Below are 57,671 nucleotides of genomic sequence, written 5' to 3'. Positions count from 1 at the left end.
AGTATCTGAAGTGATTTTATAAGTGTTGTCTGAAATCTGGTCAAAATATTGAATTGCTGTCCCATCTTTCTTAAAATGATAATATTCGCCCCTTGTTGTAGCAAAATATCTTTCATTCAACAATTTACCCGTATAATCATAATTCTTTTCAACCAGTTTCTCATATTTCCATTCGCCAATAATTTTGCTTTTGAAATCATCTATCGGTTCTTTTTTACAAGAGGCTACGATTAGGAATAAGCAGGATAGGATGCAATTAATAAAGATATTGTATTTCATTTTTTCAACTAAATAAAACAATAATGTTATTCTAGAAAATACTAATTTTTCCCAAAAAGATACCTCACACCCAATTTGTATCTTTTAATTTCTACCTTAAAGCCAAGATAATCACTGATTGCTTCTGGTACAGAAGCTCCAAGCAGAAACTCAACTCTTTTATTTACTACTACCCCTAAATTAATTGGAAAAGAGAAGTAAAATTTTTCCAGTTTAACTTCTTCCATACTGAATGTTTCTCCATTTAAGGCGTTAAAACGAGTTCTCTGATTTTTATTGTAAGAAGCTAGATTAAGTCCCAAACCAATACCACCAAAAACTTTGATCTTATCGGTATTGTAAAAATTATAAATCAACTGTGGTGTAAGATTAATTACAGACTGATTAAATTCGTGTGTAATCAATGCCTTTGCTGCTTCTTCAGAAGTAACAGATAAATTATACTTACCCGTTAGAAATGACAATTCCGTTCTAAAAATCAATTTTCTAACGGCTGGGTTAAAAAACAAATCAATGCCTACACTTGCCATAGGCATTATTGAGGTGTTACCTCTTGCATCTGTACTGTTAAGTTCGTTGGCTCCTTTGTACCGAGCCTGACTGATGCTTACACCGGCACCGGCAAAAAAACGGGCTGATGAAAATTTAGCTTTTTCCTGACTTTTATTATTGATAAAAGTTGCCATTTTTATCAGATCATTGTTATAAAATTTAAAACCCTTTAATTCACTTTCACTCCTGGTAAGATTAAATCTTCTTAAAAGTTCTTGTATCTGACTAATGTACTTGTTCTGAACTAAGGTTACTGAATTATTCTGTGGATCGTAATATATATTTCTGATTAACTCCACAGGTGTTAAATTGCCTTTTTCTAACACATAATACCTAAGTTTAATATTATCCTGATAAGAAAACAGAGTAATATTTTCTCCGCTTTGTAAAACCTTTAAAAAAACTGCATCAATTTTATTAGATGTATCTATGCCGACTGATAAATCTTCTCTGTTGGTTTTACTTAAACTTATGGTTACTACATATTTTTTAAAGTTAACCATACCCTCAACCTCAAAACCTAAAAGATCCTTTAAACCAAAAACATCAGCTTCACCGTTAACAGTCCTTTTAAAATTTATCGAAACCGGGTTATTAATTTGTTCTCGATAATCTATAAATCCGGAAATAGTATCTTTATTATTATTGATAATAAAGCCTTTTTTAAAATTAGATTGGGCAAGAGAAATGATTGGCAGCAGAAGCTGCAACAATAAGAAAAAGCGTTTCATGATTAATTTTAAGATTCGCCAAATATAGAAACACAAACTACATTTTAAAAAAAATCGATAGCTTATATTTACTTGTCTTAAATTAACAGTTTTAAATATAAGAATGAATAAACTACTATTATTTCTAATATCAAGTTCTATCAGCCTCTCAACTTACGCCCAATATGTAGAGATCAACCTTGTTAATTGCAAAATAAGCGACAATGAGCAAAAGAAAATAGAAAAACTAATTGCTTATGAGCGCATGTTCTGCAACGAAATTTTCGAAACCAGCAATAACATTACTGTTCCTGTTAAAATCAATCTTTATGGAAAATCAAAAGATTACCGCATAGAAAAAAATAAGTATAACGCGCCATCATCAACCGGATTCTACATTCCGGCAATAAACCAGGCTTTTATTATGAAGAGTGGCGATTTTATTCCCGTGGCCTTGCACGAGGCCAGTCATAGTATTTTCCAGTTCAATTATCAAAAAGCACCAAAATGGTTAAATGAGGGCCTGGCTGAGTTTTTCGAAACCTTAGATTTTGACAGTGAAGGAAATTTATACTCCTACCCGCAGAGTAACCGGATTAAAAGCATAAAGGCAGGATTGGATTTTAAGGATACGGACAGGTTAAAAACTTTTTTCAGGATCTACGATGGCACTTTTTACGGTCATGGGATCGATGATAATTATAATACGGCCTATAGTATGATCTATTATTTCGTTAAAAACAAAAGCACCACGGCATTAAAAAACATCATCAAACTAACTGCGAAGGGCTATGATACTGAAAAAGCGATAGAACTTACTTACGGCAGTTTTAATGCATTTGAAGCAAGTTATAAACAGTTTTATAACCTGCATCGTTAACATCTCAATATTGCTTCACTTTTATACGATAGTTACCTTTATAATATTCTTTCATTTTAATTACCTCTTTTGATTTCTCGGTTAGCCAGAAAATCGCATAACTATCTTTAGTGTAATTAATTTTAAGCAGCCAGCACTTAGCCGAAATATCTGCATTCAATTTCAAATTATCTTTGCCAACTACTTCATAGCGGTGGTAGGTTGCTGATTTTTCATTGGGATCAAAAAAGGAAATATCAAATTGCTGGCCAACCTTTTTAACTGGCAATAAGGCATAAGTTTCTAAATCCTGCTCCCATGAAATGATCGGAATATCCAATTTAACAGGACCTTTTTTTATTGCATCATTATTTTTCACGCTATCAGATGGCTGCATCAAGCCATTTTTATAATCGTAGGCAAAAATACCTCTGCGTTTATAATTTGCATAATGATAAATTGGCGCCAGCGTTTTTCTATCACAAATATTAGTTATTGTGGCGATCAGAGAATCGCTGTGAAGCCATTTCCAGCCAAATTCTACAACTTCATTTTTATCTCTTTTTTTAAAAGTAGTTGTTCTTTCCCATATATCGCCGACAGTCCGTTTCGTTTCAAGAGAATCTGTCATATAAACCAGGTAAATGGTTTTTCCCTCTTTCAGATTGCTCATCACCAATTTATGGTTTTGTGCATTTATAGTATCAACCTGTGCCATTGAAGCATTAGCAAAAGACAACAATATCGCGCTAATAAAAATTAATATCCTCATTTATAAAGTTTTATGATTAGATTAATTTTATTATTAAATGTTACGCGTTCTTTTACAAATCATTTCTGCATTTCAACTTTTCCACATTCCAACTTTTCAATCTTACAACACCTAAATTTTTCCTATTTTCGTGCCGATGGAAAATTTTATCGTTTCTGCCCGTAAATACCGCCCAGCCACCTTCGAAACCGTAGTTGGCCAGCAGCATATTACCGGTACGCTAAAAAATGCCATCAAAAACAACCAGCTTGCCCAGGCATTTCTATTTTGCGGACCACGTGGGGTAGGAAAAACTACCTGCGCACGTATCCTTGCCAAAACCATTAACTGTACCAACCCTACAGCAGAAATGGAAGCTTGCGGCCAATGCGATAATTGCCTTTCATTCCAGAACGGACATTCTTTTAATGTGCACGAATTGGATGCGGCATCGAACAACTCAGTTGACGATATCCGTAGTTTAATTGAGCAGGTACGTATACCGCCACAAGCCGGAAAGTATAAAATTTATATTATTGATGAGGTTCACATGTTATCACAAAGTGCATTTAATGCCTTTCTGAAAACGTTGGAAGAACCGCCTTCTTATGCCATTTTTATCCTGGCCACTACCGAGAAACATAAAATCCTGCCAACCATTTTATCACGTTGTCAGATTTTTGATTTCAACCGTATCCAGGTAGAAGATATTGCCAGCCACCTGTCAACCATTGCCCAACGCGAAAATATTGCTTTCGAAAGTGATGGTTTACACATTATTGCCCAAAAAGCAGATGGTGGATTGCGTGATGCGCTTTCGATGTTCGATCAGATTGCCAGTTATGCCAATAAGAACATTACATATAAAGCGGTAATTGATAACCTGAACATTTTAGATTACGATTACTTTTTTAAACTTACTTCTTACTTAACTGCTGCAGAAGTGAGCCAGACTTTACTTTTGTTCGATGAAATTTTGAACAATGGTTTTGATGGCAACAACTTTATAAATGGCTTGGCCAGTCACTTCCGTAACCTGTTGGTAGGTAAAGATGCAGCTACCATTAAATTGTTGGAGGTAAGTGAAAATATCAAACAAAAATACCTCGATCAGTGCAGACAAACAGAATTATCGTTCCTGTTAACAGCGCTGAATTTAGCCAATACCTGCGATTTAAATTACAAAAATTCTAAAAACCAGCGTTTACAGGTAGAGTTGGCACTGATTAAAATGTGCCATATCCGCTCGGTCGTCAATTTAGCACAACAACCTTTAAACACTAATAACACAGCAACTGACGGAGATCAGGATAAAAAAAAAACTAATGTCGTAGCTGAACAGGTTGAAAGCCCGAAGCCAAAAGCCGAAAGCGAAAACACTGTTTCTGCTCCAGCCCCTACCATTAGTGCGCCTGTTTTACCCAGCATCCCTGTAGAGGAAAAAGCAAAGGAAATGCCCAGGGTTAGCAGTCCTTCGCCATCTACAACTTCCATCAACATTAATATTCCAAAGGCTGGTGCGGCAAGCATGCTCATTCCCTCACTAAATGATTTTGATCGCATTGCGCAGGAGGAGGAAGATAAAGGTCCAAAAAAAGCAACCGGAGAGGCCCGCGAAGTTTTTAGTTACGATCGCTTATTGGAAATCTGGAGCATATATACACAAAAGCTTAAAGCTGCCGACAAAATTAATCTTTTTACCATTTTAAATAATTTTGCCCCTACGCTTCTAAATCCTGAATTAATTGAGATTTCGGTAGAGAGTAAAACGCAGGAACACCTGATACAGCAGGAATCGGTTGATCTTTTAAACTTTTTACGGAACGAACTCCGAAACTTTGGTGTAGAAGTTACCTATAAACTGGTAGAGCGTAAAATAGAAAACAGGCTTTATGGTAACCGCGAAAAGTACGATTACCTGGTGAACAAAAACCCTAAGCTTGATGAACTGCGCAGAAGATTTAATTTAGATATTAATCCTTAACCATAGCGAAGCAAATCTGTTTTTTTCTCTTTGTATATTTTACCATATTCTGCACTTCTCCATTGCATCAATTGCAAAGTCCGCGAAATAAGCCAACTAACTCTTCCATAAGATTTCGTTTAAGCTACGTTAAGATTAATTGCTTATCTATAATTTCTGATGTTCATAAAATCACAAATAATTGTAATGAGCAATCTTTACAGGCTATGCTCTTGAAAAATTAATAACTAATTCTGCGGTTAAACAATGTATCAAGTTTAGTTGTAAGTGCAAACCTGGTCTGATCAATTTTAATTTTTCTATTATATGTTTGTATAGAAAAATCTATATTTCTATAGGATGGATGTCTTTTAAATAAATACAAGGCTATAGATCTGGATCCTGCTTCTAAATAGAGTGTATCTCTTACCATTTGTTGAATTGAAGAGTTAACCCTAACTGCATTGATGGGCAAAACTAGCCTATCCAATCCCTCATCCTTCGCAATAGTTATATTTCTCGAAGTATTTTCAGGATCTACCAGGCTGATATCGCTTTTAATAAATTGATAATTGTTAGATTTACTTGTAAAGAAACCATACTGCCAATTTAATCTTGTAACCCTAAAGATAAAAGACTGAGTTACTGAAAGTGCGTAGCAATCAATATTTTTATCAATCCAGACACTAACTTTCATTACTGACAAAAAAACAATTAACAGTATTATTCGGAAAGTAATTTTATATGCATTTATCATTTTCTTTCAATTTTAAATTAGCAAAAAGTACCGGGTACCAGCACACTACATTTAACACAATCAGAAGCAGTCCAAAGAACAACAAGTCCATAAAAAGTGCAATAAACAAATGCATTGATATAATGATCAATATGATGTAAAATCTGGTTTTCTTGAACCATACCAATAGAAAATATGATGATTCTATAAACACTACCATAATCCCAAAAAAGGCATAAAAAAGAATACTTTGGCCTTTTGGAAAAAAACTTGTTGTCATAATGGTTGGGTCGTTGCTCAGGAAATAAATAAACCTCCCATTCCACCAGTTTAACATGAATGCTTTCTCAAACCCAGCTGATATATAAGTTATAATTAAATAGAGTTGCAATACCCTAATACAAATCTGCTTAATCTCGTTAAGGCTGGGATAATTATCTTTTTTAATTAACGACAAGCTATAGCCAGTTGGAAATATGGTTAGAAAGAAAAAGCATACTGATTGATAAATATCTACACCAAATGCAAAAGAAGACATTACATTGGTAATTAGCGTAAAGGTAATTAAGCAAATAATGGCTGATAATCTTGTCCAAATGCCTAACAATAACGTACCAAGGCTTAAAAAATATACGGTAAGAATTGAAATCATTACGTACTGGGGCGACACGTGCAATAAATCAGCTATTTTTTGTGGATGACACTCAAACCAAAGAGCATTTGCATTAGAAACCTCCCAATTAACTATACCGTTTGGCGCAAAAAAAACATCGTAATCTAAAACCAATGTAAACATCGAAATAATTGCAAAAAGAGCTACCAAAATTCTAAATACTTCTAATTGGTTAACATTATAGCAATAGGTAATGTTATAAAACACATTCTCCTTCAAAACACTTTTAATTTTATATAAATCCATTTTCTGTTTTTTTTGGTATTTTATTGATTTAAATAACATTAAGAAACCATTTAAATTTGTTGAGTTATTTCTTTGTATAGCAGGGTTCAAATTTGAGCGCCTTTTAAAATTTGCGATAACTGTTAATGAACCAATTGAAATTTAAATAGCTTCTGATATTCTAGTGCAACAAAAACTGCTGCACTAGAGTATGAGGTTTTAATTCAATCCTTTTTTAGCGAGGATTGAGTTTAACTGGTTAAAACGTTCTTCTCCCAATTTAGATTTAAGCAAATCGCCGCTTTGTTTATAAACCCACCATTTTTCGTTAGCGGCTAAAACTGCATTAGCTGCAAGTCCGGGCATTCCGCTAAAACCACCCCTTACTGTCGATTTCAATTGTCCAACTTTGTCTGGAGTAACAACTGCCAGCTGTCCCTGATCACCCAACACTGCTGTAAAATCTCTACCCAAAACCCTTTGTAGTTGTTGTTGGTCCGCCCTGGTAAATTCTACTGGTTTTTCAACCGCCTTAATATCCAATCCTTTTTTAGTAAGGATTTTATTTAATTGGTTAAAACGTTCTTCTCCCAATTTAGACTTAAGCAAATCGCCACTTTGTTTATAAACCCACCATTTTTCGTTAGCGGCTAGTACTGCATTAGCTGCAAGTCCAGGCATTCCGCTAAAACCACCTCTTGCTGTAGATTTCAATTGGCCAACTTTGTCTGGTGTAACCACAGCCAGTTGCCCCTGCCCACCTAATACTGCTGTAAAATCTTTACCAAGAATCCGCTGCATCTGCTGTTGCTCTGCTTTAGTAAATTTTACTGTTCTTTGTTGCGAAAATGCGATAGTACTAAAAGCTAATGCTGTTAGTAGTAGAATTGATTTTTTCATTTTATTTAGATTTAATTTTTATTCCTACTCTTTTAAGGATTTTCGGAATACTCCTTTAATTTGAATACTATTTTAAGGCATAGCCCATAATTTGTTTGGTAAAATAACTTGAGGCATTAATGAGAGTATTTGGTTTATAGCTGGTTACCTAAAGCTCCCCCCTTTTGCATTGATACGTATAGTGTAGAATATAATTTCTTTGAATCTTTTCTCATCAATTCTATCTGTTTAACAAGTTGCCGTATTATTAAAATTTGCCGTCAGGCTTGCACATCACAAAGTTGCTATACGATGAGACAGCAATCAATGTGTATAAAACTGTATTTCGATGTGTATTTAACGATAAAATTTACCGTGGTTTAACGATACTAAAAACGGTTAATACCCTAGCTTTCACAACTGAACCTTCTATAATCAATAACAATAAGCAGTTGGTACTTCCGCTAAGTGATGATGACAAAGGTTTTGGACTAAGTAACATCAAAAAAAGAATAGCCCCAATGGGAGGTAAATACGCTAATGGTAAGAAAAGAAAGGGGTGGTATTGTTAGACATTAGTATGCCGATAATGGATGGCTTTGAACTGCGGCCTGGTTAAAAGAAATACATCCCGATGTACTAATTATGGGCTTAAGTATGCTAAATGATGAGCATAGCTTTATAAAGATGATCAAAAGGGGTGCTCAGGGATATTTACTAAAAATATACATCCAGCGATAGGTCGATGCACTGAACCATTTAGTTAAAAATAGATATTATTACCCAGATTGGGCTGCTAGCAAAGTATTTTCAAGTATCAGTAATGGAACACAGCAATATGATAAAAAAGTTTTTTTTAACGATAGAGAGAAAATATTTTTACGTTTACTGTAACAGAAATGAACTATAAGGAAATTGCCCGAATGTAGTACAGGGGCTGTTGAAGGTTACCGGGATAGTTTATTTGAGAAATTAGCGCTAAAAACAAGGGGCTTAGCAGTATATACCATTAAAAATGGGCTTAACAGTTAAACTGCTAAGCCCATTTTTATTATAATTAGTTAATTATTATTAGGTGCATCATTAATCGGGTAACCTTCTTCATCCAGGTCATCGCGGTTATCTTCAGGTGTACGGGCAAGAATTTCATCCTCAGGATTAAGCTTTACACTCTCACCGTTATCTACATGCATGCCCAGTTCTTCCAAGTTATCTTCGGCTATATCTTCATTGCGGGCATACTCATCACCCACATAAGGGTTTGCCTCATCGTAAGTAGAATCATCATCCTTTGCGCCTGCAGCAACTGTTTCATATCCCATCGGATGGTCGTAATCGCTGTCCGTTCCCTTTACATCGAGTTCGTAGCTTTCTTTATTTTTATCGTACGATAAATTCTCTTTATTGATTTCGCTATTTTCTGTGGTGCTATGTATTTTATCCTGCGATCCTTTATTTTCGTTAATTGCCATGGTGTGGGTCTCCTATAATTTATAATGTTATAACAAAGCGGTGTAAATAAGGTTTTTCTTTAGCAAAAGAATTTGTTATTATTTGGGCGTGCCCCAAGCTACGCAAGGGTCGGGCTATACACTTCAAGTCCTCACCATTCGTTCCTCACGGCTGCGGGCTTTCCGTTTCTATCCCTCACGCAGGCAAAGCGTCCAAAAAACTCCATTTTGAAAGTATATCATTCTGCTATTGGTCTACAGGGACACAGACCGCGGGATACATTCACGCAAATAGTATCTGCTGACCAATCCAACTAAACCCGATCAAAGCGGGATGCTCCCGATTCTTCATCGGGAGCAGAAGCGGGAGCGGGACTGCTGCAACCCAAATGATTCTGTATCCGCTTTCCAAATGCAATCAACTCTCTAACAAATAGCTATTAAAACTGAAAAACCCATCATAAAAAAAGCGCCCCGATTTTTAAATCAGGACGCTAAATATTTCAAGAGTTATCAGCTTCCATGCCAGAAGCATATTAAAGTTGATAACTCAGCTTATAAACTAGCCAAAGATGTATTTAATGTTTCACTTGGGCGCATGGCTTTGCTTGCCAGTTCATCATTAGGGTTGTAATAACCGCCAATGTTTTGAGGCTTACCCTGTGAACCGATCAATTCCTCGTTGATTTTAGTTTCATTTTCCAACAAAGTTTTAGCCAATGGTGCAAATCTGGCTTTCAGATCAGCATCTTTGCTCTGAGCAGCTAACGCCTCAGCCCAATATAAAGCTAAATAGAAGTGAGAACCACGGTTATCGATCGTTCCTAATTTTCTACCCGGCGATTTATCAGTTGCCAAAAATTTAGCATTTGCCTCATCCAAAGCATCAGCCAGTACCTGTGCTTTTGCATTGTTTTGGGTTTGAGATAAATGCTCTAAAGAAGCCTGAAGTGCTAAAAACTCACCAAGCGAATCCCAGCGTAAATAACCTTCTTCGATAAACTGCTCAATGTGTTTTGGAGCAGAACCACCAGCACCGGTTTCGAATAAACCACCACCGTTCATTAATGGAACGATAGAAAGCATTTTCGCTGAAGTTCCCAGTTCTAAAATCGGGAATAAATCGGTTAAATAATCACGCAGTACGTTACCGGTAACCGAAATGGTATCTAAACCTTTACGGATACGCTCTAGCGTAAACTTAGTCGCTTCGATTGGAGCTAAAATGCGGATATCTAAACCTGTAGTATCGTGATCTTTTAAATAAGTATTTACTTTTGCAATGATTTCTCTATCATGTGCTCTTTGCTCATCTAACCAGAAAACAGCTGGAGTTTCTGATAAACGCGCCCTGTTTACCGCTAATTTTACCCAATCCTGAATTGGCGCATCTTTAGTCTGACACATGCGGAAGATATCGCCTTTTTCTACTTTCTGATCGAAAAACACTTTACCATCAGCATCCGTTACACGGATAATACCTGAAGCCGCAGCCTGGAAAGTTTTATCGTGAGAGCCATATTCTTCTGCTTTTTGAGCCATTAAACCTACGTTTGGTACCGAACCGATGGTGGTTACATCAAAAGCACCATTTGCTTTACAGTCATCAATAGTTGCAGTATATACACCAGCGTACGAACGGTCTGGAATTAAAGCGATCGTATCTTCAGGTTTACCTTCTTTGTTCCACATCTGGCCTGATGTACGGATCATTGCCGGCATAGAAGCATCAACAATCACATCACTTGGTACATGTAAGTTGGTAATTCCTTTATCAGAGTTTACCATGGCTAAAGCTGGTCCGTTTTCAATGGCTTGTGCCAACGCGGCTTCAACTTCTGCCTGTTTAGGGTTGCCTGCAATTTTTGCATAAACATCGCCTAAACCATTGCGGGTATCGATATTTAGTTCTTTGAAAAGATCTGCATATTTGGTAAAAACATCTGCGAAATAAACTTCAACAATGGCACCAAAAATAATCGGGTCAGATACTTTCATCATCGTTGCTTTTAAATGCGCAGATAATAAAACATTTTCAGCCTTAGCCTCAGCAATTTCTTTGGCCACAAAAGTTTTCAATGCCGATAAGCTCAATGCAGAACTATCAATCACTTCTCCTGCTTTTAATGGCGATAAACCTTTCAATTCGGTTAGCGTACCATCAGCAGCTACAAATTCGATTTTAAACTGACCCGCTTCAGCAACAGTGGTAGATTTTTCTGAACCGTAAAAATCGCCTTCAGTCATGCTGGCTACTTTGGTTTTAGAATCTGCCGACCATTTACCCATCGAGTGCGGATTTTGTTTGGCGTAGTTTTTAACTGCTTTCGGCGCCCTACGGTCAGAGTTACCTTCACGTAAAACAGGGTTAACTGCCGAACCTAAAACTTTTGCATATTTAGCTTTAATTGCTTTTTCTTCGTCGCTCTGTGCGTTATCCGGATAGTTAGGAATGGCAAAACCCTGAGCCTGTAACTCGGTAATTGCACCTACCAATTGTGGAATAGAAGCAGAGATATTTGGTAACTTGATAATGTTAGCCTCTGGAGTGGTAGCCAATGCACCAAGCTCTGCTAAAGCATCACCAATTTTTTGGTCGTCTTTTAAATACTCAGGAAAGTTTGCCAAAATTCTTCCTGCTAAAGAAATATCTCTGGTTTCTACATCAATACCTGCTGATGCGGTAAAAGCTTGTACGATAGGTAAAAGTGAATAAGTAGCCAACATTGGCGCCTCATCGGTTTTGGTGTAGATAATTTTTGATGTATTTGACATGTTATATTGATTTTGCTTATTTATTTAATGATCCGATCGGTTTATGGCTTTGTAAACCAATCTTTTTAAAATCGCCTAAAGATAAAATAATCGAATGAATTAAGGAACATCGTAATGTTATTTATGGTTTGGATTAGCAATTCATTTATTAAAAACCCATAATCTTTATCATAGTGAAATAATAATATAACATACTATTGTTTTTTTGGGAGCGCAGGGTCATTACTATATTTAAAGTTAGTCCTGCTCACCGCTTTATCCCGATGAAATATAGGGGATGCCCGCTCCGATCAGGGCTATAAACTTAAGCCTGTGACACGGAAAACCGACATAGAAGCCGAGAATCACCACAACTAAACCTGATCAGATGGTTCCGATTTCTTATCATACAGTGTCGACACAAATATTTAAGAGCGGTTTAGGCATTTTGCTAGCTTTCTTTCAAAACCTACAATCTTTGCCGAAGGACACCGTCAATCCCAAGTGGCAGGATAATCAAAAAAACAGTTGCGGTATAGAACAAACGGCACCACCAAACCTGAAACGCAGTAGTTTTGTGTTCGTAAACGATAATTCAAAAGTTATAAAGGAATTGAACACAAAACAAAGTGTCGCTGTTTTTTTGATGAGCGCGGGGCGGTGAGAAGCCACATTGCCGGATTGACAAAGCGCTTTGGGTACTTTGGCGCTCCAAAGTACCATGCCTCCACGGCATAGAGTGGTAGAAGAATCTTTAGTTAGTTGTGTCCCCAACAGGATTTTATCGAAAAAAGTAAGCAGGAAGAAATAAATATATGAATACTTCAATTGCTGTCCAAAAACTAAGCAACTAACAAAACATTTTTTATCATTCTGATTCACTGCAACATTCCCGATAGTTTTAGATTACGCAAATTCTTTGGCTAAACTTTTGTAGCGAGAAGCGCATATATCTATCTATTTTAAATATTTTAATTGAAATGACCGAAACTACCTTAGATCAACAGTTAAATGCCCGAAAATTTGACGAAGCGAAAAGCTCGATGCAAAACGGCGAAAAACTCTCCAAAAACCTTCAGGATCATCAGAAATCATCGATTTTCGACAAACTTATCAAAGATAAGCAATATGAAATTCTAAATATGATGGTAAAGGATAAAACCATTGAAACGGATATTTATGAATTCGACAATTTTGACAAAAGTATTTTTCATAGTATCATCTACAACCTGGGCGAAGAAGATGAAGACATTGCTTTCTTCAACGAATTTATTGCCCACTTCGATAACCTGAATGATGAAGTAAATGCGAAAACTTTATTGGGTTACCTCTTCGAAAATGGCGTGAGTTTAGGCGTAATCAAAGCTTGTATCGATGCAGGCTGCACGACCAATTTTAAGAATAATGCAGAAGAAAATTATATCCACCAGGTGGTAAAAAGCAGTTTCCGCAAGTATAATCTCAACGACGAGCAAACTACAGATCTGCTTAAGGGCTATATCGACATCCTCCTTAACGAAGGGCTTGATGTAAATGAAGGTAATATAGTACAGGAAACACCTTTAATTACCGCAATAAAGTTTAATAAGAAAAATCTAATTGCACACCTGCTCGAAAACGGCGCAGATCCAAACCATACCGATCGTGAAGGAAATTCGGCCTTCTTTTATGCAGTCGCACATTCGCAAAGCGAAAATATATACGATACACTGCGCAGTTTTGCTACACCAGAATTTGATCAGGTAAGCAAAAAGGGCGAAACATTGCTCTTCGAATACGTTCGCATGATGTCGAACAGTGAAAGCGGCATCAACTTCCTCAAAAAACTGATTGGTGATGGTGCCGACTTATACCAAACCAGCACCTGGTACAGTGCAGATAAAACTCCATTGGATGTAATTGCTGAAAAACAAGCCAATATTTTAGAGGCTGTTTTGGAAAGTGGACAAATAGATATCAATAGAACGGATGATCAGGGAAATACCTTATTGCATAAGGTTTGCGCCTACAATGTAAACTACGAAGCCGAGAAAGCTAAAGAAACCTATCGTAAGGTGAAACTCCTGATTGAAAACGGAGCAGATGTTGCGCTAAGCAACGATAAGGATCAAACAGCCTTAATGCTGGCTTCCGACGATAACCTGAAAATAAAAACTGTTGAACTGCTCATGAAACAATCTTAATATGTCGATGTCATTTATAATTGCCTGCGAAAGCGGCAAACGAAAAATAGCTGAACTTTTATTGGCGAACAACGAAGTAGAAGTAGGTTATACGGACGAAAAAGGACGAACCGCACTGCATTACGCTGCACATCATGGATATTTAGACCTGGTAAAAATTTTAATCGACCGCGGTGCAGATTTAGATTATGAGGATCATGATGGTGAAACACCTTTTTATTTTGCCTGTTTACAAAAGCAGAAACAAACTGCGCTTTACTTATTGGATAAAGGTGCACGGATTGATATTAAAGACCTTAAAGGAAACAGCCTTTTGCACTTAACTGCTCAAAACGGGCAGATTGAAGTTTTGGAAAAGCTGCTCGATAAGGGTCTTGATGTGAACTGTGAAAATAACGAAGCAGAAACACCGCTGCTTATCGCATCTGCATGGAGAAATAAAGAAGTGGTTCAAAAATTACTGGAATTTGGCGCCAACATCAACACTACTAATAAACATGGCGATTCTCCTTTGATTTTTGCAGTTAAATCTAAAAACAACCCAATGGTTGAATTGATCCTTGATAAAGGAGCTAACATCAACCATGTTAACCATGCTGGCGAATCTGCACTATTGCTTGCCTGTTACGATGCCAATCGCATGCTCACCAAAACGCTCGTAGAAAAGGGTGCAGATGTATTTGTCTCTTCAAAAAATGGCTTATCGCCAATATGGTATGCCTGCGCCAATAACCAGAAAGAAATTGTCGATTTATTTTTGGCCAATGGTGTGGATGTAAATTATGCCAAACCGCTTTCGGGCAACGACGATTCGATGTATTCATACCTCGAGTGGGTTGAAACGGCTAATAACATTTCCATTTCGGCCAGTTTTTCCTTCGATAATAACTACAATTACGGGGGCGAAAGCATGTTGCATGTTGCGGCCAAAAGCGGTCATTTAAGCATGTTGAAATTATTATTGGAAAAAGGTGCCAATGTTAATATTCAGGATGAAAGCGGAAACACCGCTTTACATTATGCAGCTGCAAACGGTAAAAAAGATGTGGTTAAGTTTTTACTCGAAAACGCTGCCGATCCATCCATCGTGAATGTTAAAGAACAAAAGGCAATTGATTATTCGAATATTAAAGGTTTTAATGAAATTACCGAACTCTTGTTGAAATACGGTCCTGCGGCCAATTCAAATATACAGGCTACCAGTACAGCATCAACAGAAAGTCCTACTGTAGCACCAAAAAACGATATGGCTGCTAAAAAACAGGCTTTATTAGATTTAAAAGAGTTGCTGGATGCCGGAATTTTATCGCAGGAAGAATTTGATGCGGAGAAAGCTAAGATTTTGAAAGGTTAAGTTGATCCCGCGCTCGTCATTATCAAGAATAATTTATTGCATGAGATAAATTTGAATGACCGAAAAGTTGTAAAGATCACTCCAGTCAACGTCCTCATCTCGAGCGGAGTGCAACGTAGTCGAGAGATCTATCCAAGTAGATTTTCACTCTGCGTTGCTTTGCCTCAGCAATGACGAACTTTTCTGTTGAAAAATATTGTCTAATAAATTTTTAGTTATAAATTTATTAGACAATATTAATGCTCGCATAAATGAAACGTATCCCTAAAATCAAATCTCAGTTATTTACATTTCTCTTTCTTTCCATTTTCATGTATGCCTGTTCTCCCAAATTGTATGTTGACGAAAGTAAACGTTATCAGGCGGGTACATTAACCGATGCACAAATCGATTCGCTGCATACTTTCTTAAAACAAAATGAAAGGCTTGCTCTAAAAGATACCATCATCATTAAATATGATTTCAATAAAGATGTTTGCTGGAACGACCTGAACTATCAAAATCCTGAATTTTTGAATAATGTAAGGTGGACTTTCCAAAAAAATATCCTCGAAAAAGCAGCAGCTAGGCCAAAGGTTGCCATTTATCAATACCGCGAGGTGGGCGAAAGCTTTAGCCAGGTCAAATCAAAAGGTTTGGAAATAGAAACTGATCCGGGATTTTTAAAAAAGCTGTTATTTAAAGAGGTTACCACCTGCGGCACTTCTGCCATTGTGCTCCCTAACGGGAAATTTTTATTGGTGAAATCCGATCCGCAATTCTCTGCACTGTTATTAAATGCTAAAGACATTGAAGCCAGGTTATTGGAAAACCTGGTAAAATAATCGCGAAAAGCAACTCTGGAGCAGATTAAAATGATTTAACAATTCTTAACTAAATCTTTGGTTATTATGCTGTAATTTAGTTTTAACTAATCGTTTCAAATTATAGCTCAACCAAATACCTAAATGCTCAAGCTTCTCACCCTGCTCCTGTTTATTTTAATGGGTTTTAACCTGATGGCGCAAAACAAAACCACTGTTAAAGGGATTGTTGCCGATTCGTCATCCAAAGCGCCAGTAGAATTTGCCACTGTTGCCATTGTAAATGCCAAAGATACCAGCTTAATTTCTTATACCCTTACCGATAAAAACGGTGTTTTCAAATTATCGGGTATTCCCGTCGAAAAACCCACCAAACTAATTATATCCTACGTTGGCTATACCACATTCAGGAGGTTACTCGATCTGAAAAAAGAGGTGATCAAAGATTTCGGCACTGTTTTACTATCCGGCCATAACCTCGAAGAAGTAGTGATTAAAGGGGAAAGATCACCTGTTGTGATCAAAAAAGATACGATCGAATTTAATACTGAAGCTTTTAAAACCCGGCCTAATGCCGTTGTAGAAGAATTGCTCCGGAAATTACCCGGTGTACAGGTAAATGTGGATGGCTCTATTCTGGTAAATGGTAAATCGATCAGTAAACTGTTAATCGATGGAAAAGAATTTTTTGGCAACGACCCGAAAGTCGCAACCAAAAACCTCGATGCAGATATAGTTGATAAAATCCAGGTTTATGATGACCGGGAGAACGATCCAGATCACCTGGTGAGCGAAACACAGGTGGCCAAAATCATCAACCTGAAGATGAAAAGCAAAATCAAGAAAAGCACTTTAGGTAAAATTTATGGTGGTGGGGGTAGCAGAGACCGTTATGAAGCAGCTGGTATTCTCAGTAATTTCAGGGATACTTTACAGATCAGTTTGATCGGCCTGGCCAATAACCTTAATAAAACAGGATTTTCTAGTCAGGATTTATATTCTATGGGCGGCTTCGATCGTTCGGGCGGATCGCAGTTTTACGATGGAACATTTGGAGGCAGAGGTTATGGCGGCATGGAAAACGTAGCTGCGGGCGGCTTTAATATCAACAACAATTATGGCAAAAAATTAAAACTCAACCTGGTTTATTTTTATACCCACACCGAGCGGATTTATAATGGTCAAAATTATAACGAGCAGTTTCTGCCCGATACCAAACTTGTATCCTTTTCGCAAAACAACAGCAATAATAAAAATGATAAACATGCCATTAGCGGATTGATTGAATGGGTGCCCGATACCATTAACAGAATCAGATACGAACCTAAATTTAATTTTGGCAGCGACAATAACCTCAACAGTAATTTTGGCAACAGCTCCAACACCGCGTTTCCAAAATTGATAGAAACTGCTTTTGACTCAAGGTATAATGCAAACAATACCAGTTTTTCACACAATTTCAATTATTACCACAGGTTAAAGAAAAAAGGCGAATCATTAAATATTACGCATTTTGCTCAGTTAAACAACAACGGAGGAGATAAATTCTCACTTTATAACATTGTTTCCTATACCGCTGATGTAAAATCAGAGAGGCAGGACCGTTATGAGGATAGCTGGAGAAAATCGAGCACAGTTGATTTATCCCTCACCTATAACTATCCGATCATCATGGAAAAACTGATCTTAGAAATGAATGCTTATTCCAAGTACTCCAGCAATAAAGACCAGCTCAGTATTTTAGAAAGAAACCCACTTACCGCTAGCTACGATATTTTACAGGTAAGCCTGAGTAATGATTTACAGCGCAATATTTTTACACAAAATATCCGCCCCCAGGTACTGTACAAAATAAACAAAAACTATAGTATCAGGCTCGGAGTTAAAGCAGAACTAAATGATGTAAAAAACATCTTCCATTACGGTTATGATGACATTAACCAAAAGTTTTATAATTTCTTCCCAAGTATGCGCTTTGATGGGCCAAGTTTATCTTTCAGCTACGATGAAAGGTTAGAGCTGCCAAGTATTTCTCAGCTGCAGCCTATTGTACGCGAATACAATTCCTTGTATAAAACAACCGGTAATCCAGATCTGGTACCATCAAGGGTTAGGAACTTAAACTTCAATCTCTATAAATATAACCACAGCAAGCAGATCAACTTCAATATCTATTCAGGCTTAAATTTCAGTAATAATGTGGTAATTCAGCAAACGCTACTAAGTAGTGCAGGCGTAAATACCACCACTTATGTAAACCGGAACGGGAGCGCCAACGGATACATGGGGGCAAATTTTGGCAAACAGTTAAAAAAGTCTCAAAAATGGCAGGTTGGTTTTAATACTAATCTAAACCTGAATTTAAACAAAAGGCCATTTATTCTTAATGCGGATGAAGGTTTCGAAAACAGTTTTTACACCACTTTGGGTGAAAATATCAGCTTTAATTATAATGAGTTATTAAGCATCAACGCGAGGTATAATTTTACCAAACAGATGACCAGGTATAAGGATGTAAATTTCAACAATGTAAATACCTACTCGCATACAATCGGATCTGATTTTAGCCTGCGCTGGCCTAAAAAAATAATCCTCGATGCCAATTATTCTTATAATTATAACCCACAGATTGCGGAAGGTTTTCCGAGAAGTTCCCACCTTTTAAACCTGGCTTTATCGCTCCAGATGCTTAAAAAAGACCGTGGACAATTAAAAATCTCCGTGTACGATCTTTTCGATCAGAACATTTCGGTAAGCAGGTATGCCTATAACAATGCTGTTAACATCTCCGATAGAGAAATATTAAAACGATACTTCCTTGTTACCTATCAGTACAAACTGAATATCTTCAAAGGAAAATAAGGAGCGCTCTCTCCTATGGAAGGTACTTTCGGGTACTTTCCTTTTTTTATTTGCGGTTGTGGCAATTATGGCCGGATCAAAAACATCTCCTCTCATTTCGATGTTTATTTCATGAAAACTAATAAAACCAGTTCACATGAAAAATAAAATTTTCTACACAGCAATCCTTTCAACTTCGGTTTTTCTGGGGTGCCAATCCAATTCTAATAAGCAACCTCAGGGCGAAGATACTACGGTAACCACCAAAAATGGAGCGTTAGATTTGCCTGCACCTGACACGAATGCAGCTAAGAGCAAGTTTAGCAAGGTAATTGGCTGGCCAGAGGGGAAAACACCAATTGCCCCGGAGGGGTTTGTGGTGACCAAATTTGCGTCCAATATCAAAAGCCCGCGGAATACCTATATTGCACCAAATGGAGATGTACTGGTAGCACTTTCCAATTCTGAAAGAAGCGCAGCAGAATCTGTTGCCAATACGGTTACCGGGAAAGCCAAATCGGAAGTTCCCGGAAAAAGTGCCAATACCATTTTGCTCTACAGGGACGATAATAAAGATGGCAAACCGGAAACTGTAACCACCTTTTTAAATGGCCTGAACCAGCCCTTCGGCATGCTGATTATCGGCAATTCATTTTATGTAGCCAATACCGATGGTTTGTGGCAATATCCTTATAAAACCGGCGACACCAAAATAACCGCAACAGGTAAAAAGATCCTGAGCCTTCCCGCTGGTGGTTATAACAACCACTGGACAAGAAACCTGATCACCAATGCTGATAAAAGCAAGATTTATATAACTGTTGGATCGGGTAGTAATGTTGGCGAAAACGGAATGGAAAACGAAGTGAGAAGAGCCAATATATTAGAAATTAATCCGGATGGAACTGGTGAAAAAATTTATGCCAGTGGCTTACGTAACCCTGTAGGGGTAGATTGGGCACCAACAACCAACATGCTGTGGACAGCTGTTAACGAACGTGATGGCCTTGGCGACGATCTTGTTCCTGATTACATTACCAGCGTTAAACCAGGCGCATTTTATGGATGGCCCTTCTCTTATTACGGACAAAATGAAGATCCAAGATTAAAGGGCAAAAACCCTGAAATGGTTAAAAAAGCCATTGCTCCCGATGTAGCTCTTGGTGCACATACCGCTTCTTTGGGCCTCGCCTTTTATAAAGCCACAAAATTTCCTCAAAAATATCAGGGCGGTGCCTTTATAGGTCAGCATGGATCATGGAACAGGTCTGCAATTTCTGGTTACAAAGTCGCTTTTGTACCATTTAAAGCTGGAAAGCCAACAGGAAAACCTGAAGATTTTTTAACCGGTTTTATTGCTGATGCAGACAAGGCAGAAGTGTATGGTCGTCCGGTTGGTGTTACACTCACACCAGATGGTGCTTTATTGGTAGCCGATGATGTTAGCGGCGTAATTTGGAAGGTAGCAGCAAAATAGTTTATCAATTAACCACAGATTAGCAGAATATACGGTAAATTTATCTGCCAATCTGTGGTTAAAACATCAATCCGTGTTCCCTTGAAATTAAAATTTACCCTACTCTATACTTTATCCGCATTTACAGCATTAGCCCAAACGGTTAAACCCGATTCAACCAAAAAACTGGAAGATGTGACCGTAAAAGGTTATTATAACCGCCAGCCTTTGTTAAGATCGGTATCGGCAGTGAGCTTAATTGATAGCAATTTGATCCGTAATCAGCAAAGCAGTTCTTTGGTCAGCACACTAAACGCCACTCCGGGAGTCAGAATGGAAGAACGCTCTCCGGGCAGTTACCGTTTATCCCTTCGTGGAAGTTTATTACGTTCACCATTCGGCATCAGAAATATTAAAATTTATGTTGATGATTTCCCTTTAACCGATGCAGGGGGCAATACCTATTTAAATGCGTTGGATGTGGCTGCCGTTGGTACGATGGAGATTTACAAAGGGCCGGAAGCCAGTATATTCGGGCAAATACAGGTGGCGCCCTTTTGATCAATCCTCCAGCTTTAGGCAATAATGAAATCAATGTTTCTGCTATTACAGGTTCTTATGGCCTCTTTCATCAAACGGCAGCCATTAAACACCAGTTTAAAAATTATAGTTTCAGTTTTAGCGAAGGTTATCAAAAAAGCGATGGTTATCGCCAGAACAGTGCGATGGACAGAAAATATTTTCAGACTTTTCAGCAATGGAATTACAATAATAGAGGCAGTTTAAAAGCTTTTGCATTTTATAGCGATTTAGGTTATAACACACCGGGAGGATTAACCGCTAGTCAATTGGAACAGGATCCTAAACTGGCACGTCCGGCTACTCCAACTATACCTGGGGCTATTTCACAGCAGGCTGCTATTTATAATAAAACCATTTTTGGGGGGGTATCCAATTCTTATCAGATCAATCCGAATTTAAAACATGTTATAGCTTTATTTACCGCCTATACTGATTTCAAAAATCCATTCATTACCAATTATGAAAAACGTTATGAAAGCACATTGGGTTTAAGGACATTTTTGGATTATACACGGGCAAAAGAAGATTTTAAATTTAACGCTCAAATCGGGTTAGAGAGTTCAGCCACCAAAAGCCAGATAAAAAATTTCAATAATAACGGTGGCGAGGCTACCGCAATGCAAGCTTCAGACCGTTTAAAAGCTAGTCAGGATTTTGCCTATTTGAGGTTAAATTTCGATATCAGCAATAAATTCCTGATCGAACTTGCTTCGAGTTTAAATTTTTACAGATACGATTATGAAAGTTATTTCCCAGTCGTTATTGCCTCAAAACAAAGAAAATTTGATACCCAGTTTATGCCAAAGGCTGCAATATCTTACCTCATCACTTCTGATTTTTCGGCAAGGGCTTCGGTAAGTAAGGGTTATTCGCCACCAACCATTGCCGAAGTAAGGTCATCTGATAACAACATCAATAATAACCTGCAGGCAGAACTCGGCTGGAATTATGAACTAGGTCTGCGTTATAAAACCAAAAACAACCGCCTTTATGCCAACGCAAATATATTCAGTTACCATTTAAAGGATGCCATTGTGAGAAGGTTAAATCAAAATGATGCCGAATATTTTATCAATGCGGGTGGAACAAAACAGCAGGGCATCGAACTGGAAACAACCTTATGGATTGTCAGAAATGATGCCTCCTTTTTAACAGGTTTACAATGGAGAAGTAATTATACTTTTAGCCATTTTAGATTTGAAGATTTCGTAAGCGGCACAACTGCTTTTAGCGGCAATAAACTTACCGGCGTTCCGGAGAGTATCCTGGTCAATAGTTTAGAGTTTAACTTTCCTAAAGCATTTTACCTATTTGTACAGCATAACTATACTTCTTCGATCCCCTTAAACGATGCAAATACTGTTTTTGCGAAAAGGTATCACCTTGTTGAAAGCAAACTGGGCATCAGAAATTTAAGAATCAATAAAACCCATTTAGATTTGTTTGCAGGAGTAAATAACGTGCTTAATGTAAATTACAGTTTGGGTAATGACTTAAACGCGGCAAATGGAAGGTATTTTAACCCCGCCGCGGGAATCAATTTCTATACCGGACTTTCTGTAAAATTATAATGTATAAGCCGCACCTGTAAACCAGAACTTTACAGGATGCGGTAGAGCATTACTTAAACGGCGTTCTGTTTCTCATTCTCCCTTATGGTCACCTCGCTTACAATAATATCAAAACTGTAACGCTTTGTTCCATCCTTCGCATCATAAGTGTTGGTCTGCAATCTTCCTTCTATTGTCAAGCCAGTACCCTTTTTGATCTGCGCTTCAGCAATGTCCGCTTTCGCATTCCAAAAAGTTAAATTAAACCATTGTACCTTTTTGATTTCCTCACCAGAAGAGTTTTTATAAGATTCATTTACAGCCAGGTTAACCTTCGCTAATTTTTGATTCATAACTGTTTTCACTTCTGCATCTGCTCCTGCAAACCCACTCAATACTACTTTGTTAATGGCACTTTCCATGATTTCTAAAAATTAAGTTTCTAAATATTTAAAGAACAGTTGCCACCACGACAACCGACTGAACAAAATTGCAAACAACATGAAAAATTAGTCGGATGGTAAGCGCTTATAGTCGTTTATAAACGTTTATACACGGATAATGTGCATTTCGGACTTCAGATGAGGTTTATATTTTTTTCTTTCAATCATTTTATTTTATATTTTTAGATCATCATCCCATAATAAAAAAAAATATATTATTATGGAACGCTTATGTTTAGATTGCGGAACCCCAATTAAAGGTAGAACCGACAAAAAATTCTGCGACGATTCTTGTCGCAACAATTATAACAACCACTTAAAAACCGAGGATAATCTGGTGCTTAGGCGGATTAACAGTATTTTAAAAAAGAACCGTACCATCCTCGCACAATTTAACCCGAATGGTAAAGCAAAGATCAGCCGTAAAAAGCTGTTATCAGCAGGTTTTAATTTTGATTACCATACTTACTATTACGAAACTCAAAATGGAAATTGTTATATTTTCTGCTATGAGTATGGTTACCTGGCTTTAAAGGATGAAAAAATATTGATAGTGAAAAGAGAAGAAAATCTATGGCTCGCATAACGTTTTGATTTTTTTATTCCTGACGAGATGTTTAGTTTTATCAATTATGATAAACTACGATAACAAGTGCTTCAGGCCGGTTAGTAATACCGAAAATGGAGAGACTTCTGGTGAAACTATCTTTAAATATAAACAAACCGGAAATATCCTGACTTCTGAATATGCCGGAGGTAAGATTGTCTGTGGGAATTTAATCGGAATAGTTGATGAAAATGGCCATATCGATATGCGTTACCAGCAGGTAAACGACAAAGGCGAACTTATGACCGGAATTTGTAACTCGAAGCCAGAACAATTGGCAAATGGTAAAATCAGGCTTCATGAAACATGGAGATGGACTTCAGGAGATCAATCGGAAGGGCAATCGATTATTGAAGAAATATAGTTCGACAAGACTGACATCTCGCAAAATTCTTTAATGATCTTAACTGCTTAATGATAAAAGATGCTAATCAATTATGTTTTTGAATGTTTTGGCTAAATTAAACTGAGCAAGTTTCGGGTAGCTTACCTTTTCTTTCCATACTACTTTTGGATATAAATTATTCAATACCATGAAAGCACAAGAAGAAATCAATTTTAACAGGATAGCTGAAGCGATTAGTTATATTAAAGCTAATTTTAAAGCGCAGCCTGGTTTGGAAGAAATTGCAGAAAAAGTAAATTTAAGTCCTTTTCATTTTCAAAGGTTGTTTAGCGAATGGGCTGGTACCACGCCGAAACGTTTTTTACAGTACATCAGCATTGGTTATGCTAAAGAAATGCTGAAGGAAAATCACAGTTTATTTGATACGGCCTTAGAAACAGGCTTATCAGGCACGGGCAGGTTGCATGATCTCTTTGTAAATATTGAAGGTATGACGCCTGGGGAATATAAAAATGGCGGCGAAAACCTCCATATCAATTACAGTTTTGCGGAAAGTCCGTTTGGAAATATTATTGTAGCCAGTACTCCGAAAGGGATATGCCACATTGCTTTTTATGATGATGAAAAGCTTGCTTTCAACAATCTTCAACGTCAGTTTCCGGCTGCTAAATACCAACTGATACTAGACAAAGAGCAACAAAATGCATTATACATCTTTAATCACGATTGGAGCAAATTACACCAGATTAAACTGCATCTGAAAGGCACAGATTTTCAGTTAAAAGTATGGGAAGCCCTGCTCAAAATCCCGATGGGTAAACTAAGCACTTATGGTAGCATTGCTAAACAACTTCAAAATCCTAATGCATCGAGAGCGGTTGGCACAGCCATTGGCGATAATCCGGTAGCTTTTTTAATTCCTTGTCATAGGGTAATTCAAACCAGTGGGGCTTTAGGTGGGTACCATTGGGGGGTGAACAGAAAAACAGCAATAATTGGATGGGAAGCGGCAAAAATTAATCAAGGATAAAAATGGCTAAAAACAACATACAAACATTAGATTTATTTAATACAGCAATAAATACCGACCAAAACCTGCTTCCGTATGATGGAACGGTAAATTATTTCGCAAAATTATTTTCACAACAAGAAGCAGATCACTATTTCGATGTATTGATGAATACCGTTGAGTGGAAAAATGATGAAGCTTTTATTATGGGCAAACACATTATCACCAAAAGAAAAGTGGCCTGGTATGGGGATGAATCCTATTCTTACACCTATTCTAATAAATCTAAAACAGCTTTACCATGGACAAGAGAACTGATTGAACTTAAAAGAATTTCGGAAGAACAAACGGGCGTAACGTACAACTCTTGTTTACTAAATTTATATCATAACGGAGATGAAGGCATGGCTTACCACAGTGATGATGAAAAAGCTCTGGCGAAAGATTCGGCCATTGCATCTTTAAGTTTTGGCGCCGAAAGGAGATTTCTCTTCAAACACAAGCAGAGCAAAGAAACGGTTACTTTATTTTTAGAGCACGGCAGCTTGCTGGTGATGAAAGATGAAACGCAAACGAACTGGCTGCACCGCCTGCCTCCTACTAAAAAAGTAAATCAGCCAAGAATAAACCTCACCTTTAGAACAATGGTGGTTTAATCCTGGCTGATTAAAATTAAATGATGTGGAGTGGTTCGTAAGGATACCTACCACGGGTCTTCACGTTTAAATACTTAGTGTTTAAATTCTTTAATGTCAACGATGCGGTCGTCATCAGCATTTTTCTTTAAAAAAGATGTTCCATGCTCATTTGGCACCCAGGTATAATCTCTTTGAATATTTCCTACAAGGGTTTCAGGCTGACTGGTTAATGATGCAGGCAAAGGCAGGTTAAAGGTTTCACCGGTTTTGGTATTTACCTGGTATAAAGCATTAGCCGTTAAAAATGCCAATGTGGTTTTATCGCTCGAGTACATAAAGAATTTTCCCTGGATGCGCTCATCTTCTTTTTGACGTTTGATGGGATATACCCTTGAGTTAATTGTGGTGATAAAGAAATCGTTGTTGACCAACAGATTACTTCTGGTTAATTCTTCTAAACCATTGGTATATTTTTGATCCTCAGGCCCTTTTGATGGCTTGTTCAAACTCACCACTTCCGTTTTACCGCCGTTTACATAAATAATATAAAAAGGGCTCATTTTATCTTTTCCATTGTCACTCTGAACTAAAACTGCTGTTTTTTGTGTATTGATGAAAGAAGCAACCTTAAATTTCTTTGTTTCAGCATTAGGCGCATCATCAATGGTAATGGTGGTATCTCTGGTATTAATGGCGAAACGATCAGCAGCGGCTATTTTCCCTGAATCGGTTTTTACGATGGTTAATATGTCTTTTGTTGATTTTGGAAATACGTTAAAATCATCACTCGCCGAAAATGCGCGTGCTTTAAAAGTTTTTTCTGAATTGCCTCCGCAGCCAAATAAAACAACGGAAAGAAAGAGTGCATAAAGCGTAATTTTCATAGGTACAGCTATTTATTTTTTTGCTAATTTATAATCTTTATCGCTTTTCTGTGATTAAAGTCACCAGAAAATTACGGCTTTCGTTCAAAAAATTAATTTGCGGGTTATTGGACGTGTTTTTTAACCACGATGTAGATAATAGTACTCATTGTAATCCCTCATTTTTTTACCACAGAGATCACAAAGAAAAGGCACAGAAGACACAGAGTTAAATGTAAAATCCATCATCCGTCTTACATTTTCCATCTTACACTCTTCCTTCATTAACCTAACCGTTGCACTTTCACCCTCCCGACTTAAAACTAAATTTCCTATTTTTGATTAAACGATCATCCAATGCCGGGCTCAACAAACTTTCTTACTAAAAATAAAAGTATAATCTTATATGGGGTGTTCCTTGCGGTATTACTTTTTTTATTGAAGTGGTTAGAGCTCCGTTTTCTTATCATCAATCATGCCTTCGAAATTTATGCAGGTTCAATCGCTATAATTTTTACTGCTTTAGGCACTTGGCTGGCCTTAAAATTAACCAAACCCAAAACCATACTGATCGAGAAACAGGTTTTTATTGAGCAGCCTGAAAAGTTCATTCTTAACGAATCAGCACTAACCAGGCTAAATATCAGCAAAAGAGAACTGGAAGTTTTACAATTGATATCGGAAGGATTGAGCAATCAGGAGATAGCAGAGCGCTTGTTTGTTTCATTGAACACTATCAAAACGCATAATGCCAGGCTTTTCGAAAAATTAGAAGTGAAACGCCGAACACAGGCTATAGAAGCTGCCAAAAAACTTAGCCTAATTGCTTGATTATATTGGTACTTTAGTATTAAAAAAGCCGGTTTTCAGAAATTCACCCTAAAGTATGAAGGTGAAAAAAATTAATCCAAGCAATTTTGTGGTCTAAACCAATAAAAAAATCAGACATGAAAAAGAATGTAATTGTATTTGGACTAATTGCCGGTTTAATCGTATCGGTATTAATGATAATTTCAATATCGAGATGTTATAACGACCCGAACCTTGAACACAGCATGCTTATCGGTTATGCTTCCATGGTCTTAGCTTTCTCTTTCATTTTTGTAGGAATTAAAAATTACCGTGATAAGTACAACGATGGATCAATTACCTTTGGTAAAGCGCTAAAAATCGGGCTATTGATCAGTTTGATTGCATCAAGTATATATGTTGTGGTATGGCTGATCGATTTTTATGTCTTTATTCCTGATTTTATGGACAGGTATGTTGCTCAGGCAATAAGAGAAGCCAAAGAAAGTGGAGCATCTGCAACAGAACTTGCTAAAAAGGCTAAAGAATTGGCTTCAGGTAAGGAGTTATATAAAAATCCAGTAATGGTGATTTTATTTACTTATATGGAAATTTTACCCGTAGGTATTTTGATTTCATTCGTGGCCGCGCTGATCTTAAAAAGAAAGCCAGACACACCAATAGTTACAAAGGCAGTTTAATTAAATGATTCTCTGCCACAGATCACAAAGAATAGGCACTTCGGCTAAATAGTTAGAATTCCATCATCCATCATACATTTTTCCTCTTCCATCCTTTACCATCTGTGCAAGTCTCCTTAAATCTGCGGAAACAAAAACCTAATGGTCTCCCGCTGATTTCGAAGGTCACCGCAGAACCCATTCCATGATACATATTACATCTTCCATCCTTCCCCAAATTATCTTAATTTTGATACACAAGACACAACGATATGAAGATTTTTGCCGAAACGGAACGTTTAATATTGCGGGAGCTGTTACCTGAAGATGCAGCAGGTATGTTTGAGATGGATGGCGATCCTGAAGTTCACCTTTTTTTGGGCAATAAACCTGTTCAATCCATAGAACAAAGCAAAGCCGATATTGAGTTTATAAGGAAACAATATATCGAAAACGGGATCGGCAGGTGGGCTGTGATTGAGAAATCGACCGGCAATTTTGTGGGTTGGGCTGGATTAAAATTGATTACAGAACTCACCAATAACCATAATAATTATTACGATCTCGGCTACCGGTTCAGCAAACGTTTTTGGGGTAAGGGTTATGCTACAGAAGCAGCCATAGCCGTAAGAGATTATGGTTTTAATGAACTCAAGCTTAACGAAATTATCGGCATAGCAAATATCAGCAACCTCGGCTCAATCCATGTGCTAAAAAAAATTGGTTTAAAACAGATTGCTACTTTTGATTACCATGGCATACAGCACTATTGGATGAAGATTGAAAAACAAGCCTAAATTATCCGGTTATAAATCCTAATTTCGCCAAAAATCGAAAAACATGGAAACTAAAGACAGCAACGGCAATATTTTAAACGAAGGAGATTCGGTTACCGTAATCAAAACCTTAAAAGTTAAAGGAATGGCCAGCGATATTAAACAAGGTACCGCTGTTAAAAATATCCGTTTAACCGACGATCCGAAAGCCATTGAAGGTAAAGTAAACGGAACCGTTTTAGTGTTAAAAACCGAATTTCTGAAAAAGAAAAACTAAGTATCGGTCAGCCAACAGTTTATTGCTGTTTTATTGGTTTAGTTTTTGATGGTAATAACAAAATCATTAAACCTTATTATCATGAAACAACTTATCTTCTGCGGAATGCTGCTCTTATTATTGAGTTCGTGTAAAGAGAAATTAGATCCTGCAAGCTTTAATAATACCAAATGGGAACTAACAGAACTACCGGGTTTAACTTTGCCTGCATCTGCAAAAGCAAGCCTAAACTTTGCCGACAGCTTAAAAATAAGTGGAAAATCATTCTGTAACAGCTATGGTGGCCAGGCGGAGATTGCGGATAATAAGATAACAGTTAAAAATGTTTTCGGTACCCGAATGTTCTGTCAGGAAACTGATGCAGCAGAACGTTCTTACCTTCATGCACTAAATCAGGTAAATGGAGCCAAGGTAAAAGAGAATAAACTTTATCTCCTGAATGGCGATAAAACACTATTGATTTTTACCAAAACGAACTAAAATCTTTACAATCATAAAAAAGGCTGAATAAAAGTATTTTTACTAATTTCGGCCTTTTGAGTTTAACGCAGGAGTAATGCCATCGATAACAGAAGATCTGAAGTTCTTTTTCTCAACCGTAAAGAATGCATTTAATTTATTTCAACAAAATGATCCTTTACGCCTGGCTGGTGCAACTGCTTTTTTTACCAATTTTGCCCTGCCCCCAATCTTAATTATCCTAATCAGACTCTTCGGGATGTTTACTGATAGACGATTATTGGCTACACACCTATTCGAACGCCTGGCCAGTATACTCGACAATGAAAGCATTACCCAGATCAGAACAACTTTAAGAAATATCCGTGGTATCGATCAGGCCTGGTACGTTACGCTGTTCAGTTTTATATTTTTCCTTTTTGTAGCTACTACTTTGTTCAATGTGATCAAAAACTCTTTAGAGCAGATCTGGAATATTGGTCAGAAGGATAAAAAAGGCATCATCAATACCCTCAAATCAAGGGCCATATCGGTTACCATTATCCTGTTGGCGGGAGTATTGTTTTTTATTGGATTATTGGCCGATAGTGTTCAGGCTTACATTGGCGCTTATTTGAAGAATGGGGCACCATCAGTGGGTTTGATTTTAACCTCTGTCATTAATCAACTTGTATTTGTGCTGATTGTAACCACATGGTTTACCATCTTATTCAGGTATTTAACCAACGGAAGGCCTAGCTGGAGGGCAGCCATTTCTGGCGGACTGTTGACCGGATGCCTGTTTACTGCAGGAAAGTATATTTTAAGGATTTTATTGCCACTGAGCAATATCAGTAATATTTACGGATCAGCAGGATCAATTATCGTGATTATGCTTTTCGTATTCTACTCTTCATTGATATTCTATTTCGGCGCTTCATTTATAAAAGCATTGAGCGTTGGCAGGGCCACTCCCATTATCCCAAAAAACGGATCTTTTGCTTACGAGCTAACTGAAGTTGAACCGGAAACAGAAGACTAAGTTCAGTTTTTTAATCAGTAAGACTTATTTATACTGCCAGGTTTTTGATCAGTTTATCAAGCAGGGTTTTCAATTGAATGATTTCTTCAAGGTTTATCCCCAGATGATCACCAAGCTGGGCCCTTAAAACCGGCGCTTTTTCCTTCAATGCCAATCCTTTCTCAGTAAGCGATATCACAATACTTCTTTCATCTTTTAATGACCTCACGCGTTCTACAAGTCCGGTTTCCTGCATGCGTTTAAGCAAAGGAGTTAAAGTGTTCGATTGCAGCATTAATTTCTCAGAAAGCAGACTGAGGCTAACCGAATCGGTTTCCCATAATACCATCAATACCAGATATTGCGGATAAGTTATACCCAGCGTATCAAGCACGGGCTGATAACATTTGGTTACCAACCTTGAAGCAGCATAAAGGGGAAAACACAATTGATTTTCAAGTTTTAAAGACTCATCTAATTCCATCGCACTGTTTTTCTTTATCAATAAAATATTCAGCTAAGTAAATCATTTTCTCCGAAATTTTACCAATAGCATAATCCTATATAAAATCGTCATTGCTTCATACTTCGCAATGACGATTTTACGCAATTGTTGAATTCAATAATTAAATAACTTCCAATTTAACATCAATGTTTCCACGGGTAGCATTTGAGTATGGGCATATCGTATGTGCTTTCTCTACCAATTGCTGAGCCTGCGTAGTCTCGATTCCTGGAATATGTACCTGTAAAGAAACCCCTAACTTGAAGCCACCGTTTCCATCCGGGTGCAGCGAAACGTTTGCTTTAACCGTAGATGGCTCTTCAGTTTTAACCTTATCCTGATGCATAATCAAGTTTAATGCACTATCAAAGCAAGCTGCGTATCCACCAGCAAAAAGCTGTTCAGGATTGGTATATCCATCACCGGTACCACCCAGTTCTTTTGGCATTCTCACTTCCAGTTCTAAAACACCATTTTCGCTTGTTATTTTTCCATTACGTCCGCCAGTTACTGTAGCGCTTGTTTCGTACAACGTTTTCATATTATATTTTTTTATTTGTATCGCTAACGATTATATCGTTTACGATACAAATGTAAACAACAATTTTATAAAAGCAAATTTTATCTTCAAAATCTATAATTATTTTTTTTGCGCGTTGAGCGGAAATGATACAGACAGGAAAATTTAAGACATAAAAAAAGGTGCCCATTTTTTAAATGAACACCTTTCAATTTTGTAAATTGCTATTACAGAATTCTATATCCCAAGCCAACTGTAAACAAGTTTAACTTGGTACCCGGATATCCTGCTTTATTGATTTTAGATAATCCCAGTTCATAACGTGCATCAAAACTTAATTTTTTAATGTCAAGTCCTGCACCAAACTGCCATGCCAGTGCTTGGTTTTTGAAATCGGCACGGAATACACTTCCTGCTGCCTGACTGAAACTCTGGTTCTCATCTAAAATTAATGAGAACATAGGTCCGGTATTTAAACGTACACCGATACCAGCAGCACCAAATTTAGTACCCACCAATAAAGGCACATCCAAACTTGTAAATCTTACTTTATTTACCTCACCTGTTGCATCGCTTACCAAATCTGCTTTTTTGCCAGAAACATAAAGTTCCGGTTGGAAATAAACGCCTGCAGCACCTACCCTAGCCCAAAGGCCGCCATAAAAACCAGCCCGGTTTTCACTGCTAAAAGTGTTATCACTATCAAATTTCGAAAAATTTGCACCAGCTTTAATGCCCAGCTGGAACGATGGCAATACCTGTGCACTTGCAAATAGGCCTGCCAGTAAAAATGCAACGGTTAAAGATAAAAATTTCATATTATGTTAATTTAGCTGGTGGCATTGTTAATGGCTTCTTGTTCTTTTAAAGCCTCAACATTGTTTTTATCACCAAAGTTTTGTGTTTTACCTGCAAAGTAATCTAAAATTCCTGATATAGTATCTAAGTTATCAGCTAAATTTTGATGTATATCTGGTAAATCTTTTTCAAGGCGACCATCGCCAAGTTCAATATTATCTACTTCAATTTTTCCAATTTTTTGAATAAGTGCTTGTTGAGAGTTTTGTAAATCTTCCAATTCACGCACTATTTTCTCCATTAATTCATACTTCTTTAAAGTGTTCATAGGTCTTATATTTTAGTTCAACTATTCTGTATAAACGCTTTAGCATTTATTTTGTTTGATTTTATCAATTTTTTAACAACACATTTGGAAATACCGAAAACAACTAATAACTTAGTTTAAAATTACTGGTTATGAAAAATCTGCTTTTGTTATTGACATTTTTCAGTTTAAATCTTACCCTTTTCGCCCAAAATGCGCCAGCGGTAGATAAAGAAAAACTTTTCGATTTTTACCAATCACAGCGTTATGCCGAGGCTGCGCAGTACCTGAAAAGTATTTATGGTGAGGAACTGAATGATTTTAAAACCCTGAGCCAGATTGGTTATTGTTTTTTAATGGCGGGCAATAACGTTGAAGCAGAAAATTTTTATAGCAAAGCCTATATTCTACAGCCACAAAACCTCCCATTCTTTTTAGTTTGGGCAGCATCAATAACAAAAGGGGGAATAGTGAAAAGGCAAAAAAATATTATGGGGAAATTGTGCACATAGACAGTAATAATTTTAGTGTTTATAAACTGTTAGCTAATCTTTATACATTGCCAACAGACTCAATGAAACTCGTTTACCTGCTAAAAGCCAACAGCATTAATCCTTTAGAGGGCGATGTTGCCGCCGACCTGGCTGAGGTTCATTCTGCCTATCAGCAATATGAAAAGGCTTATGATGTACTTAATATAGCCATTAAGGGAGATAGTGATAACCTCGTGTTACAAAGAGCAAAACTCCCGATAGCCAATCAGCTTAAAAAATATGCAGAGGTAATTGCCTCCGGAGAAAAATTATTGAAGGATGGTGCCGATGCAGGAGTTATAAAAGATGTGGCCAAAGCCTATTATTATACCAGGAAATACCAGAAAGCAATAGATCTTTTTAAACTGCTTGAACTACAAGTCATGCAAAACGAAGCTACTTTATATTATACCTCACTCAGTTACCGGGCGTTGAAAAATTACGAGCAGGCTGCAGCTTATACCAAGAAAACCATTGACGAAGCCATTTCTCCCAACACTTCCAGCTATTATTCTTTGTTGGGACTGGTTTATGAAGAAAACAATCAATTGAGCCTGGCAAATGCCGCTTATAAAAAAGGACTTCAGTTTAAAGTCGTTCCTACCCTGTACTACCGTATGGCCGTATTTTATGATACCAGGTTAAAACAAGGGAAAAATGCACTTAAATACTATAATTTATACTTAAAAAGCAAACCAAGTATAATGGACGATAAGGAAGAAATCAGATTTACGAAAGATAGAATCGCTCAACTGAACCTGACGGATTAAACCAGGTCTTCGAAAACAGGTTTTACATTGTCCCAAAATTCGTCCAGGGCAATTATCCTTGGTTTAAAGAAGGAAATGAGTTCTGGCCAATGCTGCTGGTTAAATATACTTACGCCGCTGATACTGATGGAAATTAAAGAAACCGTTTTCCCGAAATCATCAGTTGCATCTTTGATCCAGTCCCATTCTTCATTTACAGTATTGCTAAACATGAGCTTAAACTCTTCAAACTGTTCAAATATGAGGTGCCTGATATCGGGATCGGGATGCGAAAGCTGGATGCTGATAAAAGCCTTTTTGCCATCAACATCCATTTTAAAGAAGATATTCTTTACCCCCGTTTTATAGTTTGTCCAGTTTACGGTAGAACCACTTGCTGAAGGAACGGGTTTCATGTATTGTCCGAAACTGATCCAAAACTGTTGACGTAACCTTGCTGATTCTTCTTTACTGTACATTTATTTTTTGCCGCATCTCATAGAGGCTTTATCATCATTAACATAAATCGTCATTCCCGCGCAGGCGGGAACCCTACTACTCAGCGCATTAAGATTCCCAATCAAGTTAGGAATGACGATCATTCGCGTCCTTTTTACAACGCTGCAATATTAGCGATTAATATTTATATTCAAAATGATAGCTACCAGAGCCTATTTCTTCTTTTTTATCGGTTTTTGGCAAAATAACGGTAGCGGTAGCATTTGCCGGAACGGTTACATCCAGTTTAAACACACCATCAGCAAGTATCCATGATGATTTAACAGTACCGTAAACAGTTTCCAGTTCTGCCGAGGCATTGGTCAGCTTTCCGCCTGGTCTTGGTGCAATTAAAATGGCTTTGTAACCCGGTTGTGCTGCTACAGGATTGATTCCTGCAATATTTTTATACATCCAATCTCCAATGGCCCCATAAGCATAGTGGTTAAAAGAATTCATATCTGCCGTTTGGAAAGATCCATCCTGTTTAATACCATCCCAACGCTCCCAGATAGTGGTAGCACCCATTTTTACCGGATAAAGCCATGAAGGGTAACTTTCTTGCATCAACAGGTCGTAAGCTACATCTTCATGCCCGAAGCGGCTTAATACATGGCAAAGATACGGTGTACCTAAAAATCCTGTAGTAAGGTGGTTTCCGTAGTCCCTAACATTATCAACTAATCTTTGTGCAGCCTGCGCACGTAAATTTTCGGGAAGCATATCAAATTGTAAAGCCAGAACATAAGCAGTTTGTGTATTCGAAATCAATTTACCGCTCGGCGTCATGTTTTCTTTAATGTATGCTTCTTTTATTTTTGCTAACAGATCGCTGTACTTCGCTATATCTTCGGTTTTGCCCAACACTTTTGCTGCATTTAAAAGCAATTGTGTAGAGTGCGCATAAAACGTTTGAGCAATCATGTATTTATCCGTCACCGCAGCACGGCCATCGTTATCATCGTTCGGGCGGTAAAATAACCAGTCGCCAAAGTGGAAACCGGTATTCCAAAGGTTGTTTTTGGATTTTGAAGACATGTAATCCACCCACTTTTTCATGCTGCCGTACTGGGTTTCCAACAGGCCTTTATCCCCATATATCACATACATGTCCCATGGAATAATTGTGGCTACATCTGCCCAGCCTGCCGAACCTGCATCGTTTTGGTTTAACACATTGGGAACCACAAAAGGCACACTACCACCAGGAAGCTGATCTGCAGAAACATCTTTTAACCATTTGGTAAAAAAGCCAGCAACATCCATATTGTAGGCCGCTGTTGAGGCAAATGCCTGTGCATCACCCGTCCAGCCCAAACGTTCGTCCCTTTGCGGACAATCTGTAGGTACATCAACAAAATTTCCTTTCTGCCCCAGGAAATGTTATGCTGCAATTGATTTAATAAAGGATTTGAAGTGCTAAATTTCCCACTTGTTTTCATATCCGAATAAACCGCTACAGCGGTCAGGTTTTCCAGTTTAAGTTCCCCTGGATAACCATCTATTTTTACATACCTGAAACCCTGAAAAGAAAAATGTGGTTCGAATACCTGCTCGGTTTCTCCCTTTAGGATATAGTTGTTCTGTTGTTTGGCCGTACGAAGATTGGTGGTGTAAAAATTTCCTTCTTTGGTTAATACTTCAGCATGGCTGATGGTAATTTTTGTACCAGCCGCGCCTTTTACTTTCAGCATTACCCAGCCGACCAGGTTCTGCCCGAAATCGACAACAGTTTCGCCCAATGGTGTTTTAAATATTTTTAAAGCTTTAAATTCCTCATGTTTACTCACCTGCGGACCGCTCATGCCTACCAGTTTTTCTGGTCCGTTGGCCAGTTCCTGCACAGGTTTCCAATTGGTATTTTCTTTAAAGTTGATGTTGTTCCAGCCGTTCTGTTCTAACCTGGCATCATAAGTATCCCCATCGTAGATGTTGGAAGATCTTATCGCTCCGTAACTGGTTTTCCAACTATTATCAGATACAACGGTTTCCTTGCTTCCATCGGTATATTCCACGTCAAGTTGCAGCAATAAAGCTCTTGTATTGCCATAAAACTCTTTTTGTGAGCCAAAACCGATACGACCTTTATACCAGCCATCGCCCAGTGAAACACCGATTACATTGACACCTTTTTTCAAAGTATTTTTCAGCTCGTAAACCTGATATTGAATGTGGTTTTTATAGCTGGTCCAGCCCGGTGCGAAATAAGCATCGCCCACACGCCCGCCATTGATGCTGGCCTCGTACAAACCTTTTGCGGTAATGTAGGCAGTTGCAGAGCGGACTTCTTTTTTTAGGTTAAATTCTTTTCTAAATAGTGGGCTTGCCAGTGAAGTATCTTTTCCTTCTACTGCGATCCATTTTGCTTTCCAGTCTTCAGGTTTTAAACCCGTTTGAAAATGTTGCACCGGCGACCATGCAGAAGTATTTCCATGATTATCTTTTACCCTAACCTGCCAGTAATATTTTGTTTTGGATGATAATTGAGGACCATCGTAAGCTACCAGAACCGATTGATCATTGTTTACAGCTGTTTTCCATAAAACTTTGTCAATTTTTGGCGAGGTACCTAATCTGATTTCGTAATTGCTCTGTTTGGTGTTTTTTGCAGTAGATATAATTTTCCAGCTAAACCTGGGTTTAGGATTATCAATACTAAAAGGATTTACTAAATGCTCAACAGTTAAATCTTTTAAAGAGATTTTTTGAGCTGAAGCATTTACTGTAAATAAAAATAGCAAGGCAATGGTAAACATTGCGCTTAACATGCGGGAGATTCTGTTCATAAATGGTTAGCGTTAAATTTTTAGTTTCAACACTACTATATTCAGCAATATAATTCAACCAACCATCCTGCACTGTCATGAAAAATTAAGCGTCAAAACAACGCCTATTATCAATCAAAATACTAAAAATCAATTAATTACACATAAAAAAAGAGAGTAAAACTACCTGTTCATTAAACGGGCTACGTACTTCCCGATAATATCGAATTCTAAATTTACGGTATCTCCAACCTCAACCTCCTGTAAATTGGTGTGCTCAAAGGTATAAGGAATAATAAATACCGAAAATTCGTCCGCCTGGGAATTTACAACCGTTAGGCTAATGCCGTTTACACAGGCCGAGCCTTTTTCTACGGTTACATTTCCGGCAGAAGCATCATATTTAAAACGGTATTCCCAGCTGCCATCCAGTTCTTCGCGTTTAACGCAAACCGCAGTCTGGTCTACGTGGCCTTGTACAATATGACCATCTAAACGGGCATTCATCTGCATGCAGCGTTCCAGATTGATTTTACTGCCTACTTTTAAATCATCAAGATTGGTTTTATTTAGCGTTTCATCAATAGCGGTAACCGTATGTGTTCCGTCACTTAAAGCTACAACAGTTAAGCAAACCCCATTATGGGCTACACTTTGGTCTATTTTAAGCTCATGACTGATGGCCGATGAAATGGTAAAGTGGATATTGGTATGGTCGTTTTTGATGGCGGTAACCTCGCCAAGTGTTTCTATAATTCCTGTGAACATTTTATATTTCTCTTTTTTCTACAACCTCATTCCCGCGTAGGCAGGGACCTTAATGCCACATACAAATCCTGCTAAAGCACTACGATTCCCAATCAAGTGGGGAATGACGATCGTTTTAAAACTATTCTCTAGTATTTCAATCTATTCTTTCTCCAATCCGAAGCCTTTTTAACCTCAGCACTGCCCGGTTTTACCTGTTCATTCTTTTGAAAAAGTTTTGCAGCAATTAGCGCGGCAATCAACGCTTCTGTTTCATCCTGAACCTTTAAATTTTCGGGTTTAAAATATTTTCCAACAAAATGGGTGTCAAAATTACCGCTTTTAAAGGCTTCGTGCTGCATGACAAATTTACCAAAACCCAGGGTAGTTTCTATCCCTGTAATATCATATTCTTCAATAGCCCTCACCATCCGTTCAATGGCTTCTTCCCTGTCTTTACCGTATGTGATCAGTTTGGCAATCATCGGATCATAATAAATCGGGATCTCCATGCCCTGTTCAAAGCCGTCATCAACCCTTACGCCATTACCCTTAGGGGTATTGTAAGTCTGTAAAGTACCGATGTCAGGCAGGAAATTATTGGCTGGATCTTCGGCATAAACCCTGAGTTCGATGGCATGCCCGTTGATTTTTAAATCTTCCTGGCTAAAACTCAATCTTTCGCCGGAAGCAATTTTAATCTGCTCCTTTACCAGGTCGATCCCTGTAATCAGTTCGCTTACCGGATGTTCTACCTGCAAACGGGTATTCATTTCAAGGAAAAAGAAATCAAGGTTTTCATCAAGGATAAACTCAACGGTACCGGCTCCGGTGTAGTTTACCGAACGGGCCACATCTACCGCACATTTACCCATCTGCTCTCTGATTTCTTCCGTTAAAACCGAAGAAGGTGCTTCTTCAACTACTTTTTGGTGACGGCGCTGCACAGAGCATTCACGTTCAAAAAGGTGAACGATATTGCCATGGGTATCGCCCAAAACCTGTATTTCGATGTGCCTTGGCGAAGTAACATAACGTTCGATAAAAACGGCTCCATCGCCAAAGGCTGAAGTAGCCTCGCTCACGGCAAGCTGCATCTGCTCTTCAAAATCTTCCGCCCGCTCTACAATACGCATCCCCTTGCCACCACCGCCAGCAGCAGCTTTGATTAAAATGGGAAAGCCAACTTCAATGGCACGCTGTTTTGCCTCGTTTACATCCTGAATGGCTTCCTCCGTTCCCGGCACCATGGGGATATTGTATTTTAAAGCCGCGGCCTTCGCCGAGAGTTTATTACCCATCGTTTCCATTGCCTGCGGCGAAGGGCCTACTAAAATCAGCCCGGCATCGGCAACTTTTTGCGCAAATCCTGCATTTTCGGACAAGAAACCATAACCAGGATGAATGGCTTCGGCACCTGTTAGTTTACAGGCATCGATAATTTTCTCTCCCACAAGATAACTTTGGTTTGAAGGTGCAGGCCCGATAAAAATAGCCTCATCGGCATAACGCACATGTAATGCATTGCGGTCGGCTTCAGAAAAAACGGCAACCGTTTTTATTCCCATCTCTTTCGCAGAACGCATAATACGTAAAGCAATTTCGCCACGGTTAGCGATTAAAAGTTTGGAGATCGGAACTTGGGGTTTGGAGTTTTCGGGCATTTTGGTTAGAATTTCGTTAGACATATTGACTTAAGACTAAAGACTCACGACTTAGGACTCTATCTAAGACAAATGTAATATTATTTCAATAGCCTGATCGATCATTTCAGCGCTTAAATCCAGATGAGTAACCAAACGGACGGTACTCGCGCTGGTGGTATTGCAATGCAATCCTTTTTCCTTTAACTGGTTTACAATTTTCTCTGCTGATCCTTTTTCTACTTCGAAGATTACGATGTTGGTTTCTACCGGCATAACCGATTTTACATATTTTGCTGTTGCTAATGCATTGGCCAGAGCCTTTGCATGGGCGTGATCTTCCTTTAAACGTATTACGTGGTTATCAAGCGCATAAATACCGGCAGCAGCCAAAAATCCAGCCTGACGCATACCTCCACCAAAAGCTTTTCTGATTTTTCGTGCTTTATGGATCATCTGTTTGGTTCCCAAAAGCACAGAACCAACCGGTGCACCCAGGCCTTTAGATAAGCAAACCGAAATACCATCGAAGTATTTGCCATACTCATCTGCATGATCACCGGTTGCTGCAAGCGCATTAAAAATACGCGCACCATCTAAATGCAGTTTTAACCCTTTTATATTACAAAGGTGGTGGATTGGTGCAATCTGCGATAAAGTATAACAGCTTCCGCCGCCTTTATTTACTGTATTTTCTAAAACCACCAAACTGGAGTTCGGGTAATGGATATTATCTTCATTGATTTCAGGCTCGATCAACTCGGGGGTTAAGATGCCGCGTTCGCCATGCAACAACCTTACCGATGCTGCGGAATGATAGGCAATGCCACCGATTTCGTAACGGTAAACATGCGCAGTCTGATCGCAAATCACCTCGTCCATGGGCTGTGTAAAACACTTGATTGCAATCTGGTTGGTCATCGTTCCCGACGGACAAAATAATCCGGCTTCCATATTAAAAGTTGAGGCCAGTTTTGTCTCCAATGCATGCACCGTTTCATCTTCCCCAAAAACATCATCGCCCACTTTTGCAGTCATCATGGCATCCAACATTCCGGCTGTTGGTTTGGTTACGGTGTCACTCCTGAAATCTAAAAATCTGTTATTCATTTCGCTATCGGATTGTAAAATATTCTTGATGTTAAAAAAAAAGACCAATGCCTTTTCTGGTATAATTTTAAGGTTTTTCGTCGATTAAACGCCGTATATAGTGTATTTTTTACACACTTAATTTCCGACAACAACAAATTGTTAAAAAATTATTAAAAAAAAGGATACAAAATATAAGAGTTTTTATACTTTTATCGTGCTAAAACCAAAAATAAATAAAATGATAGTAATTGCAGACGGCGGATCTACCAAAACAAATTGGTGCTTGATTAACGAGGCCGGCAGAAAAATTTACTTTAACACCGAAGGTTACAATCCATATTTTTCCAAAGGAGAGTACATTGTAAAGTCTTTGAATGAGACTCTTCCAGACCACTTGGAAAGAGAAAAATTAACAGCAGTTTATTACTACGGTGCAGGTTGTTCTACGCCAGCAAATGTAAAGATTGTGGCTGATGCCATGCAACAGATTTTTACCAATGCAACCATTTTTGTAGGTCATGATTTACTTGCCTCTTCGAGGGCGCTTCTTGGAAACGAGCCAGGATTTGCCGCTATCTTAGGTACAGGTACAAATTCATGTTTATATGATGGTACAGAAATTACCATGAACATCGATTCATTGGGATATTTTTTAGGTGATGAAGGCAGTGGTTCGTACATCGGTAAACGTATTTTGAGCGATTACATGAAAGGTTACATGCCAAAAGGTTTACGTGAAGCTTTTTACGACAACTATGCTTTAACCAACGAAGATATTTTCGATAACATTTACAATAAGCCATTGCCAAACCGTTTCTGCGCAAGCTTCAGTAAATTTTTATACGATTTTAAAGATAATTACGAGGATTACGCTTTCGCAACCATCGATTATGCCTTTACTGCATTTTTCGAAGCTTTGGTAATCCACTACCCTAACTACAAAGACCACAAATTAAACTGTGTGGGTTCTGTAGGTTATAGTTTCCGTGATATTTTAAGTATAGTAGCCGACCGTTATGAAATGGGCGTGGGTAAAATTATCCGCTCACCTATAGATGACCTGGTACATTATCACTTAGAATTAGCGCCGAAGGCATAGTCTTCAGTCCTAAGTCTGGAGTCTTTAGTCCAGAGTGGTATAAAATATATGAGCAAAAAAAATCCCGGTTTGAAATCAAACCGGGATTTTTCTATTTATAAAAGGCCATATTGCTTTTGTCTTGAGTCTTTCAGCGCTCCTCTATCTTATCTCTCAAATCTAACATCTCAAATCTCAACCCGCTAAAAAGAAATCTCCTTACCAAAAAGCTTCGCATATTTACGTTTATCAAAGCGGTACAAAGTAGCCGCGCGGTACGATACACCTTTTTGTTTTTCGTCGAGCTCTTTTAATACCCCAAAACTTACAATCTTTTTTCTGAAGTTCCGCTTATCCAGTTTTTTGCCCAAAACCAGTTCATAAACATGTTGTAGCTGGGTTAAGGTAAATTTTTCAGGCAGGAGTTCGAAAGCAATCGGCTGGTGTTTAATCCGGCGTTTTATTTTTTCTAAACCTTTGTCGTAAATTTTTTGATGATCGAAAGCCAGTTTAGGCAGATCGGTAATCGGCAACCAGTTGGCGCGTTTGGCGTAGGTACTGATCGGGCGCAACTCTTTATCGCCGCCCAAACGGATCAACGCATAATACGCCAGGGTGATAACCCGACCCTGCGGGTGCCTGTTCGGATCGCCAAAAGCATAATACTGCTCCATAAAAATACCGCGCAAACCGGTAAGTTCGTACAAAATCCGTGAGGCTGATTGATCTAAACTTTCATCAGGACCAACAATGTTACCGGGCAGTGCCCACCAATCTTTAAACGGTTCTTCATTCCTTTCAATAAGTAAGATTTTTAGTTCCTTACCATCAAATCCAAACAAAACGCAATCTATCGAGAATACAGAATCTAAATGTGGTAAAATTTGTTCCAAAGTAAAATTTAGTTATTTTAAGCAGATAAAGGTATGACTTTCAATATTAAGTAAAAAAAATAAAATAAATTACTTAGTGTAAAAAATACACACTATATTCGTATTATAAAGATGGAGCCAAATATAAAAAATATAGCTGTACTAACTTCTGGAGGCGACGCCCCAGGAATGAATGCTGCAATTAGAGCTGTTGTTCGTACCGGAATTTACCATGGCATTAATATGTTCGGGGTAATGCAGGGTTACCAGGGTCTAATAACCGACAACATAAAACCAATGGACGCCCGTTCTGTAAGTAATATTTTACACCTGGGTGGTACCATATTAAAAACTGCACGCTGTTTAGAATTTAAAACAGACGAAGGTCAGCAGATTGCTTATAACAATTTAAAGAAAAACGATATCGACGGTTTAGTGGTGATTGGCGGTGACGGAACCTTTACCGGTGCCAAACGATTTTCTGAAACTTTCGGCGTTAAAGTGATCGGCATACCAGGAACGATTGATAACGATTTGGTTGGATCTGATTTTACTTTGGGTTACGATACCGCAATTAATACCGTAATCGAAGCAATTGATAAGATCAGGGATACTGCTGATGCGCATGACCGTTTATTCTTTATTGAAGTAATGGGCCGCGACTCAGGATGTATCGCTTTAAGAAGTTCGATTGCCAGTGGTGCCGAAGCGGTGCTTTTGCCTGAAAGGGAAACCAGCGTAACCGAATTAATCAATAAACTGGCTTTGGGCGCGGCGACAAAAAAATCTTCGAGTATTGTTATCGTAGCCGAAGGACATAAACAGGGCGGCGCTTATGATATTGCCAAAAAGGTAAAAGAAACTTTTGATCATTACGACACTAAAGTAACCATACTTGGCCACCTGCAACGTGGCGGTAGCCCAAGCAGTTTCGACAGAATTTTAGGCAGTCGTTTAGGTTTTGCGGCAGTAAATGCGTTAATTGCAGGCGAAACGGAACAAATGGTAGGTTTAAAAGGAAACGAAATAAAATTAACCAGTATAAGAGAGGCTTTAACAGCTCACTCCTTTAAACTCGAACCCGATTTAATGGAAATGACAGAGGTACTTTCAATATAATATGATAGCAGTTGTTTATAGCGGATCAAAAACAGCATTCTGGAAAATAACCCAAAATGGACAGGTAGTGGCACATTGCAATACTACCGGCTTAAACCCTTGCTTTGTTGATCCGAAAACGATTTTACAGATTCTAAATAAAAAAGTCGCCCTGGTTAACAATGCCGAAAACATTAAAAAGATTTATTTCTTTGCGGCCGGGGCTTCATCAGCAGACAGAAAAGAGGAATTGGCTAAAACCCTTTCTTCATTTTTCAAATACAGCAAAATTGTTGTAGAAAATGATCTTTTCGGGGCAGCCAAAGCCGCTTGTTACAATCAGCCAGGTATTGTAGGCATGTTGGGCAGTGGTGCACATTGCGCTTACTTCGACGGAAAAAAACCGGTGAACAACAACTTTGGATTAGGTTACATCCTTGGCGATGAAGGCTCTTCGAATTATTTTGGAAAAATACTCCTGAAAGAATTTTTAAGCCATAAAATGCCAAAGGATATTGAAGCCAAATTTACGTTAACACACAACCTGGACCGCCCTCAGATATTAGAACGTATTTATAATAAGCCACAGGCGAATATATTTTTAACCTCATTTTTCGATTTCATCACCCAGAACAGCAAACACGAATATATCTGTAAACTGATTGATGAGGGTTTTGAAAAATACTTCGAAACCTATATTTTACCAACGGTTGAAAAACATAAAATGCGTGAGGTGCATATAGTAGGTAAAGTAGCAGCCGAACTTGAAGACCGCTTAAGGTTTATAGCTGGCAAATACGACCTAAAAATAAAAAGCATTATTAAAGAACCAATACAAAATTTATTAAAACATTACACTAATTAACAAAAACAATGAGCAAAATTGGAATAAACGGCTTTGGCCGTATTGGCAGACTGGTTTTCAGAGCTGCATTAAAAAGAGGATTAGATATCGTTGCGATCAATGATTTGATCGAGCCTGATTATATGGCATACATGTTGAAATATGATACAACCCACGGTAAATTTGATGGTACCATCGAGGTTGTTGACGGTAACTTAGTGGTTAATGGCAAAACAATCCGTGTAACTGCTGAAAGAAACCCGGCTGATCTAAAATGGGATGCTGTAGGTGTTGAAGTAGTAATCGAATCAACAGGTTTATTCTTGACCCGTGCTGATGCTGAAAAACACATCGCCGCAGGTGCTAAAAAAGTAGTTTTCTCTGCTCCTGCAAAAGATAGCGATATCCCTACTTATGTAATGGGCGTTAACCACCATAAATTAACTGCAGATCAAACTATCGTTTCTAATGCATCTTGCACCACAAACTGTTTAGCTCCTATTGCTAAAGTTTTAAATGATAACTTCGGTATCGTTGAAGGTTTAATGAGCACAATCCACGCGGTAACTGCAACTCAAAAAACAGTTGATGGTCCATCGGCTAAAGATTGGAGAGGTGGCCGTGGTGGTTTCTCTAACATTATCCCTTCTTCTACCGGTGCTGCCAAAGCAGTAGGTATGGTTCTACCTGAATTAAAAGGTAAATTAACTGGTATGTCTTTCCGTGTTCCTGTTGCTGACGTTTCTGTTGTAGATTTAACTGCACGTTTAGAAAAACCAGCTACTTATGAGCAAATCAAAGCAGCTATGAAAGCAGCTTCAGAAGGTGAGTTAAAAGGCGTATTGGCTTATACTGAAGACGAAGTTGTTTCTTCTGACTTCATCGGTGACGACCACGCATCTATTTTTGATGCAAAAGCAGGTATCTCATTGAACGATAATTTCGTTAAAGTGGTATCTTGGTACGATAACGAATGGGGATATTCTTCTGCATTGGCTAAATTCGTAGAATATTACGCGAGTTTGTAACAAAAAAAGTGCATTAAGCGCTTTTACAACATATTTAAAAGGCAACATTATTCATTTAATGTTGCCTTTTTGTTTTAAACATGTTTTTCACCTATAAATTACATTTCAATTTAAGCCTTAAAAATATTTTTTATTAAAAAAATCACTCACAAAACAGTTTTATCAACCTAAAAAACCGCAAAAACACCTTAAAAAATTGACTAAAGTCATTTTACACCAAAAAATTGACACGATTTAACTATATCGTATTATAAATTGACAATATTTAACAATTATTTAACATATTTTTGAGTTATCTTTGTAATACAGTCGTTTTAAACACCTAAATCTTCCAGAAAAAGATCAGTAAATAAAAAATGACAAAAAAAATACTTAAATTTTTCTTAGTGTATTTTTTACACTATCAAATTTTTTACTATATTTGTAGAGTAATAAACGGAACGATGTTTATCACCATTAAAAAAGATAAATCATTTTCTTGAAAAACCCCGGTTTAGATAGAAGATTAAAGACAAAGCCTGGCTCATAACAGGTTTATATTTGGTTAGAAAAAAGAGACAAGTCTGGATAGATTGTCTCTTTTCTTATTTAAGGGAAATATTAATATAGTTTACTTATTCTGAATACTTAATAAACAATATGTCAGATTTACATTTAAAAGTCTGCTGAGTTTTACCCCAATAGAACTCTGTATCAAGCCCTGCCAAATTAAAGGCTATATTGTTTAAGTGTTCATTGACTTTTTTTCTTAGGAAAGGAATATTCCTTTTCAACTTCCAGCTATTTGCGACATCCGTTTCATCAGTCAACACCAAAAAGAACCTGTTTGAAGCATCAAACCTTGCCTCTCCTTGATTTTCATAAAGCCAAATTTTCAGTTCTTTTGGATTTGCTTCAGCCTCGGAAATAATTTCTTGTTTATGTTGCTTTAAATCTGAAATAAATTGCTTCGCATCATCTCTTTGATCTTCTGATAATTTATTATAAAGATGCTGTTTAAGCATTTTATCCGTTAAATCATCTGGAATAAATATTTTTAATCTTTTGCAAACTTGCTTTAATCTAGTAAGCTCTACACCAAAACCTTTCAATTTAAGTTTTTGAGCAAATAATTCCTCCGGGAAATAAGTTACTTTTAAATCAAATGGTATATCATTAATAAAAAAATCAATCTTTTTAATTAAACCAACGGTTGGTAAAACGTTATGATGATCCTTGAATAAATCTTCAATTAAAATAGAAGTCCAGTGGTTACACCAAGAATTCAACGTATATCCTCTTAAACTAGTTAATATACGTCCTTCTATTTCATCATTAATCTCGGTGTAAGATTTAATTTTTTTCACATAGTTATTCACTATATTTTTCTCCAGGCTATTTCCAAACGACCCTCCCCAATCAAATTGTTGTAACCTACTTAGCTGATCTATTAAATAATCTTCATTTAAAGATCTTGCTTTTCTTTCTTGCTTATACTTATGAGCAATAAATGAATCTATATCTTTATTAGTAACATTTGACATTTCGAATAAATGAGAGAAATAATGTTTAGATTGTATAGTTGAAATATCAATCCCGCGCAATCTGCAAAGCTCTTCAATCGCCTCGTTTCGCGACATACTTCTCAACTTTAGGAATCTAACTCCTCTGTTATCATTTTCTATACTTGGGAAATCATTGTTTCTGAAATATGCATCTAATTCAGCAAAGCTCAAGTTTGTCATTCAATATCCATTTATTATTATCATTAAAACCAAAGTTCTTAATCAGTATTTCAAGTAAATCAGTATTTCCAACAACGATTTTTCGAGAAAATATTATTTTCATAATTCTTAAAAAGATCTCATTGGTATCGAGCGATTCTTTCATTAACCAATCTTCAATTTCTCTTTTAAAAAACTCTTCAATTTGATTCTCGTCCATTATTATTGATTCTATGCAAGGTGATTTTTGCAAAGTAACCAACACGTCCCCCTTTATGCTTTTGGATCTGTTAATTTGTCGTGGAGTAAAAGTTTTTTGTACCAGCCAATTAAAATCAACCATTTCAAATCCATTTTCAATGCAAGCATTTGTAATTGCTTTCCATTCCAAACCCGATAGAGAATGATAAGTTAAAGAAAAATATCCTCCCAATTTCAACACTCTCCTAATTTCAGAAAATGCCTTTTTAACTTCAATTTCAAATACCGAAGTATTTTTACCTCTTGATTTAGCATCTGATATGACAATTTCTTCATTATAATTTGGAGAAAACTTTAACCAGGAATTCCATATAATACTTTGTTCGAAATAGGGAACCGCATCTCCATAAGGCGGATCTGTAAAAACATAATCGATAGAATCACTTGCAATATTTAGAGCCTTGGCGTCAAATTGCGTTATATAATAGGATTGATTTTTTTTTTCAAAAAGTTCTTTTTCAAAAAAATTCAAGTAATCTTTTTTTCCTTTAACAACTTTAGTAAATCTATTTTCAAAATACTGAAGAACATTATTCTCCAGATAGGTTTCTCCAATATAAAAACCAGTCATCCAAGCCCCCTGCGACATATCGCCCCGGGTTTTTATTGGAGGAACCAATTTTGAACAATTAGCCAGATTAGCGGTAAAGGCCAATCTAAATAATTCTTTTTCATTTCCTGTGGATTTACTTTCTATCAGACTCAAAAGTCTTGCATGGCAAGCAAGGGTTCTTTTTGTAAATAATCCTGCAACAGTCATTCCTTTTTTAGCTGAAATTCTCGAATTCTCAATCAACTCTACAGATGGATACCAGTCACTTATTACTTGTTCGTTTTCAAATTTCAAATAATCCTCAACTTGTTTCTTGGTTAATGTTATCTCCTGAGTTTTTTTATTACCTCCAACTTTGAATCTTGCTTTTATTGGAATATCATTATTGTCGCGTAAAATATTAATTAATTGAACTTTTTCAGCCTCTAAATCCAATTGATACCAATTATTAACAAATGGAATAAGTTCTTCCTTAATAATATCCCACTCTTTTTTTAACTTTTTTAAGTCAATATCCCTGTTTAGTAATTGACGGTTAATAAAATTAGCAATTGGGTTTAAATCATTTGAAATGACATTTCTATTTAACAAAAATGCTTCACACGAAAATACCCCATATCCCGAAAATGGATCTAAAACACTATCCCCTTCAGCAGAAAATTTCTCTATCAACACCTTTAAGTTACTTGAAGGCTTTTTTCCCCAGTACTTGTGCATTTCATACCTATCTCGCTTCTGCTTCTCTATCATTTTATTTCTTACTCATTTGTTTGATTTCACAAAGATCGTCTTAAGTTCGGAGATAATTCTCAAATCTAAACTTCACTATTATACTATTTATTAACAGTTCTGCGTATTCCAAATAGCCACTCAACATTATTTCCGTTAATATAATAAAATAACAATAACTATAGAATTAGCGTTATTTAAACCACTTCGATCCCCAAATGCTTATAAGGTGCTAAAGCAGCATCATTAGCATCGGTTTCGGTAATGATTACATCTACATCGGTAACCGGGCAAACATAATAAGGCTCTACCGTATTTATTTTTTCGAGTGCCGAAAGCGCTATGGTTTTCTGCGCCTGGTTAATTATAATGTTGTTTAACTGGGCATCTTCATAACTAATGGATGTAATGCCCATGCTGTGGTGCAAACTGCAAATCCCCAACATACAGATATCGGCCCTCACTTTCTTAAAAGTATCGATGGTTTCCTGTCCCATAGTGGTAAATGCAGTTTTGTGCAATCTTCCACCGGCAAATATCACTTCTGCACCAGGATGATCTTCTAAAATATTAGCTACCGGAAAGCTGTTGGTAATGATGGTAATCTTTAAATCTTTTGGCAATACCGCGGCAAGTGCAACTACCGAAGTACCACCATCAAAAAATACTACCTGGCCATCTTTCAGAAACTGCAAAGCCTTGTTGGCAATGACTTGCTTATGCTGCTGGTTGTATTTTTCCCTATCCCTGTAGTGCTGTGGTATAGGAGAGCGGGAAATTGCACCGCCGCGAACTGCACGGAGCAGCCCTTGCGAATCGAGCTCTTTAATGTCGCGGCGCACGGTATCCTCTGATACATTCAACAATGCACTTAACCCATCCAGTCTTACCTTACTGTCTTTTTCAAGGGTATCTATGATGATTTGTAGTCGCTCTTCCTTTACCATATTACTGCAATATATTGCAAATATAAAAATTTAAATCAATTAAAATTTGCAATATATTGCAATATTAAATATTTTTGTTGCAAAATACAGCAAACTATGAAAAAGACAATAGGCATTGATATGGATGGCGTTCTCGCCGACATAGAAGATCATATACTTCAGACCTACCAGGCAGAAACAGGCATTTCGCTTACCCGAAACGATATAAAAGGCAAATCGGAGGAAGAACTTTTTCCTGATAGGGCAATGGTAATGAAGATCTGTAATAGAACGGGCTTTTTCAGGAACCTGCCGGTTATGGAAGGTGCTGTTGAAGCCGTAAAAAAACTAATGGAAGACTACGAGATCTATATCGTTTCGGCCGCCATGGAATTTCCCTTATCGCTTTTCGAAAAACACGAATGGCTGGCAGAGCATTTCCCTTTCATCAGCTGGAAGAACATCATCTTATGCGGCGACAAAAGCATTATAGATACTGATTACTTAATTGATGATCATTGCAAAAACCTCGATTTCTGTAAAGGCAAACCTTTAATGTTTACGGCATTCCATAATGTAGAAAAAGATCATCACCAGCGGATTAACCACTGGAACGAGGTACCAGCTCTGCTGAAGCAACTGGAAGAGGAAAACCTGACATTGGCATAATGGCTGTTATCAAAATAAAAAAGGATGTAGCCACTGGCTACACCCTCTATCTAAATTAACGCTCTCAACTATGAAGTTGATATAAGGCTCTCACCCCTTATGCCTACAATATTACTGCAGAAAGATTAAGATTTGATGAAGATTTTAATTTATTGAAAATTTGTTAAAGATTTTTTTTTGGTTAATCACCACCGCAGCCTCCACAACTTCCGCAAGAGCTTCCGCAGGACGAGCCACATGAACCGCCTCCACTCCCGCCATCGCCTCCTGCATAAACAGTGCTACTTCTTTGGTAATTTACCAGAGGGATCAGGCTTGCAGTTAATACCGCCGAACCATACAAAAAATAATCCCAACGCCAATCTTGTTCTTCTTTTATTGCGGGCAAAATGGTTTCTTTATACAGATCGGGCATTGTGCGGCTAAAAAACTGCTGATTGAGTTTATATAGATAATTAACAGCAAAAACAATTAAAAGCGCCAATAAAACTGCCACCTGAAAAACAGGTTTACCCCTCGAAATACCAGTCGCCAATCGGATTAAAGGGAAAATTATCAGCGCCGCGAAAACGATAAAATTCAGGTAAAACAGTTTCGCAAACTGTAAAGATTGATTAAAACACCATCTCAACTGATCTATACTTCTGGCCGTGTTTCTAAAAATCGCCTTCGTTTGCAGCGATTGCAGCAATTGAGGATAAAAAAAACTGCCCCTATTTTTTAAAGTAGTAATTACCTGGAGCTGTTCTCCGGTAAGCCCCTCCTTTTCATCTGAAATACAAATCCGCCGACCTAAATCAACTCTTATCGCGCCAGAATGGATCAGTTCACTTACGGCCCCATTTATGACATCTTCCATTTTATGGCCTTTGAGATAAATAACTTCGAATGGCTTAAGATGGTATACAAATGATTGTTTGTCGAAGCTGTGCGCAATTTCTTTAAACCTGCTTTTTGTATATAAATGAATGATTACATAAGCCGCAAGCCACACCCCAACAAAACACAAAATAAAATTGGGATTATCAATATGAATATAAATTGGCTTGAGCAGGTAATAAAATGGGATGGAGAGTACTATGACTGCAAATATACCAAACAACGCAAAGAAACCAATTTTAACTTTTGCCGGCTCAAGACTCAAGCTATCCAACATTGTATCATAACGCCAAATACTTTCGGGCTGCTGGCCAAAATGATCGGTGTAAAGTTTTCGGGTTTGTTCGGCCGCTTTTTTAAATTGATCAAATTGTGCTTTGTTATGGGTTGATGGAATATGCTGGATGTTTTTACCCAATAAAACACAAAAATCAGCATAAGATTGGCTGAAAATAAGATGTTGGTGCCAAACTACATCAACAATGGCAGAAGGCGAAACCATTACCTCAGAAACAGCTGCCAGATACATAAACTTTTTGTATTCCAAAATGGCTTTTTCGGTAAAGTCTTTTATCCAGCGGTTTTCACTGGCCAACCTAACCGAAAAAGAATAATCGCCCCCTGGATTATCGAGATCAAATTGCAAGACCTTATTCCACAGCGCTTCGTTCATATTCAGTTTACGTTATTTTTCAAACTCCAGCCACTTCCCAATCTTTTTCCAAGGGATGGAAAGCAGCACAAGTAATAATTCAAGGATTATTTCCATATCATAAATATAATACTAAATAAGAATTTAATCAATACAACTATACCAATTCTTTTACCAACCTGCTACGGATCCTGCTCAGCGTTTCCAGGCGCATGCCTAAATAACTGGCAATACAGCGCAACGGGACCTTGGACACATCAAAAGAATTTAACTCCAGAAATTTTTCGTAGCGCCTTTCAGCTGAAGGGATACGGGCCAGGATTGATCGCTCTGAAGCAGCATGGTACTGGAGGGCCAGGATTTTCCGTCCGATTACATTGGTTTCCTGATGACTTGAATACAACTTATTTATAAATGTGCGTGGCATGGGTACCAGTTCAGAATTTTCGAGGGCTTGTAAATATTCAATTGAGGGCTGGATGTTTTCATCAGGATGCTGGATTGCACCGATAAATTCATTACCTAAACTGATCCAGGTGGTGATTTCTTTGCCATCATCTTTGATAAACCCTCTTACCAATCCACTTACCACAAAAAAAACGTCATCATTGTTGTCAATTGGTGAGAGAATGTACTTATTCTTTTTAACGAGGATGGGTTGAAGATTTTTTTCAATTTCCTGAATAAAACCCGGCGTTATCGGGTTTAAACTGCTGAAATAATTCAATACAGCGTTAACTAAAAATACCTTGCGGGATTCGAGCATACAATATAGGGATAGACTTTAGACCCTTAATAATAGCAAATCCAACTGGAACATAAAAATAAAACAGGCTATTGAGACGATTCTGCTGCCAAAAACTTATTATACGGTAGCTTTTTTAATGTTCTGCACCGCAAGCTGATTGATCCAGGTAAATATTTGTAGCTTGGTTTCGTCGTAATTGGCAAAAGATTGCCATACATCGCAAAAGGTTTGCGCCAAAATCGATTTTGCTTTTTCCTCATCGCTAACCTGCCTGATAATTGATCCGTAGATGGCCGCAGCATATTTTTGATAGAGCATTTTGAAAGCACTGGCATCATGAGCCCTTAATCTGCTGAAAAGGAATTCTTGATCGGATAGCCATACTTTGAGATTGGCATCTTGATCTATTACCCGATTAATTGACACATTCATGATAAATTGCTATTATAGACTTAACATGGAGACTATGGATTTGTTTACCCTTGAGCCCATCAATCAAACAACCCAAAAGAGTACACCTAAAAGTGCTAAACTAAAAGTAACACTTTGGCCTTCTGCTCTTTTTGGTAACAAGATAATACCCTACAGAAATTTCGTGCGAACCATAATCGTAGTTGCCCAGTTTATTCAAACTATAATCATATCCATAGCCAAGGCGCAGGTTTTGACGAACAAACAATTCGGTAATAAATCCAATGGCAGCACGATCACGAAGATTATTTTCTAAATTCTGTTTGGGATATATTTTAACGGATGTGCGATACACCGCCCCCAGCCAAAAGCGCTCTTTCACCAGTAAAAATGCATTTAAATCTAAAGAGGTTGGTCCATGGAGGTCATCTTTAATTAAAAAAGTGGGTTTAAATACAAATTCATCACTAAAGGGAAGTGCCAGACCGGAGCTTAAATAAAAATGAGGCTGTACCTTAACATTGAGCAGGTTATAATCAGTAAAAACAGATAAAGATTTGGACAAAAGATTATCTGCGGAGAAACCGATAAAAAATTTCTCGTTAGAATAATGGATGCCGGCACGAATATCGGGCATTACCTGACTAATGCTACCTGTGGGAATACGGTTGTCGCCTTGCTCAATCGGGTCGAGCAAATTTCCGTTCAAGCCGGTCTGAATCACCCCAACCCCTAAGCCAAAAGCGAGGATATTAGTTTCAGTACGATCTAACTTAATGCGGTAGGCGAAATTAGCCGAAGCATTTAGCGAACTTTGTGCACCGATCTTATCTTTAGTGATAATGGCCCCTATGCCCAGGCTTTCATCATTAATGGCTTCATCAGCAGAAACAGACAAGGTTTGCGGCGCACCTTTTACACCTGTCCACTGTGCCCGTGCGAATGCCTGGAGATAAAGTTCTTCCTTATACCCTGTATATGCCGGATTAATGTACATCCCGTTAAAAACATACTGACCAAACTGCGCGTTCTGCTGAGCATGCAATGTTGCACACCAAAAACAGCTAACAACAAAAATGATCTTTTTTAAACTTATCATATTAGCTTAATTGTGTTTACCTGATGATGGTGATATAACCCTTATACTCCAACCAATCGGCATTACCATTTTTCACCTTAACCACATAGAAATAAGTCCCATCACTTAATCCCGGAGCGGTCCAGTCATTTAGGTATTTGTTTGATTGATATACTGTACTCCCCCATCTATTGATTACCGTTACCTCGTTATATTCGAAAGATTGCAGATTTTCGAGATAAAATGTATCGTTTTTCCCATCCCCATTGGGTGTAAATACATTTGGTATCCTTAAACCTGAAATTTCTTTTAAATCGGTTGAAGTGTTGTTTGATAATTTTGGATCATTTTCGGTCGCCGTTACGGTTGCAGTATTGCTAACCATACCGGGCTGCTTAGCCCTTACATGCACTACGAGTTCTGCAAATTTTCCATTGCCTAAGAATGCTATCCCCCACTGGATAGTCCTTGTAACCGGATCATAAGCTGCTTCACCGTCTGTAGGTAGCGCCAGGCTTTCGAAAATGAGGTTATCAGGCAAAACATCCTTCACTTTAACAAGTGTAGCATCATCGGCACCATTGTTCCGCACATCCAGATAATAATCAAAAATCTGGTTACTGAGTACATTTTTGGTTTCCGAGCGTTTGGTGATTGCTACATCGGCTTGAGGAACACTGATCACCTCTACTTCTATCTCATCCGAAAGGTCGGATGTACATCCAAAACTATTGATTGCCGCGACTTTATAAACCCCTGCGGTAGCGGTAATGAGGTTCTGTTTGTTCTGACCAGGCACCAATACGCCATCTTTAAACCAGATGTACGTGGTAGCCCCTCCCGAATTTGCACGCAAAGAAACCGACGATCCTTTTTTGATCGTGATTTTCTGCCGCCCATTGGGTACGGTCTGGCTAAATGCTGTTATAAATGAAAATAACAGAAAAGCCATAAACAGGAAGGTATAAAACCTAAGCCTCATTTATAGATTTACAAATAGGAAAAAATGTGTTACCCGCAATTAAAAAGTAACTGCGCTGGCTGTTCCCGAAATCTGTGCAGGTGTGATGGTTGGTTTTGTTGGTTTGGCTGTTACCGTTACATCATGATCTACCGTTTGCGCGCAATATTTATTACCATTAATTACATAACCCACTTTTAAGCGGTATTTTGTAATACCCACCGTTGGCGAAACTGGTGTATAATCTTTTTGGGTTGCGCCAGTAATTGCAGTTTCAGTTGAACCTACTACAGTATACCATTGATAAGCTAAAGTGGTAATGGTTGGATCTTCCGGATTGGTAATACTTCCAAGCTGTGCGATTGGCGTTTCCACACAAAAATTAGCCGCGGCAAAATCAGGCACCAGTGGTTTAAGCACATAAACCGGGATTTCCTGCATATCCGATTCGCATGAACCTGCCGTGGTAGATTTTGAGCTTAAGTAATAATATCCGTTCTGTAAATTTGCCGCAGCAATTTGATTTCCACTTACTAAAGTAATTACTGTAGATGGTGTAGTGGTAGATGATGCACTAAACCTTACTATCCAATTTGAGCCAGCGGGAGGTGCAGGCAGGGTAAGATCGGAACCTTTGCAAAATAGGTTAACGCCTGTTGTGGTTGGCGTAATTTGCGCCGAAACGCGTAAAAAGTTACAGATCAGCAATAATGCAATTACGAATAAGCTTTTTTTAATGGTACTGTTCATGGGGATGGGGATTTTTAATTTGTTTAATTAATATTGTGATGTTATGGGCACCAACACATGCGGCGCTGGTGGTTTGGGGTTTATTTTAATGGTAAAATTGAGCTGAGTACTGCAGCCATCGGCATTTTTGATGGTGAGGATGCCTGAATGTATACGTGTTGCGGCATCAAAAGGCACCGTAAAAGGAATATTGCCTAAGGGTAAAGCCTGGTTGTTTATTGATGTAAATCCTGCTGTGCTCCAACTAATACTATAAGTTTCCGGACTGTTTACCGGATTGGTATAACTTAATGACGAGCTGGTGAAGCCCGAGCAAATTTCTGGCACTGGCCCTAATGTTAAATTAGGAGGAGATGCTACGGTTAAATTAAAATCGGTAAAATTTGAACAGATAGCTGGTCCGTCTGGAATGGTATACCTGATTATTGTTGAGCCGGCCCCAACGCCTGTTACCTCACCAGTATTAGCGTTTACAGTGGCAACGAGCGGATTAGCACTCGACCAGCTGCCTCCAGCATTTAAATTACTTAGCATAGTAACCGAACCGATACAGATTTTATTCGTACCTGTTGTAACACCTATCACAGCAATTGGCTTAACCTGAATAGCAAGCACTGCCCGGTTAGCGCTCACACAGCCCGTAACCTGATTTACTGCTTCAACATAATAAGTCGTATTTGCGGTAAGTACAGGCGTGGTATAAGTATTACCCGAATGTTTTAAATTACCAGCTGTAACAGCATCATACCAATTATATGTGATACCAGAAAGCGGGTTATCTACAGCAAGGTTTACCGCAGAACCACTACAAGAAACTGCGTTGGTAGCAGAAACCGTTGGCAGTGGATTAACCTTGATGGTTACTTTTACCCTTTCAGAAATGGATGAAATACAGTTGTTACGCCTCGATTCTACGTAATACACATAATCACCAACGGGCAATATACCTAAGCTATAAGTATTACCTGTAAACAAAGGAGTGGTAGTGGTTTTATCTGCATACCACTTATAAGTTGTACAATCTTGCAGATTACTGATAGATAAGATTGTGGCGCGACCAGAACATACGTTAGCACTATAAAGCTGTTGTCCATCAATTAAGGGTATAGGTTTGGGTATTACGTTGGTTACATTATAAATATGAAGTTCGGTCCCAATGGCCAGTAAACCGCCCCAGGAAATTTTTACCCGATCGAAAACAGTTGAAACCGGAAAGGAAACTTCGAATTTTGTCGTGTTTGGAATTGATTTAATGGTTACATTTCCATTGTTAAAAGCACCGCCAGCAAGGGCATCGCCTAAATAGGGCTGAATGGTAAAGCCACTAAACAGACTTAACCCTCCACCGCCATCATAAACTACTTTGATCGAATCGAGCGGTTGCCCCTGCCTGGCAAATATGGCAGTGAGATAAGCCTCATTGGCGGCCTGCAACCCGGTATTAATGGTAGCAAAAGTGGCGTAGGTAGGATCTGCGTCTATCGCTGCGTAAGGATTGCTAATTGAAGCAGTAGCATTTAACAGACCTGCGCCGTTAACTCCGGTTAATACATCGATACCCTTATCGCATTCGATATCCAATGGATTGTCTTCTAAAATATAAGCCCCGTATATTTCGGCTGATGCCCCGACTGAAATAACGGGCGCCGAAAATTTAACATAAACACCATTATACGCCTGAGTGGGGGTTAACGGGATTTCGATAGCACCTGCTCCATTTAATAGCCCTACTGTAGAGGCCGAGTAAAGTGAGGTTCTGGTGGCTACTTTTGTTGCGGTATTTAAA

General features: G+C 37.9%; 57 protein-coding genes (2 of these 57 cut by a window edge). 26 read left to right on the top strand and 31 right to left on the bottom strand.

All coding sequences use genetic code 11. The annotated features are described in order from the left end of the window. Together H9L23_RS03320 and H9L23_RS03315 are read right to left on the bottom strand one after the other, a co-directional pair. Positions 1 to 279 carry the 5' portion of a hypothetical protein gene (locus H9L23_RS03320; RefSeq protein ID WP_187593663.1) on the bottom strand. It extends 138 nt beyond the left edge of the window, so 279 of the gene's 417 nt are visible here — the first part of the coding sequence; the start codon lies at positions 277 to 279; its stop codon lies beyond the left edge, outside the window. Between the two features lie 41 nt (positions 280 to 320). Then, on the bottom strand, positions 321 to 1,562 hold the full coding sequence (locus tag H9L23_RS03315; RefSeq protein WP_187593662.1) for an outer membrane beta-barrel protein: 1,242 nt from the start codon (positions 1,560 to 1,562) through the stop codon (positions 321 to 323). A gap of 103 nt (positions 1,563 to 1,665) precedes the next feature. Between H9L23_RS03315 and H9L23_RS03310 the strand changes: the two genes are divergently transcribed. After that, entirely contained in the window at positions 1,666 to 2,421 is a 756-nt protein-coding gene (locus tag H9L23_RS03310) for a DUF1570 domain-containing protein (protein WP_187593661.1), read from the top strand. A 4-nt stretch (positions 2,422 to 2,425) separates the two neighbouring features. Here H9L23_RS03310 and H9L23_RS03305 read toward each other — a convergent pair whose 3' ends face one another. Next, positions 2,426 to 3,172, bottom strand: coding sequence for a DUF3108 domain-containing protein (locus H9L23_RS03305; protein ID WP_187593660.1), 747 nt, complete (start codon positions 3,170 to 3,172; stop codon positions 2,426 to 2,428). A gap of 136 nt (positions 3,173 to 3,308) precedes the next feature. Between H9L23_RS03305 and H9L23_RS03300 the strand changes: the two genes are divergently transcribed. Then, on the top strand, positions 3,309 to 5,135 hold the full coding sequence (locus H9L23_RS03300; RefSeq protein WP_187593659.1) for a DNA polymerase III subunit gamma/tau: 1,827 nt from the start codon (positions 3,309 to 3,311) through the stop codon (positions 5,133 to 5,135). Between the two features lie 220 nt (positions 5,136 to 5,355). On the opposite strand, the gene H9L23_RS03295 is transcribed toward H9L23_RS03300, so the two are convergent. The 5 genes from H9L23_RS03295 to H9L23_RS03275 all read right to left on the bottom strand — a co-directional run bounded on the left by H9L23_RS03295 (position 5,356) and on the right by H9L23_RS03275 (position 11,853). Further along, the gene (locus H9L23_RS03295; RefSeq protein WP_187593658.1) at positions 5,356 to 5,871 is read right to left on the bottom strand and encodes a hypothetical protein; all 516 of its coding nucleotides are present in this window, start codon (positions 5,869 to 5,871) and stop codon (positions 5,356 to 5,358) included. Further along, on the bottom strand, positions 5,855 to 6,769 hold the full coding sequence (locus H9L23_RS03290) for a hypothetical protein (RefSeq protein WP_187593657.1): 915 nt from the start codon (positions 6,767 to 6,769) through the stop codon (positions 5,855 to 5,857). Before H9L23_RS03290 ends, H9L23_RS03295 begins: the two co-directional genes overlap by 17 nt. Positions 6,770 to 6,967: 198 nt before the next feature. After that, positions 6,968 to 7,648 carry a tRNA(Met) cytidine acetyltransferase TmcA domain-containing protein gene (locus tag H9L23_RS03285; RefSeq protein ID WP_187593656.1) on the bottom strand — a complete coding sequence of 227 codons (681 nt, stop codon included), beginning with the start codon at positions 7,646 to 7,648 and terminating at the stop codon, positions 6,968 to 6,970. Positions 7,649 to 8,688: 1,040 nt separating this feature from the next. Then, complete coding sequence (locus H9L23_RS03280) at positions 8,689 to 9,099, bottom strand: hypothetical protein (RefSeq protein ID WP_187593655.1); 411 nt, start codon at positions 9,097 to 9,099, stop codon at positions 8,689 to 8,691. A gap of 534 nt (positions 9,100 to 9,633) precedes the next feature. Next, positions 9,634 to 11,853, bottom strand: a complete 2,220-nt coding sequence (locus H9L23_RS03275; RefSeq protein WP_187593654.1) for an NADP-dependent isocitrate dehydrogenase — start codon at positions 11,851 to 11,853, stop codon at positions 9,634 to 9,636. Between the two features lie 959 nt (positions 11,854 to 12,812). Between H9L23_RS03275 and H9L23_RS03270 the strand changes: the two genes are divergently transcribed. The 7 genes from H9L23_RS03270 to H9L23_RS03245 all read left to right on the top strand — a co-directional run bounded on the left by H9L23_RS03270 (position 12,813) and on the right by H9L23_RS03245 (position 22,622). Beyond that, entirely contained in the window at positions 12,813 to 14,015 is a 1,203-nt protein-coding gene (locus tag H9L23_RS03270; protein WP_187593653.1) for an ankyrin repeat domain-containing protein, read from the top strand. A gap of 7 nt (positions 14,016 to 14,022) precedes the next feature. Continuing rightward, complete coding sequence (locus H9L23_RS03265; protein ID WP_246474835.1) at positions 14,023 to 15,369, top strand: ankyrin repeat domain-containing protein; 1,347 nt, start codon at positions 14,023 to 14,025, stop codon at positions 15,367 to 15,369. 251 nt (positions 15,370 to 15,620) lie between these two features. Beyond that, positions 15,621 to 16,193 (top strand): hypothetical protein, encoded by a 573-nt coding sequence (locus tag H9L23_RS03260; protein ID WP_187593651.1) that lies wholly within the window; start codon positions 15,621 to 15,623, stop codon positions 16,191 to 16,193. A 123-nt stretch (positions 16,194 to 16,316) separates the two neighbouring features. Then, positions 16,317 to 19,034, top strand: coding sequence for an outer membrane beta-barrel protein (locus tag H9L23_RS03255; RefSeq protein ID WP_187593650.1), 2,718 nt, complete (start codon positions 16,317 to 16,319; stop codon positions 19,032 to 19,034). A 136-nt stretch (positions 19,035 to 19,170) separates the two neighbouring features. After that, positions 19,171 to 20,490 (top strand): PQQ-dependent sugar dehydrogenase, encoded by a 1,320-nt coding sequence (locus H9L23_RS03250; RefSeq protein WP_187593649.1) that lies wholly within the window; start codon positions 19,171 to 19,173, stop codon positions 20,488 to 20,490. 54 nt (positions 20,491 to 20,544) lie between these two features. Further along, complete coding sequence (locus H9L23_RS26500) at positions 20,545 to 21,030, top strand: TonB-dependent receptor plug domain-containing protein (protein ID WP_246474834.1); 486 nt, start codon at positions 20,545 to 20,547, stop codon at positions 21,028 to 21,030. After that, the gene (locus tag H9L23_RS03245; protein WP_246474833.1) at positions 21,027 to 22,622 is read left to right on the top strand and encodes a TonB-dependent receptor; all 1,596 of its coding nucleotides are present in this window, start codon (positions 21,027 to 21,029) and stop codon (positions 22,620 to 22,622) included. The genes H9L23_RS26500 and H9L23_RS03245 overlap by 4 nt, the downstream gene beginning before the upstream one ends. Before the next feature lie 53 nt (positions 22,623 to 22,675). Here the strand turns inward: H9L23_RS03245 and H9L23_RS03240 are convergent, their stop codons facing one another. Continuing rightward, on the bottom strand, positions 22,676 to 23,023 hold the full coding sequence (locus H9L23_RS03240; RefSeq protein ID WP_187593648.1) for a single-stranded DNA-binding protein: 348 nt from the start codon (positions 23,021 to 23,023) through the stop codon (positions 22,676 to 22,678). Positions 23,024 to 23,264: 241 nt separating this feature from the next. On the opposite strand from H9L23_RS03240, the gene H9L23_RS03235 reads away from it, so the two are divergent. The 4 genes from H9L23_RS03235 (at position 23,265) to H9L23_RS03220 (ending at position 25,662) form a co-directional block, all read left to right on the top strand. Continuing rightward, positions 23,265 to 23,630: a DUF2116 family Zn-ribbon domain-containing protein gene (locus H9L23_RS03235; protein WP_187593647.1), complete on the top strand. Its 366-nt coding sequence runs from the start codon at positions 23,265 to 23,267 to the stop codon at positions 23,628 to 23,630. A gap of 46 nt (positions 23,631 to 23,676) precedes the next feature. Further along, the gene (locus H9L23_RS03230; protein WP_187593646.1) at positions 23,677 to 24,015 is read left to right on the top strand and encodes a n-acetylglutamate synthase; all 339 of its coding nucleotides are present in this window, start codon (positions 23,677 to 23,679) and stop codon (positions 24,013 to 24,015) included. A 169-nt stretch (positions 24,016 to 24,184) separates the two neighbouring features. Continuing rightward, positions 24,185 to 25,027 carry a methylated-DNA--[protein]-cysteine S-methyltransferase gene (locus H9L23_RS03225; protein WP_187593645.1) on the top strand — a complete coding sequence of 281 codons (843 nt, stop codon included), beginning with the start codon at positions 24,185 to 24,187 and terminating at the stop codon, positions 25,025 to 25,027. 2 nt (positions 25,028 to 25,029) lie between these two features. Beyond that, complete coding sequence (locus tag H9L23_RS03220; RefSeq protein WP_187593644.1) at positions 25,030 to 25,662, top strand: alpha-ketoglutarate-dependent dioxygenase AlkB family protein; 633 nt, start codon at positions 25,030 to 25,032, stop codon at positions 25,660 to 25,662. 74 nt (positions 25,663 to 25,736) lie between these two features. Here the strand turns inward: H9L23_RS03220 and H9L23_RS03215 are convergent, their stop codons facing one another. Then, the gene (locus tag H9L23_RS03215; RefSeq protein WP_187593643.1) at positions 25,737 to 26,528 is read right to left on the bottom strand and encodes a hypothetical protein; all 792 of its coding nucleotides are present in this window, start codon (positions 26,526 to 26,528) and stop codon (positions 25,737 to 25,739) included. A 417-nt stretch (positions 26,529 to 26,945) separates the two neighbouring features. Here H9L23_RS03215 and H9L23_RS03210 point away from each other — a divergent pair, with 417 nt between their 5' ends. From H9L23_RS03210 to H9L23_RS03185, 6 genes are all read left to right on the top strand, one after another. Then, positions 26,946 to 27,338, top strand: coding sequence for a response regulator transcription factor (locus tag H9L23_RS03210; RefSeq protein ID WP_246474832.1), 393 nt, complete (start codon positions 26,946 to 26,948; stop codon positions 27,336 to 27,338). A gap of 116 nt (positions 27,339 to 27,454) precedes the next feature. Then, positions 27,455 to 27,997: a DUF4199 domain-containing protein gene (locus H9L23_RS03205; protein WP_187593641.1), complete on the top strand. Its 543-nt coding sequence runs from the start codon at positions 27,455 to 27,457 to the stop codon at positions 27,995 to 27,997. 251 nt (positions 27,998 to 28,248) lie between these two features. Further along, positions 28,249 to 28,773: a GNAT family N-acetyltransferase gene (locus tag H9L23_RS03200; protein ID WP_187593640.1), complete on the top strand. Its 525-nt coding sequence runs from the start codon at positions 28,249 to 28,251 to the stop codon at positions 28,771 to 28,773. 43 nt (positions 28,774 to 28,816) lie between these two features. Beyond that, on the top strand, positions 28,817 to 29,029 hold the full coding sequence (locus H9L23_RS03195) for an alkylphosphonate utilization protein (protein WP_025144571.1): 213 nt from the start codon (positions 28,817 to 28,819) through the stop codon (positions 29,027 to 29,029). Between the two features lie 81 nt (positions 29,030 to 29,110). Next, positions 29,111 to 29,509 carry an META domain-containing protein gene (locus tag H9L23_RS03190; RefSeq protein ID WP_187593639.1) on the top strand — a complete coding sequence of 133 codons (399 nt, stop codon included), beginning with the start codon at positions 29,111 to 29,113 and terminating at the stop codon, positions 29,507 to 29,509. A 76-nt stretch (positions 29,510 to 29,585) separates the two neighbouring features. Beyond that, entirely contained in the window at positions 29,586 to 30,509 is a 924-nt protein-coding gene (locus H9L23_RS03185) for a YihY/virulence factor BrkB family protein (RefSeq protein ID WP_187593638.1), read from the top strand. A 28-nt stretch (positions 30,510 to 30,537) separates the two neighbouring features. On the opposite strand, the gene H9L23_RS03180 is transcribed toward H9L23_RS03185, so the two are convergent. The 4 genes from H9L23_RS03180 to H9L23_RS03165 all read right to left on the bottom strand — a co-directional run bounded on the left by H9L23_RS03180 (position 30,538) and on the right by H9L23_RS03165 (position 32,639). After that, positions 30,538 to 30,972, bottom strand: coding sequence for a MarR family winged helix-turn-helix transcriptional regulator (locus H9L23_RS03180; RefSeq protein ID WP_187593637.1), 435 nt, complete (start codon positions 30,970 to 30,972; stop codon positions 30,538 to 30,540). Between the two features lie 142 nt (positions 30,973 to 31,114). Next, positions 31,115 to 31,534, bottom strand: a complete 420-nt coding sequence (locus H9L23_RS03175) for an organic hydroperoxide resistance protein (RefSeq protein WP_187593636.1) — start codon at positions 31,532 to 31,534, stop codon at positions 31,115 to 31,117. Positions 31,535 to 31,740: 206 nt separating this feature from the next. Further along, positions 31,741 to 32,331 (bottom strand): porin family protein, encoded by a 591-nt coding sequence (locus H9L23_RS03170; protein ID WP_187593635.1) that lies wholly within the window; start codon positions 32,329 to 32,331, stop codon positions 31,741 to 31,743. A gap of 11 nt (positions 32,332 to 32,342) precedes the next feature. Next, positions 32,343 to 32,639: a hypothetical protein gene (locus H9L23_RS03165; protein ID WP_025144565.1), complete on the bottom strand. Its 297-nt coding sequence runs from the start codon at positions 32,637 to 32,639 to the stop codon at positions 32,343 to 32,345. 131 nt (positions 32,640 to 32,770) lie between these two features. On the opposite strand from H9L23_RS03165, the gene H9L23_RS03160 reads away from it, so the two are divergent. Together H9L23_RS03160 and H9L23_RS03155 are read left to right on the top strand one after the other, a co-directional pair. Further along, positions 32,771 to 33,130 carry a hypothetical protein gene (locus H9L23_RS03160; RefSeq protein WP_187593634.1) on the top strand — a complete coding sequence of 120 codons (360 nt, stop codon included), beginning with the start codon at positions 32,771 to 32,773 and terminating at the stop codon, positions 33,128 to 33,130. A 47-nt stretch (positions 33,131 to 33,177) separates the two neighbouring features. Further along, positions 33,178 to 33,921 carry a tetratricopeptide repeat protein gene (locus H9L23_RS03155; protein WP_223191035.1) on the top strand — a complete coding sequence of 248 codons (744 nt, stop codon included), beginning with the start codon at positions 33,178 to 33,180 and terminating at the stop codon, positions 33,919 to 33,921. On the opposite strand, the gene H9L23_RS03150 is transcribed toward H9L23_RS03155, so the two are convergent. From H9L23_RS03150 to H9L23_RS03130, 6 genes are all read right to left on the bottom strand, one after another. Further along, a complete protein-coding gene (locus H9L23_RS03150; RefSeq protein ID WP_187593632.1) occupies positions 33,918 to 34,379 on the bottom strand; it encodes a DUF4268 domain-containing protein in 462 nt (153 codons plus the stop codon). The genes H9L23_RS03155 and H9L23_RS03150 overlap by 4 nt on opposite strands. Before the next feature lie 157 nt (positions 34,380 to 34,536). Continuing rightward, positions 34,537 to 35,715, bottom strand: coding sequence for an alpha-L-rhamnosidase-related protein (locus tag H9L23_RS26495; protein WP_246474831.1), 1,179 nt, complete (start codon positions 35,713 to 35,715; stop codon positions 34,537 to 34,539). Continuing rightward, a complete protein-coding gene (locus H9L23_RS26490; protein WP_246474830.1) occupies positions 35,631 to 37,184 on the bottom strand; it encodes a family 78 glycoside hydrolase catalytic domain in 1,554 nt (517 codons plus the stop codon). Before H9L23_RS26490 ends, H9L23_RS26495 begins: the two co-directional genes overlap by 85 nt. Before the next feature lie 162 nt (positions 37,185 to 37,346). Then, positions 37,347 to 37,931 (bottom strand): riboflavin synthase, encoded by a 585-nt coding sequence (locus tag H9L23_RS03140; RefSeq protein WP_187593631.1) that lies wholly within the window; start codon positions 37,929 to 37,931, stop codon positions 37,347 to 37,349. A 128-nt stretch (positions 37,932 to 38,059) separates the two neighbouring features. After that, complete coding sequence (gene accC / locus H9L23_RS03135) at positions 38,060 to 39,598, bottom strand: acetyl-CoA carboxylase biotin carboxylase subunit (protein WP_246474829.1); 1,539 nt, start codon at positions 39,596 to 39,598, stop codon at positions 38,060 to 38,062. A gap of 39 nt (positions 39,599 to 39,637) precedes the next feature. Beyond that, positions 39,638 to 40,663, bottom strand: coding sequence for a threonine aldolase family protein (locus tag H9L23_RS03130; RefSeq protein WP_187593630.1), 1,026 nt, complete (start codon positions 40,661 to 40,663; stop codon positions 39,638 to 39,640). A 220-nt stretch (positions 40,664 to 40,883) separates the two neighbouring features. Between H9L23_RS03130 and H9L23_RS03125 the strand changes: the two genes are divergently transcribed. Further along, the gene (locus H9L23_RS03125; RefSeq protein WP_025144558.1) at positions 40,884 to 41,744 is read left to right on the top strand and encodes an N-acetylglucosamine kinase; all 861 of its coding nucleotides are present in this window, start codon (positions 40,884 to 40,886) and stop codon (positions 41,742 to 41,744) included. A 182-nt stretch (positions 41,745 to 41,926) separates the two neighbouring features. On the opposite strand, the gene H9L23_RS03120 is transcribed toward H9L23_RS03125, so the two are convergent. Continuing rightward, the gene (locus tag H9L23_RS03120; RefSeq protein ID WP_187593629.1) at positions 41,927 to 42,616 is read right to left on the bottom strand and encodes an NUDIX hydrolase; all 690 of its coding nucleotides are present in this window, start codon (positions 42,614 to 42,616) and stop codon (positions 41,927 to 41,929) included. Between the two features lie 111 nt (positions 42,617 to 42,727). Between H9L23_RS03120 and pfkA the strand changes: the two genes are divergently transcribed. Genes pfkA through gap form a run of 3 tightly spaced genes read left to right on the top strand, consistent with a single transcriptional unit; the run spans position 42,728 to position 45,565 of the window. Then, the gene (gene pfkA / locus H9L23_RS03115) at positions 42,728 to 43,714 is read left to right on the top strand and encodes a 6-phosphofructokinase (RefSeq protein WP_187593628.1); all 987 of its coding nucleotides are present in this window, start codon (positions 42,728 to 42,730) and stop codon (positions 43,712 to 43,714) included. 1 nt (position 43,715) lies between these two features. Then, positions 43,716 to 44,558 (top strand): hypothetical protein, encoded by an 843-nt coding sequence (locus tag H9L23_RS03110; protein WP_187593627.1) that lies wholly within the window; start codon positions 43,716 to 43,718, stop codon positions 44,556 to 44,558. An 8-nt stretch (positions 44,559 to 44,566) separates the two neighbouring features. Further along, positions 44,567 to 45,565, top strand: a complete 999-nt coding sequence (gene gap / locus H9L23_RS03105) for a type I glyceraldehyde-3-phosphate dehydrogenase (RefSeq protein ID WP_025144555.1) — start codon at positions 44,567 to 44,569, stop codon at positions 45,563 to 45,565. 614 nt (positions 45,566 to 46,179) lie between these two features. On the opposite strand, the gene H9L23_RS03100 is transcribed toward gap, so the two are convergent. From H9L23_RS03100 to H9L23_RS03090, 3 genes are all read right to left on the bottom strand, one after another. Then, the gene (locus H9L23_RS03100) at positions 46,180 to 47,289 is read right to left on the bottom strand and encodes a hypothetical protein (protein ID WP_187593626.1); all 1,110 of its coding nucleotides are present in this window, start codon (positions 47,287 to 47,289) and stop codon (positions 46,180 to 46,182) included. After that, positions 47,267 to 48,832 (bottom strand): DNA methyltransferase, encoded by a 1,566-nt coding sequence (locus H9L23_RS03095; RefSeq protein ID WP_187593625.1) that lies wholly within the window; start codon positions 48,830 to 48,832, stop codon positions 47,267 to 47,269. The genes H9L23_RS03100 and H9L23_RS03095 overlap by 23 nt, the downstream gene beginning before the upstream one ends. Before the next feature lie 176 nt (positions 48,833 to 49,008). Further along, positions 49,009 to 49,758, bottom strand: a complete 750-nt coding sequence (locus tag H9L23_RS03090; protein WP_187593624.1) for a DeoR/GlpR family DNA-binding transcription regulator — start codon at positions 49,756 to 49,758, stop codon at positions 49,009 to 49,011. A gap of 96 nt (positions 49,759 to 49,854) precedes the next feature. Between H9L23_RS03090 and H9L23_RS03085 the strand changes: the two genes are divergently transcribed. Then, positions 49,855 to 50,406, top strand: coding sequence for a 5' nucleotidase, NT5C type (locus tag H9L23_RS03085; RefSeq protein WP_187593623.1), 552 nt, complete (start codon positions 49,855 to 49,857; stop codon positions 50,404 to 50,406). 181 nt (positions 50,407 to 50,587) lie between these two features. On the opposite strand, the gene H9L23_RS03080 is transcribed toward H9L23_RS03085, so the two are convergent. From H9L23_RS03080 to H9L23_RS03050, 7 genes are all read right to left on the bottom strand, one after another. Further along, complete coding sequence (locus H9L23_RS03080) at positions 50,588 to 51,958, bottom strand: glycine-rich domain-containing protein (RefSeq protein WP_187593622.1); 1,371 nt, start codon at positions 51,956 to 51,958, stop codon at positions 50,588 to 50,590. Between the two features lie 136 nt (positions 51,959 to 52,094). Then, positions 52,095 to 52,703, bottom strand: coding sequence for a Crp/Fnr family transcriptional regulator (locus H9L23_RS03075; protein WP_187593621.1), 609 nt, complete (start codon positions 52,701 to 52,703; stop codon positions 52,095 to 52,097). 99 nt (positions 52,704 to 52,802) lie between these two features. Next, a complete protein-coding gene (locus H9L23_RS03070; RefSeq protein WP_187593620.1) occupies positions 52,803 to 53,117 on the bottom strand; it encodes an RNA polymerase sigma factor in 315 nt (104 codons plus the stop codon). Between the two features lie 100 nt (positions 53,118 to 53,217). Further along, positions 53,218 to 54,195, bottom strand: coding sequence for a PorP/SprF family type IX secretion system membrane protein (locus H9L23_RS03065; RefSeq protein WP_187593619.1), 978 nt, complete (start codon positions 54,193 to 54,195; stop codon positions 53,218 to 53,220). Between the two features lie 16 nt (positions 54,196 to 54,211). After that, positions 54,212 to 55,126, bottom strand: a complete 915-nt coding sequence (locus H9L23_RS03060) for a T9SS type B sorting domain-containing protein (RefSeq protein WP_187593618.1) — start codon at positions 55,124 to 55,126, stop codon at positions 54,212 to 54,214. 69 nt (positions 55,127 to 55,195) lie between these two features. Then, positions 55,196 to 55,885 (bottom strand): hypothetical protein, encoded by a 690-nt coding sequence (locus H9L23_RS03055; protein WP_187593617.1) that lies wholly within the window; start codon positions 55,883 to 55,885, stop codon positions 55,196 to 55,198. Positions 55,886 to 55,912: 27 nt separating this feature from the next. Then, positions 55,913 to 57,671, bottom strand: partial view of an immunoglobulin domain-containing protein gene (locus H9L23_RS03050; RefSeq protein WP_187593616.1) — the 3' portion only. It continues 308 nt past the right edge of the window; the window shows 1,759 of its 2,067 coding nt (coding positions 309-2,067); the start codon falls outside the window, past its right edge; the stop codon is at positions 55,913 to 55,915.

This window comes from Pedobacter roseus, from assembly GCF_014395225.1.
Classification (GTDB): domain Bacteria; phylum Bacteroidota; class Bacteroidia; order Sphingobacteriales; family Sphingobacteriaceae; genus Pedobacter; species Pedobacter roseus.
Note: the sequence above shows the minus strand (reverse complement) of the source record. Positions and strands in the feature narration are given on the sequence as shown.

Excerpts from the sequence above, each read along its gene's own strand:
- H9L23_RS03315 (WP_187593662.1), bottom strand. The coding sequence starts at position 1,562 with ATGAAACGCTTTTTCTTATTGTTGCAGCTTCTGCTGCCAATCATTTCT.
- H9L23_RS03310 (WP_187593661.1), top strand. The coding sequence starts at position 1,666 with ATGAATAAACTACTATTATTTCTAATATCAAGTTCTATCAGCCTCTCA.
- H9L23_RS03305 (WP_187593660.1), bottom strand. The coding sequence starts at position 3,172 with ATGAGGATATTAATTTTTATTAGCGCGATATTGTTGTCTTTTGCTAAT.
- H9L23_RS03300 (WP_187593659.1), top strand. The coding sequence starts at position 3,309 with ATGGAAAATTTTATCGTTTCTGCCCGTAAATACCGCCCAGCCACCTTC.
- H9L23_RS03295 (WP_187593658.1), bottom strand. The coding sequence starts at position 5,871 with ATGATAAATGCATATAAAATTACTTTCCGAATAATACTGTTAATTGTT.
- H9L23_RS03290 (WP_187593657.1), bottom strand. The coding sequence starts at position 6,769 with ATGGATTTATATAAAATTAAAAGTGTTTTGAAGGAGAATGTGTTTTAT.
- H9L23_RS03285 (WP_187593656.1), bottom strand. The coding sequence starts at position 7,648 with ATGAAAAAATCAATTCTACTACTAACAGCATTAGCTTTTAGTACTATC.
- H9L23_RS03280 (WP_187593655.1), bottom strand. The coding sequence starts at position 9,099 with ATGGCAATTAACGAAAATAAAGGATCGCAGGATAAAATACATAGCACC.
- H9L23_RS03275 (WP_187593654.1), bottom strand. The coding sequence starts at position 11,853 with ATGTCAAATACATCAAAAATTATCTACACCAAAACCGATGAGGCGCCA.
- H9L23_RS03270 (WP_187593653.1), top strand. The coding sequence starts at position 12,813 with ATGACCGAAACTACCTTAGATCAACAGTTAAATGCCCGAAAATTTGAC.
- H9L23_RS03265 (WP_246474835.1), top strand. The coding sequence starts at position 14,023 with ATGTCATTTATAATTGCCTGCGAAAGCGGCAAACGAAAAATAGCTGAA.
- H9L23_RS03260 (WP_187593651.1), top strand. The coding sequence starts at position 15,621 with ATGAAACGTATCCCTAAAATCAAATCTCAGTTATTTACATTTCTCTTT.
- H9L23_RS03255 (WP_187593650.1), top strand. The coding sequence starts at position 16,317 with ATGCTCAAGCTTCTCACCCTGCTCCTGTTTATTTTAATGGGTTTTAAC.
- H9L23_RS03250 (WP_187593649.1), top strand. The coding sequence starts at position 19,171 with ATGAAAAATAAAATTTTCTACACAGCAATCCTTTCAACTTCGGTTTTT.
- H9L23_RS03240 (WP_187593648.1), bottom strand. The coding sequence starts at position 23,023 with ATGGAAAGTGCCATTAACAAAGTAGTATTGAGTGGGTTTGCAGGAGCA.
- H9L23_RS03235 (WP_187593647.1), top strand. The coding sequence starts at position 23,265 with ATGGAACGCTTATGTTTAGATTGCGGAACCCCAATTAAAGGTAGAACC.
- H9L23_RS03230 (WP_187593646.1), top strand. The coding sequence starts at position 23,677 with ATGATAAACTACGATAACAAGTGCTTCAGGCCGGTTAGTAATACCGAA.
- H9L23_RS03225 (WP_187593645.1), top strand. The coding sequence starts at position 24,185 with ATGAAAGCACAAGAAGAAATCAATTTTAACAGGATAGCTGAAGCGATT.
- H9L23_RS03220 (WP_187593644.1), top strand. The coding sequence starts at position 25,030 with ATGGCTAAAAACAACATACAAACATTAGATTTATTTAATACAGCAATA.
- H9L23_RS03215 (WP_187593643.1), bottom strand. The coding sequence starts at position 26,528 with ATGAAAATTACGCTTTATGCACTCTTTCTTTCCGTTGTTTTATTTGGC.
- H9L23_RS03205 (WP_187593641.1), top strand. The coding sequence starts at position 27,455 with ATGAAAAAGAATGTAATTGTATTTGGACTAATTGCCGGTTTAATCGTA.
- H9L23_RS03200 (WP_187593640.1), top strand. The coding sequence starts at position 28,249 with ATGAAGATTTTTGCCGAAACGGAACGTTTAATATTGCGGGAGCTGTTA.
- H9L23_RS03195 (WP_025144571.1), top strand. The coding sequence starts at position 28,817 with ATGGAAACTAAAGACAGCAACGGCAATATTTTAAACGAAGGAGATTCG.
- H9L23_RS03190 (WP_187593639.1), top strand. The coding sequence starts at position 29,111 with ATGAAACAACTTATCTTCTGCGGAATGCTGCTCTTATTATTGAGTTCG.
- H9L23_RS03185 (WP_187593638.1), top strand. The coding sequence starts at position 29,586 with ATGCCATCGATAACAGAAGATCTGAAGTTCTTTTTCTCAACCGTAAAG.
- H9L23_RS03180 (WP_187593637.1), bottom strand. The coding sequence starts at position 30,972 with ATGGAATTAGATGAGTCTTTAAAACTTGAAAATCAATTGTGTTTTCCC.
- H9L23_RS03175 (WP_187593636.1), bottom strand. The coding sequence starts at position 31,534 with ATGAAAACGTTGTACGAAACAAGCGCTACAGTAACTGGCGGACGTAAT.
- H9L23_RS03170 (WP_187593635.1), bottom strand. The coding sequence starts at position 32,331 with ATGAAATTTTTATCTTTAACCGTTGCATTTTTACTGGCAGGCCTATTT.
- H9L23_RS03165 (WP_025144565.1), bottom strand. The coding sequence starts at position 32,639 with ATGAACACTTTAAAGAAGTATGAATTAATGGAGAAAATAGTGCGTGAA.
- H9L23_RS03160 (WP_187593634.1), top strand. The coding sequence starts at position 32,771 with ATGAAAAATCTGCTTTTGTTATTGACATTTTTCAGTTTAAATCTTACC.
- H9L23_RS03150 (WP_187593632.1), bottom strand. The coding sequence starts at position 34,379 with ATGTACAGTAAAGAAGAATCAGCAAGGTTACGTCAACAGTTTTGGATC.
- H9L23_RS26490 (WP_246474830.1), bottom strand. The coding sequence starts at position 37,184 with ATGAACAGAATCTCCCGCATGTTAAGCGCAATGTTTACCATTGCCTTG.
- H9L23_RS03140 (WP_187593631.1), bottom strand. The coding sequence starts at position 37,931 with ATGTTCACAGGAATTATAGAAACACTTGGCGAGGTTACCGCCATCAAA.
- accC (WP_246474829.1), bottom strand. The coding sequence starts at position 39,598 with ATGTCTAACGAAATTCTAACCAAAATGCCCGAAAACTCCAAACCCCAA.
- H9L23_RS03130 (WP_187593630.1), bottom strand. The coding sequence starts at position 40,663 with ATGAATAACAGATTTTTAGATTTCAGGAGTGACACCGTAACCAAACCA.
- H9L23_RS03125 (WP_025144558.1), top strand. The coding sequence starts at position 40,884 with ATGATAGTAATTGCAGACGGCGGATCTACCAAAACAAATTGGTGCTTG.
- pfkA (WP_187593628.1), top strand. The coding sequence starts at position 42,728 with ATGGAGCCAAATATAAAAAATATAGCTGTACTAACTTCTGGAGGCGAC.
- H9L23_RS03110 (WP_187593627.1), top strand. The coding sequence starts at position 43,716 with ATGATAGCAGTTGTTTATAGCGGATCAAAAACAGCATTCTGGAAAATA.
- gap (WP_025144555.1), top strand. The coding sequence starts at position 44,567 with ATGAGCAAAATTGGAATAAACGGCTTTGGCCGTATTGGCAGACTGGTT.
- H9L23_RS03100 (WP_187593626.1), bottom strand. The coding sequence starts at position 47,289 with ATGACAAACTTGAGCTTTGCTGAATTAGATGCATATTTCAGAAACAAT.
- H9L23_RS03095 (WP_187593625.1), bottom strand. The coding sequence starts at position 48,832 with ATGATAGAGAAGCAGAAGCGAGATAGGTATGAAATGCACAAGTACTGG.
- H9L23_RS03090 (WP_187593624.1), bottom strand. The coding sequence starts at position 49,758 with ATGGTAAAGGAAGAGCGACTACAAATCATCATAGATACCCTTGAAAAA.
- H9L23_RS03085 (WP_187593623.1), top strand. The coding sequence starts at position 49,855 with ATGAAAAAGACAATAGGCATTGATATGGATGGCGTTCTCGCCGACATA.
- H9L23_RS03080 (WP_187593622.1), bottom strand. The coding sequence starts at position 51,958 with ATGAACGAAGCGCTGTGGAATAAGGTCTTGCAATTTGATCTCGATAAT.
- H9L23_RS03075 (WP_187593621.1), bottom strand. The coding sequence starts at position 52,703 with ATGCTCGAATCCCGCAAGGTATTTTTAGTTAACGCTGTATTGAATTAT.
- H9L23_RS03070 (WP_187593620.1), bottom strand. The coding sequence starts at position 53,117 with ATGAATGTGTCAATTAATCGGGTAATAGATCAAGATGCCAATCTCAAA.
- H9L23_RS03065 (WP_187593619.1), bottom strand. The coding sequence starts at position 54,195 with ATGATAAGTTTAAAAAAGATCATTTTTGTTGTTAGCTGTTTTTGGTGT.
- H9L23_RS03060 (WP_187593618.1), bottom strand. The coding sequence starts at position 55,126 with ATGGCTTTTCTGTTATTTTCATTTATAACAGCATTTAGCCAGACCGTA.
- H9L23_RS03055 (WP_187593617.1), bottom strand. The coding sequence starts at position 55,885 with ATGAACAGTACCATTAAAAAAAGCTTATTCGTAATTGCATTATTGCTG.